The 57,671-nt window shown below is 52.4% G+C and carries 51 protein-coding genes, 1 tRNA gene and 1 pseudogene (2 of these 53 only partly in view); 19 read left to right on the top strand and 34 right to left on the bottom strand.

Annotated elements, in window-relative coordinates:
- A protein-coding gene (gene hemW / locus HZA73_02030; GenBank protein ID MBI5804806.1) for a radical SAM family heme chaperone HemW crosses the window boundary here: on the bottom strand, positions 1 to 470 show its beginning. 646 nt of this gene lie to the left of the window's left edge; only the first 470 of its 1,116 coding nucleotides appear in the window; the start codon lies at positions 468 to 470; its stop codon lies beyond the left edge, outside the window.
- A gap of 152 nt (positions 471 to 622) precedes the next feature.
- Here hemW and HZA73_02025 point away from each other — a divergent pair, with 152 nt between their 5' ends.
- From HZA73_02025 to HZA73_02005, 5 genes are all read left to right on the top strand, one after another.
- Positions 623 to 2,404 carry a hypothetical protein gene (locus HZA73_02025; GenBank protein ID MBI5804805.1) on the top strand — a complete coding sequence of 594 codons (1,782 nt, stop codon included), beginning with the start codon at positions 623 to 625 and terminating at the stop codon, positions 2,402 to 2,404.
- A gap of 120 nt (positions 2,405 to 2,524) precedes the next feature.
- Positions 2,525 to 4,015 carry a FecR domain-containing protein gene (locus tag HZA73_02020; GenBank protein MBI5804804.1) on the top strand — a complete coding sequence of 497 codons (1,491 nt, stop codon included), beginning with the start codon at positions 2,525 to 2,527 and terminating at the stop codon, positions 4,013 to 4,015.
- Positions 4,016 to 4,065: 50 nt separating this feature from the next.
- Positions 4,066 to 4,629 (top strand): sigma-70 family RNA polymerase sigma factor, encoded by a 564-nt coding sequence (locus HZA73_02015; GenBank protein MBI5804803.1) that lies wholly within the window; start codon positions 4,066 to 4,068, stop codon positions 4,627 to 4,629.
- Positions 4,610 to 5,332, top strand: a complete 723-nt coding sequence (locus tag HZA73_02010; protein ID MBI5804802.1) for a hypothetical protein — start codon at positions 4,610 to 4,612, stop codon at positions 5,330 to 5,332. Before HZA73_02015 ends, HZA73_02010 begins: the two co-directional genes overlap by 20 nt.
- Positions 5,329 to 7,008, top strand: coding sequence for a hypothetical protein (locus HZA73_02005; protein ID MBI5804801.1), 1,680 nt, complete (start codon positions 5,329 to 5,331; stop codon positions 7,006 to 7,008). The genes HZA73_02010 and HZA73_02005 overlap by 4 nt, the downstream gene beginning before the upstream one ends.
- Before the next feature lie 78 nt (positions 7,009 to 7,086).
- Here HZA73_02005 and HZA73_02000 read toward each other — a convergent pair whose 3' ends face one another.
- The 14 genes from HZA73_02000 to HZA73_01935 form a co-directional block, all read right to left on the bottom strand.
- On the bottom strand, positions 7,087 to 8,262 hold the full coding sequence (locus HZA73_02000; GenBank protein ID MBI5804800.1) for a hypothetical protein: 1,176 nt from the start codon (positions 8,260 to 8,262) through the stop codon (positions 7,087 to 7,089).
- A gap of 51 nt (positions 8,263 to 8,313) precedes the next feature.
- A complete protein-coding gene (gene dacB / locus HZA73_01995; GenBank protein ID MBI5804799.1) occupies positions 8,314 to 9,906 on the bottom strand; it encodes a D-alanyl-D-alanine carboxypeptidase/D-alanyl-D-alanine-endopeptidase in 1,593 nt (530 codons plus the stop codon).
- Positions 9,907 to 9,922: 16 nt separating this feature from the next.
- Positions 9,923 to 10,357 carry an HNH endonuclease gene (locus HZA73_01990; protein ID MBI5804798.1) on the bottom strand — a complete coding sequence of 145 codons (435 nt, stop codon included), beginning with the start codon at positions 10,355 to 10,357 and terminating at the stop codon, positions 9,923 to 9,925.
- Between the two features lie 104 nt (positions 10,358 to 10,461).
- Positions 10,462 to 10,893 (bottom strand): hypothetical protein, encoded by a 432-nt coding sequence (locus HZA73_01985; GenBank protein ID MBI5804797.1) that lies wholly within the window; start codon positions 10,891 to 10,893, stop codon positions 10,462 to 10,464.
- Positions 10,894 to 11,220: 327 nt separating this feature from the next.
- On the bottom strand, positions 11,221 to 11,526 hold the full coding sequence (locus tag HZA73_01980; GenBank protein MBI5804796.1) for a DUF3892 domain-containing protein: 306 nt from the start codon (positions 11,524 to 11,526) through the stop codon (positions 11,221 to 11,223).
- Positions 11,527 to 11,954: 428 nt separating this feature from the next.
- The gene (gene lysA / locus HZA73_01975; protein ID MBI5804795.1) at positions 11,955 to 13,247 is read right to left on the bottom strand and encodes a diaminopimelate decarboxylase; all 1,293 of its coding nucleotides are present in this window, start codon (positions 13,245 to 13,247) and stop codon (positions 11,955 to 11,957) included.
- Between the two features lie 39 nt (positions 13,248 to 13,286).
- Entirely contained in the window at positions 13,287 to 14,171 is an 885-nt protein-coding gene (locus HZA73_01970) for a DUF1749 domain-containing protein (GenBank protein ID MBI5804794.1), read from the bottom strand.
- Positions 14,168 to 15,670: a hypothetical protein gene (locus HZA73_01965; protein MBI5804793.1), complete on the bottom strand. Its 1,503-nt coding sequence runs from the start codon at positions 15,668 to 15,670 to the stop codon at positions 14,168 to 14,170. Before HZA73_01965 ends, HZA73_01970 begins: the two co-directional genes overlap by 4 nt.
- A complete protein-coding gene (locus HZA73_01960; GenBank protein ID MBI5804792.1) occupies positions 15,660 to 16,496 on the bottom strand; it encodes a hypothetical protein in 837 nt (278 codons plus the stop codon). The genes HZA73_01965 and HZA73_01960 overlap by 11 nt, the downstream gene beginning before the upstream one ends.
- A 279-nt stretch (positions 16,497 to 16,775) precedes the next feature.
- Positions 16,776 to 16,851, bottom strand: a tRNA-Lys gene (locus HZA73_01955).
- Between the two features lie 168 nt (positions 16,852 to 17,019).
- Positions 17,020 to 17,883, bottom strand: coding sequence for an RNA polymerase sigma factor RpoD/SigA (locus HZA73_01950; GenBank protein MBI5804791.1), 864 nt, complete (start codon positions 17,881 to 17,883; stop codon positions 17,020 to 17,022).
- Positions 17,884 to 17,960: 77 nt separating this feature from the next.
- On the bottom strand, positions 17,961 to 19,478 hold the full coding sequence (locus tag HZA73_01945) for a Do family serine endopeptidase (GenBank protein ID MBI5804790.1): 1,518 nt from the start codon (positions 19,476 to 19,478) through the stop codon (positions 17,961 to 17,963).
- A 1-nt stretch (position 19,479) separates the two neighbouring features.
- A complete protein-coding gene (locus HZA73_01940) occupies positions 19,480 to 19,800 on the bottom strand; it encodes a MerR family transcriptional regulator (GenBank protein ID MBI5804789.1) in 321 nt (106 codons plus the stop codon).
- 116 nt (positions 19,801 to 19,916) lie between these two features.
- On the bottom strand, positions 19,917 to 20,369 hold the full coding sequence (locus HZA73_01935; GenBank protein ID MBI5804788.1) for an Hsp20/alpha crystallin family protein: 453 nt from the start codon (positions 20,367 to 20,369) through the stop codon (positions 19,917 to 19,919).
- A 208-nt stretch (positions 20,370 to 20,577) separates the two neighbouring features.
- Between HZA73_01935 and HZA73_01930 the strand changes: the two genes are divergently transcribed.
- Positions 20,578 to 21,495 (top strand): hypothetical protein, encoded by a 918-nt coding sequence (locus HZA73_01930; GenBank protein MBI5804787.1) that lies wholly within the window; start codon positions 20,578 to 20,580, stop codon positions 21,493 to 21,495.
- Positions 21,496 to 21,589: 94 nt separating this feature from the next.
- Entirely contained in the window at positions 21,590 to 21,832 is a 243-nt protein-coding gene (locus tag HZA73_01925) for a hypothetical protein (GenBank protein MBI5804786.1), read from the top strand.
- 86 nt (positions 21,833 to 21,918) lie between these two features.
- On the opposite strand, the gene HZA73_01920 is transcribed toward HZA73_01925, so the two are convergent.
- From HZA73_01920 to HZA73_01900, 5 genes are all read right to left on the bottom strand, one after another.
- On the bottom strand, positions 21,919 to 22,281 hold the full coding sequence (locus tag HZA73_01920; GenBank protein MBI5804785.1) for a polymer-forming cytoskeletal protein: 363 nt from the start codon (positions 22,279 to 22,281) through the stop codon (positions 21,919 to 21,921).
- Between the two features lie 89 nt (positions 22,282 to 22,370).
- Positions 22,371 to 23,831, bottom strand: coding sequence for a pyruvate carboxylase subunit B (locus tag HZA73_01915; protein ID MBI5804784.1), 1,461 nt, complete (start codon positions 23,829 to 23,831; stop codon positions 22,371 to 22,373).
- 187 nt (positions 23,832 to 24,018) lie between these two features.
- Positions 24,019 to 24,417 carry a DUF2118 domain-containing protein gene (locus HZA73_01910; GenBank protein ID MBI5804783.1) on the bottom strand — a complete coding sequence of 133 codons (399 nt, stop codon included), beginning with the start codon at positions 24,415 to 24,417 and terminating at the stop codon, positions 24,019 to 24,021.
- Positions 24,418 to 24,495: 78 nt separating this feature from the next.
- Positions 24,496 to 24,681: a hypothetical protein gene (locus HZA73_01905; protein ID MBI5804782.1), complete on the bottom strand. Its 186-nt coding sequence runs from the start codon at positions 24,679 to 24,681 to the stop codon at positions 24,496 to 24,498.
- 148 nt (positions 24,682 to 24,829) lie between these two features.
- Positions 24,830 to 26,386: a methylmalonyl-CoA carboxyltransferase gene (locus HZA73_01900; GenBank protein ID MBI5804781.1), complete on the bottom strand. Its 1,557-nt coding sequence runs from the start codon at positions 26,384 to 26,386 to the stop codon at positions 24,830 to 24,832.
- A gap of 231 nt (positions 26,387 to 26,617) precedes the next feature.
- Between HZA73_01900 and HZA73_01895 the strand changes: the two genes are divergently transcribed.
- From HZA73_01895 to HZA73_01870, 6 genes are all read left to right on the top strand, one after another.
- On the top strand, positions 26,618 to 27,763 hold the full coding sequence (locus HZA73_01895; protein ID MBI5804780.1) for a DNA cytosine methyltransferase: 1,146 nt from the start codon (positions 26,618 to 26,620) through the stop codon (positions 27,761 to 27,763).
- Between the two features lie 14 nt (positions 27,764 to 27,777).
- Positions 27,778 to 28,605, top strand: a complete 828-nt coding sequence (locus HZA73_01890; GenBank protein MBI5804779.1) for a helix-turn-helix domain-containing protein — start codon at positions 27,778 to 27,780, stop codon at positions 28,603 to 28,605.
- Positions 28,606 to 28,607: 2 nt separating this feature from the next.
- On the top strand, positions 28,608 to 29,018 hold the full coding sequence (locus HZA73_01885; protein ID MBI5804778.1) for a very short patch repair endonuclease: 411 nt from the start codon (positions 28,608 to 28,610) through the stop codon (positions 29,016 to 29,018).
- A gap of 152 nt (positions 29,019 to 29,170) precedes the next feature.
- Positions 29,171 to 30,379 carry a sensor histidine kinase gene (locus tag HZA73_01880; protein MBI5804777.1) on the top strand — a complete coding sequence of 403 codons (1,209 nt, stop codon included), beginning with the start codon at positions 29,171 to 29,173 and terminating at the stop codon, positions 30,377 to 30,379.
- On the top strand, positions 30,376 to 31,017 hold the full coding sequence (locus tag HZA73_01875; protein ID MBI5804776.1) for a response regulator transcription factor: 642 nt from the start codon (positions 30,376 to 30,378) through the stop codon (positions 31,015 to 31,017). The genes HZA73_01880 and HZA73_01875 overlap by 4 nt, the downstream gene beginning before the upstream one ends.
- Before the next feature lie 166 nt (positions 31,018 to 31,183).
- Positions 31,184 to 32,413, top strand: a complete 1,230-nt coding sequence (locus HZA73_01870) for an ammonium transporter (protein ID MBI5804775.1) — start codon at positions 31,184 to 31,186, stop codon at positions 32,411 to 32,413.
- A gap of 83 nt (positions 32,414 to 32,496) precedes the next feature.
- Here HZA73_01870 and HZA73_01865 read toward each other — a convergent pair whose 3' ends face one another.
- The 3 genes from HZA73_01865 to HZA73_01855 form a co-directional block, all read right to left on the bottom strand.
- Entirely contained in the window at positions 32,497 to 33,516 is a 1,020-nt protein-coding gene (locus HZA73_01865) for a M42 family metallopeptidase (GenBank protein MBI5804774.1), read from the bottom strand.
- Positions 33,517 to 33,895: 379 nt separating this feature from the next.
- On the bottom strand, positions 33,896 to 34,786 hold the full coding sequence (locus HZA73_01860) for a PorV/PorQ family protein (protein MBI5804773.1): 891 nt from the start codon (positions 34,784 to 34,786) through the stop codon (positions 33,896 to 33,898).
- A gap of 16 nt (positions 34,787 to 34,802) precedes the next feature.
- Positions 34,803 to 36,815, bottom strand: coding sequence for a T9SS type A sorting domain-containing protein (locus HZA73_01855; protein MBI5804772.1), 2,013 nt, complete (start codon positions 36,813 to 36,815; stop codon positions 34,803 to 34,805).
- Between the two features lie 199 nt (positions 36,816 to 37,014).
- Between HZA73_01855 and HZA73_01850 the strand changes: the two genes are divergently transcribed.
- The 6 genes from HZA73_01850 (at position 37,015) to HZA73_01825 (ending at position 45,732) form a co-directional block, all read left to right on the top strand.
- Positions 37,015 to 37,998 (top strand): MoxR family ATPase, encoded by a 984-nt coding sequence (locus tag HZA73_01850; GenBank protein MBI5804771.1) that lies wholly within the window; start codon positions 37,015 to 37,017, stop codon positions 37,996 to 37,998.
- A gap of 94 nt (positions 37,999 to 38,092) precedes the next feature.
- A complete protein-coding gene (locus tag HZA73_01845; GenBank protein ID MBI5804770.1) occupies positions 38,093 to 38,566 on the top strand; it encodes a hypothetical protein in 474 nt (157 codons plus the stop codon).
- 128 nt (positions 38,567 to 38,694) lie between these two features.
- Positions 38,695 to 39,993, top strand: a complete 1,299-nt coding sequence (locus HZA73_01840) for a hypothetical protein (protein MBI5804769.1) — start codon at positions 38,695 to 38,697, stop codon at positions 39,991 to 39,993.
- 133 nt (positions 39,994 to 40,126) lie between these two features.
- Positions 40,127 to 40,990 (top strand): hypothetical protein, encoded by an 864-nt coding sequence (locus HZA73_01835; GenBank protein MBI5804768.1) that lies wholly within the window; start codon positions 40,127 to 40,129, stop codon positions 40,988 to 40,990.
- Between the two features lie 235 nt (positions 40,991 to 41,225).
- Positions 41,226 to 43,709 carry a glycogen/starch/alpha-glucan phosphorylase gene (locus tag HZA73_01830; GenBank protein MBI5804767.1) on the top strand — a complete coding sequence of 828 codons (2,484 nt, stop codon included), beginning with the start codon at positions 41,226 to 41,228 and terminating at the stop codon, positions 43,707 to 43,709.
- A gap of 238 nt (positions 43,710 to 43,947) precedes the next feature.
- On the top strand, positions 43,948 to 45,732 hold the full coding sequence (locus HZA73_01825) for a M3 family oligoendopeptidase (protein ID MBI5804766.1): 1,785 nt from the start codon (positions 43,948 to 43,950) through the stop codon (positions 45,730 to 45,732).
- Between the two features lie 864 nt (positions 45,733 to 46,596).
- Here HZA73_01825 and HZA73_01820 read toward each other — a convergent pair.
- The 11 genes and pseudogenes from HZA73_01820 to HZA73_01770 all read right to left on the bottom strand — a co-directional run.
- A pseudogene (locus HZA73_01820) lies at positions 46,597 to 46,980 on the bottom strand (arsenate reductase ArsC).
- 75 nt (positions 46,981 to 47,055) lie between these two features.
- Complete coding sequence (lptB, locus tag HZA73_01815) at positions 47,056 to 47,901, bottom strand: LPS export ABC transporter ATP-binding protein (protein ID MBI5804765.1); 846 nt, start codon at positions 47,899 to 47,901, stop codon at positions 47,056 to 47,058.
- On the bottom strand, positions 47,784 to 48,461 hold the full coding sequence (locus tag HZA73_01810) for an ABC transporter ATP-binding protein (GenBank protein MBI5804764.1): 678 nt from the start codon (positions 48,459 to 48,461) through the stop codon (positions 47,784 to 47,786). Before HZA73_01810 ends, lptB begins: the two co-directional genes overlap by 118 nt.
- Before the next feature lies 1 nt (position 48,462).
- Positions 48,463 to 49,635, bottom strand: coding sequence for an MFS transporter (locus HZA73_01805; protein MBI5804763.1), 1,173 nt, complete (start codon positions 49,633 to 49,635; stop codon positions 48,463 to 48,465).
- 78 nt (positions 49,636 to 49,713) lie between these two features.
- A complete protein-coding gene (locus tag HZA73_01800; GenBank protein MBI5804762.1) occupies positions 49,714 to 51,129 on the bottom strand; it encodes a sugar transferase in 1,416 nt (471 codons plus the stop codon).
- The gene (locus HZA73_01795; GenBank protein MBI5804761.1) at positions 51,126 to 53,027 is read right to left on the bottom strand and encodes a glycosyltransferase; all 1,902 of its coding nucleotides are present in this window, start codon (positions 53,025 to 53,027) and stop codon (positions 51,126 to 51,128) included. Before HZA73_01795 ends, HZA73_01800 begins: the two co-directional genes overlap by 4 nt.
- Positions 53,028 to 53,098: 71 nt before the next feature.
- Positions 53,099 to 53,815, bottom strand: coding sequence for a glycosyltransferase (locus tag HZA73_01790; protein MBI5804760.1), 717 nt, complete (start codon positions 53,813 to 53,815; stop codon positions 53,099 to 53,101).
- Between the two features lie 3 nt (positions 53,816 to 53,818).
- Positions 53,819 to 54,493 carry a glycosyltransferase family 2 protein gene (locus tag HZA73_01785; GenBank protein ID MBI5804759.1) on the bottom strand — a complete coding sequence of 225 codons (675 nt, stop codon included), beginning with the start codon at positions 54,491 to 54,493 and terminating at the stop codon, positions 53,819 to 53,821.
- Positions 54,494 to 54,502: 9 nt separating this feature from the next.
- On the bottom strand, positions 54,503 to 55,306 hold the full coding sequence (locus HZA73_01780; protein MBI5804758.1) for a polysaccharide deacetylase family protein: 804 nt from the start codon (positions 55,304 to 55,306) through the stop codon (positions 54,503 to 54,505).
- On the bottom strand, positions 55,303 to 56,772 hold the full coding sequence (locus HZA73_01775; protein MBI5804757.1) for a radical SAM protein: 1,470 nt from the start codon (positions 56,770 to 56,772) through the stop codon (positions 55,303 to 55,305). Before HZA73_01775 ends, HZA73_01780 begins: the two co-directional genes overlap by 4 nt.
- Positions 56,769 to 57,671, bottom strand: the 3' portion of a protein-coding gene (locus tag HZA73_01770; GenBank protein MBI5804756.1) for a glycosyltransferase family 4 protein. 291 nt of this gene lie beyond the right edge of the window; only the last 903 of its 1,194 coding nucleotides appear in the window; the start codon falls outside the window, past its right edge — the gene reads right to left on this strand; the stop codon is at positions 56,769 to 56,771. Before HZA73_01770 ends, HZA73_01775 begins: the two co-directional genes overlap by 4 nt.

The raw sequence follows: 57,671 nt of genomic DNA, 5'->3' as shown, positions 1-57,671 counted from the left end.
GCGTAGATCAGGTCCAGGTTGATGTTGGCAAAGCCGGCTTTGGCCCCCAGCTCAAAGGCTTTGACGGCCTGCCGGGCGGTGTGCACCCGGCCTATCTGCTTCAACCGCTCGTCGTTGAAAGACTGCACCCCCAGGCTCAGCCGGTTGAATCCCATTTCCCGGAGAGCTTTCAGTTTTTCCAGGGAAACGGTTCCGGGATTGGCCTCTAAGGTCAGTTCGGCCTCAGGAATCCAGATTGGCAGCGCTTTCAAGATCGTTTCAATCAGCCTGGCCGTTGCGATGGTGGGAGTGCCCCCGCCGAAATATATCGTTCTTAATTCTTCGATCTCGTTCCTACTGCCATCGACCTCAAAGGACAGCGCCTGAAAATATTTTTTCAGTTCGGCAGGCTGTTCCAACGGCTGGGAATTGAATCCGCAGTAGTGGCACTTGGCCAGACAGAATGGAATATGGATGTAAACTGAGTTCATCTGATTCTTTCGGTTTGTAATTGAATGATCGGCAGCATTACCTTATAACATTTTGCCCCAAAAGTCAAACGATTTGATGACCTTTAAAATATCTTTTTCCTTCCTTATGGTATCCCCTTGACTTTTGGCCTGAAATTTGACATCATTAAAATATGTCCAAGTATTTTGCAACAATATTATTATTGCTGGTTGCCTGTTTCCCGGCCCGGGGCCAGAACCTGTTGGCAGCAGATATTCCATCCGGAGAAGGTTTTGATTTCATCACCATACTTTCCCCCCTGCCGGATTCCCTGCTGCCCCAGGACGAGCCTCTGGAGGTCTCACTGCTGCTGTTGGACCTGCAGGATTATTCCCTCAGTCTTCAATTGGATGACGTGGATATCACCGCCGGGACTCAGATTACCGGCGACTACCTTTACTATATTTCGGATTTCGCCCCCCAGCCCGGACCGCACCAAATGCGGCTGACGGCCCTGATCGGACCGGACACCGTTTTTTCACACGGATGGATATTTTACGCCCCAAAAACTTTGTCGGTTCCGGAAAATGCCTGGCTCTGGGATACCTGGGCAGGCCTTGGAGGACAGTACTCTGACTGCAGCGCCGACACCGCCGGTCTGGGCCTTTCCTCCCCGGCCGGTTTTCTGCCCAGGACCGAGTTGTCGTTTTCGGGGCTGCTGGGCCGGGGAAACTTTAACGGGAATCTGTCCTACGATCCGTCTTACGACCAGGACCCCCACGGCCAGTTGCAGTTTTACCACCCCCGATGGGAATTGAGTCTGGGAGAGTTCTACCCCGTGCTTTCGGAACTGGCTTTCTCCGGCCTTTCTCCGCTGGGCGGAGCCGGTACATATAAGACCGGACGCCTGAAGATAGACCTGCTGGCCTGCCGCTCCCAGCCTGCCGACACCGGGTATCAGACCTTTGCCCAGTACATTTACGGAGGCCAGGGATTGTTGGAATTTCGTGACAGCCTGGTCTTTTCGGCAGGGTATTACTCCGGATACGACGACCCTTCCTCTCTGCCGGATTCGGTCAGATATAAGACCAGCTCCTATGTCTATACTGACGAACTGCTGGGGATCTCCGACACCATCCTGTCGGCCGACACTCTTCATCCCGGCCAAAACCAGCTGTTGCTGCTGGCGTTGGACCTTCCGTTCAAAACCCTGCTACTGTCCGGGGAATACATCCGCACCAGGCTGATCCCCGACACCGGAAGAATGGTCTATGGCCAGGGCTGCTCGGCCGGGCTCCAGGTCCGCCGGAGCAGACATCTTTGGAAAGCGCGGTATACTTCGCTGGGACAGTATTTTTACAGTTTCGGCAACCCCTATGCCGAGGCGGCCAAGAACGAACTGGCCCTGGCCCATGAATCTAATTGGAACAAGGGGTTAAACACCCAGGCCTACGCCTCGGCCTATAAAATATTCACCGATTCTACCGCCGGAAACAGCTACAAGGCCGGGGCCTCGCTGAGATTATCCGGCATCGATCCGAAACATTGGTTCTCCGGTTTTAACATTAATCTTGACCACAGCCGAAGGCCTTACACAGGCTACAACTATCAAAGCAGCAGCCTGGGAACCAGTTTTAGTGTAAAATGGAAACGGTTCCGGGCCACTCCCCTCTATTCTTATTCCGCCAGCCAAAGCGACCGGCTGACCCGGTCCCATTCGGCCAATCTGGACATTAACTTTTCTTCCGGAAGAACCTGGCAGATCAACTCCGGATATCAGTATTATCAGCTCCGGGATGATCTGAACACCGTCGATCAACTCAAACACACGGGGTATCTCAAGGGCACCGCCAGCCTGGGAACCAGGTTTTCCCTGGAGCTGGGAGCCAAGCAGATAAACAAAACCGACCGGCTGGACCGGTCAAAAACATACCGCCAGCGCCTGGCCTGGGCCAATCTGGGATACCGCTTCTAAAATATTGCCGGGGAACCATGAGCTTCTTCCGGGTCTCTAATGACCATTGCCCGTTCTGATTGCAACGTTCGGCGGCACAAACTCAATTGACCGGCGGAGTATTTGCCGGGGAGGTTTTTTATGAAACGGATTATCGCAGCCATTATCTTGTCATTGCCCTATCTTTTGGCGCCGGGGGCGGGATCCCAGGAACTTAAGCCAACCGCCGTTTTAAGCCTGTATACCGGGCAGGCTTTCGTCTGGCAGCAGGGCCGGCTGGCGGAAGCGGAATTGGGGCAGGCCCTGCAGCCGGGTGATTCGGTGCGCACCGGCAAGGGATCCCTGGCCGAGATTGGATTCGCCGACGGCACCAGCATCCGGCTGGGAGAAAAGACCTCGCTCTACATCCAGCGCGCCGACAGCACCGACCGCAGCTTCAAGCTCTTTTTGGGAAAGCTTTGGACCAAGGTGGCCAAGCTTTCCCTTAAATCGCAATTTACGGTGGAAACCCCCACCGCGGTGGCCGGGGTGAGGGGCACTGTTTTCAAGGTTGAGATCCAGCCGGACTCCGGCACCCGGGTGGCGGTGGAAGAGGGCCTGGTGGAGGTCTCCGGTCCCGGCCGCCGGGGAAGAATGCTGCGCCTGGCGGCCCTCCGGCAGTCTTTTATGCGGAAGGGTTTGGACCCGTCGGAATCCGGCTTCGACCCCCAAAAAGAAAATCGCTGGGAACGCTGGTCCCACAAGATGTTCCAGGAGCTGCGTCGGTCGGTTAAAAGCCTGGTGACGGGTCTGGAGCAGGCGGTAAAAAGCCAGGAAAAATTACGGGAGAACGCCGGGGCTTTGGAAAATAAAAAACCGAGGGCCTGCAAACTTAACAGCCAGGGCCAGGAGATTGAACGCCAGGCCTACCAGAACCGGCGCAAATTCAAACTGATCCTGCTGAGGCTGGAACGACGCCTGCACCAAACCATGGTTTTGGCCGCCAGGGTGGAAAGCGATTCGGGCCAGGCGGGACTGAGCGCCCAGGCCGGGGAGATCCAAACCCAGGTTGATGCCTTGGTGCAAAGATACCAGGCCGCCGAAGCGGGAGTGTTGGAGACCGTGGAAAGGCTCCAAACCGGATCGGATAAATCTCCGGCCGTACTCGGACATGATGTTGAAAAGATCTTGGCCCGGCTTAATGCTTTAACGGCCAAAACCGCCGCCGGACTGTCTGCCTTGAGGGGGATAAATTCTTCCTGCGACCTTATTGAGCCCAAACTGGCCGAGTTGCTGCAGAACCTGATCCAGATCAAAGAGCTGGCCTCGGCTCAACCCTTGCTGGCCAAGCAGCAGTTCTTTCTTGCCAGACAGAGTTATCTCGGCTTAAAAACGAGCTACGATGGTTTCGATTTTCCGGCGATGTATCAGATATTACCTGAAGCCAGAATGACGGCATCCGAGGCCAGGCTTTTAGCCGGGTCCGTACCGGTTGAGGATCTTAAGTATCAGGAGATCAAAGAGATAGCCAACGACATAAGCTTGTATTCCCGGCAGGCCGGGGCCGCCCGGCAAAAGATCATGAAAATTGAGAGACAAGCCCGGTTGTTTGAACGACTTATGCTTGAACTGGCCCTGATGTTTAAATTGTGATCTTATTCGGGAACTATACCCGGTTAAAACGGCTCTAACTTAATGCCTATATGACGGAAAACAGCAAGATAGAATTTGACCAGATAGTCCAGAAATACGATAAGCGGCTTTTTAATTTGCTCTTTCGTTTGACGGGCGATTATGACCTGGCCCAGGACCTGGCCCAGGAAGTTTTCCTGATCGCTTACAAGGAGTACTCCAAGTTCCGGGGCGAATCGGATTTCTTTACCTGGCTTTACCGGATAGCGGTCAACCACCACCGCCGGCATTTAAGGAAACAAAAGGTTATGTCCTTCTTCGGCCTGGGCGAAAGAACCCCGGAGGAAGAGGTGTCCGACCCCGGGGCCCTGGAGCAGATGGAAAAGATCGAAAAGTTGTCCCAGGATAAGATGGTCCGGCAGGCGGTGTCCGAACTGCCGGCGGAGTTCAAGGAGACCGTGGTGCTTTATTACTTTGAGGACCAGGCCTGCGACGATATCGCCAAAATACTGGACTGCTCTCCGGGCACCGTAAAATCACGCTTGTGGCGGGGCCGCCAGATCCTGGGTCAAAAGCTTAACGGCCTGAAGGCCGCCAATAATCAGGGAGGAAGAAATGAACTGTCAGCAAATTGAAATATTTTTCCGGGACAATCCCGGCGCCGCTTTGCCGCCCCAGGCCCAAAGCCATGTCCGGGAATGCCCGGACTGCCGGGCTCTGGCATCGGGACAAAGCGAACTGGAATCGCTGCTACGGAGCCAGCCCAGCGTTGAACTTCCCCCCTATTTCCAGGCCAGGCTCTGGGCCAGGATAAACCGGGCCGAAGCCAGACCAAAGCTTTTCGACTTGCGGCCGGCCCGGCTTTCCCTGGCCGCCTCGGCCCTGATGATCGCCGCCGTAATGCTGCTGTTCCTGCGGGCTCCGGTGCCGGAAAATATTTTTGCCCCCCAGGCTGTTAACCAAAAACCTTTGCAGGCCGCTGACCCAGACAATGTTCCCGTCAGACCCGGAATTAACATCGCCGCCGTTGAGCCGGAAATCATCGAGCCCAGCCGGATCTATCCGGTCTGGCCCGGAGAACAGGATGTGGCCGAAATCCGGGACCTGAACATCGTGGCATCCTTTTATCCGGCAGTTCAAACCCGCGACCGAATAAAGGTAAGCATTGACGACCGGCCCCTGGCTTCCGCCCAATACCAGATGAAGGAAGACTATCTGACCATCTCCCCAAATGAACTGGCGCCCGGCCAGCACGTGGTGCTGGTATCCCTGACCGGCCGGGACGGCCGGGAGACCAACAAAAGCTGGAGCTTTTACCTGCTGGAGGAACGCTCATGAAAAAGCTGATCACCATCATTTTGCTTTTGGCCTCGGCCGCAGGAATGGCCCTGGCCCAGCAGCTGGAAGTATCTCCCAATCCGGCCGAGGTGATTCCCAACGGAACGGTCCAGTTCTCGGTACCGGGCCAGGAGCAGACGGCTGTGGTCTGGAAGGTGCTCCCCCCGTCTTTGGGATCCATCTCTGCTGACGGGCGCTTTACCGCCGGAAGGTCCGCTGGACAGGGGATAGTACGGGCCTCGGTGCAGCAGAGCGATAAAATGATTTTGGGCCATGCCCTGATCAGGGTCGCAGGCGGCAAGACCACGGGATTGACCGTTAAAGTAAGCCCCGGCTCGGCCCGGATGGAACCGGGTTCGGCCATAAAACTTTCGGCCGAAGTCCGTTATTTGAACGGCGAGCCGGCGGCAGAGGCGGCCGTCTCCTGGCAGGTGGTGCCAGCCGGCCTGGGAACCATTGACCAGAACGGTAATTTCACCGCCTTAACCCCGGGAACCGGCCGGATAGCGGCCCTAGCCAAGTCTGAGAAATTCAAGGGTCTCGGGCAGGCTAAAATAACCGTGGGACCAAAACTAAAGCCCCAAAAACTGATGGTGGAGATGACCCCGGCTAAGGCAGATCTGAAGCCCGGCGAAAATGCAGTATATTCGGTTTCGGTCCATGACCGGGACGGCAACCCAGCAACGGCAGAACTTGAATTCCGCGTGGAACCATCCGGGCTGGGAACTATAGACGGCTCCGGTAATTTCACCGCCGGCGATAAACCGGGAGTGGGAACTGTAAAAGTACTGGCTAAAAATGAAACGGGATCAGGAACCGCAAAATCCCTGGTAGTAGTGGCAGAAAAGACCCAACGTTATACCATTAAGGTAAAACCGAGGCAAGCGGCGCTGGAACCGGGGCAGTCGCTGGAATTCACCGCCGAGGCCTTTGACAAAAGCGGCAACCCGGTCACTCCTCCCTACTGGGTCTGGAAGGTGATCCCGGAAAAGCTGGGTGAGGTTTCTCCCCAGGGTGTATTTACCGCCGGACAGAAATCCGGTCAGGGTAAAGTAGTGGCTTCGCTTCCGCCCCAGTTCGGCCAGGGTCAGGAGGCCGTCTCAGTCAGAATAAAGCCAGGCCAGCCGTTGCGGGTCAAGATCGATCCTCCGAACGCCCTTCTGTTGCCGGGACAGCCCCAGCAATTTACTGCTACAGTAATAAATGCCCAGGGCCAGCCGATGCCACAGATCAAGATTTTGTGGAAAACATACCCTGAAGGATTGGGGACTATCACTCAAAACGGCTTTTTCATGGCCAGCGATCAGCCCGGCAAGAAGGGAGCGGTATTGGCTGTGGTCACGCCCCAGCAGGGCGGCGGCCAGGGAGCGGCCCCGGTAAGCATCTCGGAATATAGGATCAAGATCGACCAAAAACCAGGTCCCATTATCGTGAATTCCGGCGGCAATTATGCTTTCAGCGCCACCATCACCGATGCGATGGGAAACGTGATAACCGTAAGCCAATTGCAATGGCTGACCGATCCCGCCTCCCCGCAGTTCGGCACCATCAGCCAAACCGGCCAGTTTACCGCCGGACACCCCCCAGGACAGATCAACGGCTGGGTGATAGTGAGGGCCACCATCAATGGTTTGGTGATCGCTGATAAAATCGTAGTGGTAGTAAAGAACAATTAGGAATAAGACCTGACCTGTCACAAAAAAGCCCCCCGCCATCGGCGGGGGGCTTTTTTCCTCTATTTTATCTTCCGATATTTACTTCTTGGTCTTGACCGGCTTTTTGACAGCCTTAGCTATTTTTACCATATTAACAACCTTATCCTCATTTTCTTCTGTCACCGGAGGACATTCTCCGGTTCCTTTTTCCACCTGCCGCTCAAATATGTTCCGGTCATCGCGCTTCATCACTATGATTCCATAGATGATGGTCTGTCCCACCACCGTGGCTGCTGCGGCATACGATATCACCAGCAGGCGGACCAGATTCAGCGACATTCCCATCAAAAAGGCCGAAACATGCCCGGACCAGTTGAGGACCGGAGTGTTCAGCAGATACAGCCCCTGGTCAAATCCCCAGCCCTGCATCGCTCCCAGCATTACATTCAGCACCATGGGCGGAGTATAAAGGTTGAAGGCGGCGGCACCAAGATCTAAAAATCTTTGCCCCATGAAGACCCCCAGCAGTTTGTAGGAGATCATCACCGCATGGTGCGTGAACAAGGCAAAGACCCCGAAACCTAAAAGAACTACTAATTTCAGCAGTCCATTGTATACCACCAAACGCCAGGGCTGGGAGGTTATGGTGGAAAATATCTCGAAAAGATTGTCAAAAGTGTCGCTCTTGGCAGCGCCGGCCACGATAGGAGAATAAAACAGAGCCACCATCAGAGCCGCCAGCAGGAATACTATGAACAAGCAGACCAGGTAAATGGGGATGGCCATGGCCGAGACCGTTAGCTCACCCAGATATGGTATCCGGCCCCACAGCCCCAGCACCAGTCCGCCCAAGACCAAAAAAGCGATGAAAGAGGCTATCACCAGCGGCGCGCCCAGCACTGCCTTCCAGCCCTGTTTTATAAAAGCGATCGCTTCCTTGGTCTCATAAAACTCGTTGCCCGAAAGTTGTTCGGTAGCTATCCTGGCCACAACCGCCGAAGTCAGCATATAGATCACTCCCAGTCCGGCGGCGCCCAGGAACCAGAAGATCCAGGCCGCCAGGCCAAAATCAGACCAGGGCAGGGGCAATAACCCGAACATGACCCAGGTGTCGGAAAAAGAACGGCCGGCTGCGGCATGAGCCAGATAGCTGAATAAGTTATAAATTGCCAGGCCCAATAACAGGCCACAGAAGAAAGCCCAGATCTTTTTGGGCGAAAAGCCCAGCCGGGCCGCCCGAAATACGTCCTTAAAATTAAAATACATTTTAAGCATGGGCTTTATTCCTCCTGTTTTTTAGTTTGTATGATTCGCCGTGATGGTTTTTTATCCCAGGTATTCCACCAGCATCTGGCAAATATAGTCCTCGATCCGGCGGGCCAGCTTAGCCCGGTAGATATTGTTGACCATGATGGAAAACGCGAACATCTTTCCGTTCTTGGCGGTCAGGTATCCGGACAGGGCCGAAACCCCGCCGATGGATCCGGTCTTGGCGTAGACCCGGCCCGAGACCTTGGGACCGGCCAGCCGGCTGGTCAGGGTTCCGTCAATTCCACCAATGGCCAGAGAATTATAAAAATCCTCCCAATAGGGCTGGTTGGACATGAACTTTAACAAATTTACCACCTGTTGGGGGGAGACCGTGTTCAGCCGGGAAAGTCCGCAGCCGTCGTAAAGATCGATGGTCCCCAGCCCCATTTGTTCGGTGATCACCCGCTCGGAAAGCGAGCCCTGCTGGCGGCTGCCTTCGCCGCCCATTTCGGAGCCGATGGTGTTAAGCAAGGCCTCGGCATACAGGTTGTGGCTGTTTTTATTGATGATCTTGATGATCTCGGAAAGCGGGGGCGAATAATTGGCATAGATCAGTTCCGCTTGCTGTTTCAGCGCCAAAGGTTTGTCGGTTAGAGCCAAACCTTGTCCCGAGACTGTGATCCCCTTGTCTTGCAGAACAGCAGCAAACACACGGGCAAAGTGGCCCTGGGGATCCTTGGCCACGAATAGGAACCTTTTGCTGGAGCCCTGGGCCAATTTCCCGGTTATCTTGAGCGCCTCGCCGTCAAAGCTGGCATAGGCCTTTCCGGTATAATAGACCCTTCGGCTTTTAGCCACCATTTTTCCGGTTTTTTTATCCTTGACCTGGCGGGTGACGGTGCTGCTGCTGCCCTTGATGGTCCGGCTGAGGTTCTTGATCCTGATGGCCATGGGGGGATCGGTGGAAACCCTCAGGGGCTTGCCCAGCTGCCCCCCGGAAATGGTGACCGCCACCAGATTGTCGCGATAGGAAAGCCCTGATATCTGCCAAGCCATGCGCTTTTTCGATTTCACCATCTTGTTGGTAGCCCGGGGCACCATGGAAACTATCTTCTCCGGTACGAAATTTCCCTCGTCGCCGATTATATCCCCGTCCACTGCCGTTATCCCCTGCGACTTTAAGCTGTCGGCCCACTCCTCCAGCAAAGCCAGTTCGCTGATGGTGGGATCCCCCGATCCCTTGATGATCAGGTCACCGTGCAATACCCCAAGGGAATCTATTTCGCCCAGTGTAAATATCTCGGTCTGGTAGGAATAGTTGGGGCCCAACTGTTCCAGGGCCGCAGCGGTGGTGAATAATTTTGCGTTGGAGGCCGGAATGAACTTGCTTTGGGAATTATGCTGGTAAATGATGTCCCCGCTTTCCAGGTCCATCACCGCTATGCCCCACCGGCCCAGACGGGGCAGCTTCTGGTCAAATAACTTATCCAGATCATCCTGGATGTCCCCGGTAGGTTTGGGCATATAGGACACCGACTGCCGCCGTTTGGTTTTTGGGGCGGCCTTTGCTTTTTTTGCGGTGGCCGCCTCCCCGGAACAAAAAAGCAACGCCCCGCCCAAAATAATGGCCAAGGCCGAAAGTATTATTTTATTTTGGCGAAGCGTCAATCTTACAAATCTTTATTTATCGGTTGTTGCCCAAAAACAGATAGGGCCGCCACCGCTGGTCCGGCAGCCCCAGATGATATTGGATGAAAGTGATATAATGGGGATTTTTTGGTTTGCGCAGCAGGTTCATCTTTACCTGGCTTAAACTGAGGTCTCCCTTTTTATTGTTGCAGGCCATACAAGCGCAGACCAGGTTCTCCCAGCTGTCTTCCCCTCCCTGACTTTTGGGGATGACGTGATCGGCCGTCATCGATCCCTGGGTGGTTCCGCAATATTGGCAGGTGCGGTTGTCGCGGCGGACGATGTTCTGCTTGCTCAGCCTGACATTCTGGCGGGGCCGCTTGATATAACAGTTAAGCCTGACCACGCTGGGCACAATAAATTTCTGGCACAGACTGCGCACCAAATGTTCGCTTTGTTCAACCACTTCGGCCTTCTGGCGGTAAAGCATCAGCAAGGCCCGGCGGGCGTTGCAGACCGAGAGCGGTTCATAATTCTGGTTTAAGACCAGCACCTGCCGGTTAAGGCCGTTATTTAAGGCAACTCGTGCTGAGGTCAATCCTCCTTATGCGCGAAGAATATTTTATGAGTATAGATATTGAACGGGAAGTATATCTCCACCGTATAGCTGATCTCTATCACCAGGCCCTGAGGCGTACGGGTCATATGTTCCAGAAAATACTGCTTGGCCAGTTCCTGGTATTCTTTCTCCTGTTCCAGGTTTTCCGGTTCATAGAAAAACTTTTTACCGTCCTCGCCAACCACCTGGTAAAAATAATCTCCCGCTATCGGAAGTTTATCAAGCAGGGCGTTCTCGGAAAGTTTGATAGCAATAGTGAGGTCAGATTCGCCATTGGAGACCAGCACCGCTTCCTCCATCTTTCCCTTGATATCGGCAAAACGGATGTAAGGCAAGAGTATTTTTATGGACATGTACAGTGCAAAGCCCACCAAGATCCATAAAATCCATTTGACTATTCTCGGCATTGGCACCTCCCGGATAAAAATATGAGCACAAGCGTTGATACTTGTGCCCTGGATGTCTAAATATCTTACGCTTGTTGAATTGAATTGTTGACCGGTTTTTGTAAAACCGACAAGCGTGGTTATGGCCCTGAGTGTAAACTGGTCTGCCCGGCGAAGTCCGCCCAATGAGGACAAAGTCTGGTGGACCTGAGGGGAATCGAACCCCTGACCTCCTGACTGCCAGGCTCGAACCCCTTACAGATTACATAATATATAATCTTACAATAGAATGAGTTGGAAGTCAAGTATTTTTTGTTAAAAAGCATTGTGCCATATTTGTGTCTTGTTTTAAAATTCTGGTAAATTTTCGAGGTTATCAACTTCCTTATTGTTCTCTACCGTCTTGATATATTCTTTACCGTTTATTTTGACAATTATGACAGGTTGACCCTTTTTCCAATTACCCTCATTGTTTTTAGGTATTGTTACAAAGGTTTTACCTGCTTTTATAGAGGATATTACTTCTTGCCTGGAATATTCTATAGCGGATCCGAAGTTTTCACCATCGTCGGAATGTACTTTAACTCTGTCAATATGAGTGTGTTCAGAATTGTATCTGCATGCGGAAATACCATAATCGGCCCACTTTGCCATGATTGTTCCTCCTTAAATAATGCTTAATTCTTTCTTGGAAAATATAATACATCTTTACCATATTAAAATCAAGATTTACTCGGCGTGAGATATTTAACCCAACATCATCAAATATATTTGGGCCTGTGTCAACCGGATTAATAGAGTTTCCACTTCTTACTCTTTTCGGCATCGAAGCAGTACCCATTCATGCTGACGACGATATTTTCGAGGAGGTTGGTAGCTAAAGGGTAAAACAGCACCGCCGCAAGACCCATTGTTTAGTTTAAGAATTGTTTGACATTCGTGAACAGTTATCTCGGAATTAATAAGGACATCGAAGGCTTACAATATCATTGATTCAGGGTACAAAAGAGACCTACCGATAGATGATTCTTTTGAAAATATTATTTATACAACATTAGTGAGTAACAAATAACCATATTGTTTTATAAATTATATATTCTTTGCTCTTTTAATATATCATTGCTATGGCCACGCCTTCGTATCAGATAACATTTACCCTCTTTTATCAATACTTCTGCCGGATGATTGAAACTGATAAAATTCAATAAACTCATACTATATCCATATGCACCAGCAAGGAAAATACCAACGAGATCAGTTTTATTTATGCGTGGTACTTTAACATTCTGTGATAGCGTGTCCAATGGCGTACAGAGTGGGCCACAAATATTAACTTTTCCAACTACTGGTTTATTTAATTTATTAACAATATATGTCGGATGATTAATATTTAAAAACTTAGAGCGAAAGAAATTATTAATTCCGCCATCAACAATTATATTGTTCTCCTTTATATATTTAACACTAGTAACAAATATTCCTGCGGCACCAACAATATACCTTCCTAGTTCCAATATAAGTTTTCCTCCAAGTAATTGGTTCCGATTCGCATCGATTATTTTCCCCAACTTCTTGCCAATATAATATAAATCTAATTCTTTGTCGCTATTATCATAGGGGATACCAAAACCCCCGCCGAAATCAATATATTCAAGATTAATATTATTCACGCGATGTAATTTTTTAAACACATTCACGGCTTCAGAAAAATTATTGATGATAGTGTTTTTATTGAGTATTTGACTTGCGATATAAACATGGATCCCTTTTATGTTTACATTGCTATAAGAAACAATATCGTCCTTTATGTCAAAATATTTTATGCCAAATTTTGCATTTTTCCCCATCATTACTTCTAAGGCTTCTACCTTGTTAGTGCCTGTATTAATCCGTAAAGAAACATTGACTTTTTTATTTTTCTTCTTTGCTATGGCATTGATAACTTCAAGCTCGTCAAGGGATTCAACATTTAACAAGAAAATGCCATTATCAATTGAATATTCAATTTCCTCTATACTCTTAGCTGGATTATTAAAAATAATACGATTACCTTTGTATCCTATCCTTTTAGCGGCCTGTAATTCCCCAATCGATGATACTTCAGCGCCAATACCGATATTTTTAATAATATTGCATACAGTTAAATTGGGATTAGCTTTGAAAGAATAATATAAGTCGAAATAAGGTAAATATTTTTTTAATGCCTCAACTCTTTCAGCTATCTTTTCATAATCATATATGTAAATCGGTGTTCCATGTTTTGATACAATATCACTAACCCTTATGCCACCTATGACTAATTCATTTCCATTAACATTAAAACGATTAATAATTGGATGTTTCTTAATATTTTGTTTATAAATGTCGTGTAACATATTTCACTAATTTATAGTGGTTAACTATCGTCTTATTTATTACACATTTCCCGTAGGATTGTTATTTTGTGTTAACCATTTGATTATAACTTTTACCAATTGATTTTCTTTATTTACAAATCCGTGTGAAGCATTTTTAACAATTGAGACATCGTTAACATTTGATTTAGCAAGCGACCTCTTGACATTATCGGCCCCTTGTAAAAGATAGTCATCTTTTTCACCCAACACAACCAGGATGGGCACCTTAATAGCAATCAATTCTTTTAACTCTCTATCGGCATCTCGATAATGAAACACATCGTTCTTTGATCCAATATTATAGAAACTCAAAATTGTTTTAGCACTTGTAAGCAAATTTGTTCCCTTAAATACAACAAATTTAGCGGGGTCAATCGTGAATATATTCTTAGCCGCTTTTATTAATCTGTTATAATTATTTTTATACTTACTTATTTTTATACCTATATCGTCACAAGGAGAAAGAAGTATTAACCCTTTGATTTTCTTTTCATTACGCATAGATTGATAATATACTGCTTTATTTGCACCCGTACTATGACCTTGCAAGTAAATATGTTTAAAACCATTTCTAATCAATAATGATATGCTCGCATCAATATCATATATACACTCCTCAAATATTTCATAAGCCCCACCACCATTGATAAATTTTATCTTATTGTCATTACGTTTTATTAGATCTGAAATATAGTCATGCCCTCTATTGTTAAAGGTCATAAAAGCAACATTCTGGCTTGTATAACCACAGGCCATTTTGTCAATAAACCTATTTTCATAATAATTACCTGACAAACCATGGACATGTAAAACTACGACTTGTGATTTTTTCTCCGGGAAAAACAACATGCCCTGTAATTCAATATGATCCCTTGTTTGATAACGAAGACACTGGATATTCATTTTACTTTCCTCCTTTTTAAGAGATACGCTTGTCCATTTACAGATTGAGTTCTATATTTTGCATAAATATTTTTATATTTACTGACTTCTTTGGGTGATATAGATATTTTACTTCTTCCAATCAACATTTTTCTTGTTGATTCCAATAGATGATAAACCACACAATCATCTATTATTATAAAATCACAAACATCCGCAATATTATTTTTATCAATTACATATGCATTTACGCCGTTATTGATTTGATTCTGAATAATATTATGCATATGGTTTTGTTCTTTATTGTTTATTATAAAGATACGCTCTATATCTACCTTGTTCTCCTTAATAACTTTTCTGTTAATATCCAAAAGTTCTGTTCCAAAACCAGTGTCCCAAAATTTTTCATTAGCAAAACTGATACTAACAGCTCTTATTCTTTTTTTAGCCAATAACAACAAAGATTTTAAAGTTTCATAGCTATGATACTCATCGATATCGAGATAACAACTAAGCGCTTTTGTGAATCTATCATAAAGAAGATCATTAAATAAGGATACTAATCGTGGGTTTTTTAAATCAAGCCTGCTTAGAACATTTTCAATACTATCCGTTATTACCTTACCGGTCGGGGACATCTGATTATTAAATAAACGTTTTAAATCAATATCGGTAGTATCTATCGTTTGAATTATAGTATTTATCACATCTAAATTATTTGCATCAATATTTGATCTGTTTTTAATTGTTAATGCGTTGTGTAATATTGCCTGGTAACATAAAATAAAGTTCCTTACTACCGTACTATCTTTTATGGCTACTGCAAATGTTTTCGTTTGTGCAGATGAGATGTCGTTAGACAATGAGATATGTACCCATTTGTTTTCAACAATAAATAAATCTATAAAAGGTAAAATCGGTGGACCCCAGATAGCGCTAAATGAGTATGCCGGTTGATTCTCAAATCGTTTTAATCGATCCTTTAATTCTTTTAGATCTGCACGGGATGATATGTGTACAATTTGCTGAATAGTAAAATTACCTTTTTGAACACGTCTGATCCACTCAGCCATAAATTCTTGTTCCTTTGGTTCTTCGCCGTCTTCGTATCCGAAATTTTTCAGTTTTTCAAAATGCGTTATATATATATTGGAATCTGATGGCAGTTGGGAAACTTCATCCAATAGAAATTCATAACTCTGCCGCCTCGTCGGGAAAAACATCACATCTATTTGATTGTCGATTTTTTTATTTACTTCATGTAAGTTAAAATTAATATTTTTTAGTATGGCTGGCAGCTTATTTAAATATACCGACCTTTCGAGAATAAATGAAATACCGATCAAACATAACAACAATAGTTGTATTTTAGAAATATTGTTAAATATAATCTTTGGAATACTGAATAGTGATTGATCATTGATGAAGCCCGTCAGGTCTAGAAGTGTTATAATAATCAGGACGCATAATAATGCTATCACAATAAAGGCATATACTTTGTCTATAATTCTATTCTTCATTTAAAACTTCCTTAATATATTTCCTGTATATTCGAATATTACTCTTGCCCTCAAATATATAGAAAGGGAATGACTCGCTTATTACGGAGTCAATTTGATAATTGGTACAATAATATTTCCCAAACCATGATCCTGTTTCAGCGAATACGATAATAATCTTATTTCTACTTTTGGCTCTATTTACTATTTCATCTAACGAATTCGTTGCTAATGCCATTCCCGTAACCAAAATAATATCACACAAATCAATCAAAGAATTATTCTTATCGTGTCCGTTTTCGATGGTTACACCATTAATCTTCTTACCAACAATATCCGGTTCTAAATCTGTCGCAAAAACAGTACAACCTTTCTTTACTAATTCATTTATTATATTACCAACAACACCAATATTCAATATTTTTACATTATTAATATTTTTTTCTTCAATAAAATACTGAATTTCATTGGTTATTATCTGAGCCCGTTTAATGCTTTTGATAACTGAATTGCCTTCTAAAACATATTCTTTAAAACATTTTTGATCAAAATTTGCATAGATTGAATCCAATGTCGCAATCTTAAAATAACAATTATGCCTATTTAGTATCGTTCTTGCATCTTTGCCTATAAGATCATCATTTATCATTATTCTTTTCCCAGAATAATAACAACAACCTTGTTTTATGGTTTGAACAACCAATACATTATATTTAAAACATCTTTCGTGGGTATTTGGTTGATATAACAATTTTATATCCCAAATGCCCCTTATAATGAAACGATCAGTTTCTATGCATTCGTCATTATTCAGCAGACGGTTTTCTAAATCCGTAATGATACTCATAATAAAGTTATGATGACTCCTGTAGAGCGTTAAGTTAAGTTTAAATATCTTTCAGCTAATTATTCCCACACACCTCTGTTTTGTCTCATACTAACAAAGGGCTTGAATGCCCCCGGCATCAATGTGAAAAGTTCTGGCTCCAATTTGTGCCATATTTGTGCCATATCGGAGTCAAAAGTGGTAGTATTAGAACTGAACAAAAAAAATAGGCAAAGGAACCTAACAGTCAAGTAAGATAGTATCAAACAAGATGTTATTTCATTTGCCTATGAAGATTACTGGTGCGCCATAAAGGACTCGAACCTTTGACCCGCTGATTAAGAGTCAGCTGCTCTACCAACTGAGCTAATGGCGCAATTTGCAAGAACGATTATTATACTAAATATTGGAATAAATGTAAAGAGCAAACAAAAGCCCCCTCCAGCACGGAGGGGGGGGCCGTCTTTCTATTCAATATTCAGTAGTCAGTAACTTGTTTTGTTTTAGTGAATACTGTCTACTGAATAGTGACTAGTGCTTGGTATCAGTCCAGATAGGCCCGCAGCCTTTCGCTTTGGTCCGCGGTTTTCATCTTCCTCAGGGCCCGGTCTTTAAGCTGCCGCACCCGTTCCCGGGAGATGTTGAACTTCCGCCCGATGGAATCCAGGGTCCCTTCGTCGTTGTTCTCCAGTCCGTAATACATCTTGACGATCTTTTCTTCCCTGGGCGTTAATAGAGATAGCACCCGCTTGATGTCGTGGCCCATGGTCTTGCTCTTCAGCACCTGCTCCGGGGAACTGTGGTCCTGGTTTTCCATGGTGTCCCCCAGGGTCCGTCCGTCGCCTTCAATGGACGGGGCGTCCAGCGAAACCTCGTTGGAGGAAAACCCCAGCAGTTCGGCCACCTCGGCCTCGGAGATCTTCGAATGCTTGGATATCTGCCGGGCCGAAGGTTTGCCTCCGGTGTTGGGATTAAGGGTCTGCAGTTCGTGGATGGCCTTGTTGATCTTGTTCAGCTTGTCTATCCGGTTCATGGGCAGCCGCACCGAGCGGGTCTGCTCGGCTATGGCTTTAAGAATGGCCTGCCGTATCCACCACACGGCATATGTGTTAAAACGGTAACCCTTGTAGGGGTCGTAGCGCTTGATGGCCCGCATCAGCCCAAAATTGCCCTCGTTGATCAGGTCGGCCATGGACATCCCCCTTCCCTGGAAATCCTTGGCCACGCTGACCACGAAGCGCAGATTGCTCTCCACCAGCTTGTCCAGCGCCTTGCGGTTCCCGGCCTTGGCCTTAAGGGCCAGAATGGACTCCTCGTCCTCGGTTAGAACCGGCAGACTTCCGATCTCCCTGAAATATATGTCCAGGGAGGGATCGTCGGCTATGGAGCTTATTCTTCTGTAATCCATTTTTAACAGTTGGACCGTTTAACGTTTGGCGTTTAAAGTTAGTGAATACTGACTACTGTATAGTGTATTCATCCCATCTATTTCGCCTTGACCGCTATGAACAGGGTATTCTGCCCCCGTTTCAGCAGAAATACCACCGGTTTGTCGCTTTTGAGCTCACTATTTAAGATGCTGGAATAGTCGGAAAGGTTCCTGATAATTTTGTTGTTTATCTTTTTTATGACGTCGCCCCGCTGGATCCCGGCATCGTCGGCCGGGGAATCAGGCTCGATCTCGGCGATCACCACTCCCTCTTTTTCCGTGATCCCGGCGATTTTGGCCTGCTCGGAGTCGACAGCAATGAGTTTTTTGATCCCCAGCCAGATCTTGGGCTCGGCCTCATCCTTGGCTTTGGCCGCTGTCTCGCCCGGCATCTCGCCGATGACGGCGCTTAATGTCTTCTGTTTTTTATCGCGGAGGATCGACAGCTTTACCTGGTCGCCCACCTTGGTCTCGGCCACTATCTGGCGGAACTTGGCCACGGTGGGAACTTCCTGGTTGTTGAACCTGATGATGATGTCCCCTTCCAGCAGGCCGGCCTTGCCGGCCGGTGTGCCCTCCTCCACCTTGGCTATCAGCACGCCTTTGAGGTCCTTGAGTCCGAAGCCTTCGGCCAGCTCCGGGGTCACCTCCTGGGGCAGCACTCCCAGATAGCCCCGCACCACCTTGCCGTGGTCTATCAGCTGGTCGGCGATCTTTTTGGCCATGTTGATGGGGATGGCAAAGCCTATGCCCTGGCCGGCCGAATTGACGGCTGTGTTGATGCCTATCACCTCGCCTCTAAGATTTACCAGCGGCCCGCCCGAGTTGCCGAAGTTGATGGAGGCGTCGGTCTGGATGAAGTCCTGGTACATGGGCCCGCCGCCCTGGATGTCCAGCCCGGTCCGGCCCTTGTAGCTGATGATCCCCTGGGTGACGGTGCGCTCCAGCCCAAAGGGGTTGCCGATGGCCACCGCGTAGTCTCCCACTTCGATCTCGTCGGAATTGCCCAGGTCGGCCACCTCCGACTGCGGCAGGTCCTCTTTAAGGCCCTTGAGCTTTATCACCGCCACGTCGCTCTTGGGGTCGGCTCCCACCACTTCGGCGGAGAATTCCCGGCTGTCGGACATCTTGACGGTAAGTTCCGGGTTGCCGGCCACCACGTGATTGTTGGTCAGGATGTAGCCCTTTTTATCTATGATGAATCCCGAGCCCTGGCCCTCGATCTTCTTCTGCTTCTTCTCCGGCTCCATCTGGCGGAACTCGGGGAAAAAGTCCTTGAAGAAATCATCGTAGGGAGACTGGAAGCCCCGGGAGATGACCTCGGTGTAACGCCTGGAGCTGATGTTGACCACCGCCGGGCCGGCCTTTTTGGCCACCGCCACGAAGGGGCTCTGCAGTCCCGAGGTCAAAGGCAGGGTTGAATTGCCCGTGGCCGCGCTTTTCGGATCCCCCTTGTCGGCCCGGGAGAACGGCGTCAGGTTTAAGCTTGAGGCAATGATTATCCCGGCTATAAGGCAGGCGCTGCCCACCAGCAATGATTTGAAGTTCCCCGATCCCTTATTGTTGCGGATCATTCTATTCTTCCTCTTCGATTAGATTTTGAGGTTGGTTGCTGTATTTATGAATACGCAACCGGGCAATGGTTTGTTCCGGATTCTGCTCAATTTCCATTATCACCCTGACCCCTTCCAGGTTAATGCCTTTCTCCCTGATCAGGTAGACTATCTGTTCCAAAGTCTCCAGATCGTCCTGGGAATACATCCTAGTTCGGCCGCTTACACGGGCCGGGGAAAGCAAACCCCTTCTCTCGTAAAGCCTTAGGGTCTGCTCGTGCAGCCCGCACAGCTTGGCCACCACGCTGATGGTATAGACCGGGGCATTGGATTCAGGGCGCATTTTTAACTCCAGAAAATGAGACGTTGAGAAGTCCCGAAGGTGAGATATTTGAACTCTAAGCGATTTCTTAGTTTCTCACCTTCTCATCTTCTCAACTTCTTGTTAATGGTCCCGGGCTACTTAACCTCGATGGCGATCTCCTTGGGCTTCACCTCTTCGGCCTTGGGGACGGTGATGGTCAGCAGCCCGTTCTCGTAAGCCGCCCTGGTCTTGCCGGACTGCACCTCGGTGGGAAGCCTTAAGACCCGCTGGAACTGGCCGTACATCCTCTCTATCCGGTGATAAGTCTTGTCCTTGGTCTCCTCCTCATGCCGCCGTTCGCCGGAAATTGTCAGCATGTCTCCTGAGATCTGGATCTTGATATCATCCTTCTTCATCCCGGGGATCTCGGCTTTAACTATGATGTCGGTCTTGGTCTCCTCAATGTCCATCATCGGCGCCCATAGGCCGTCGGAAAGGTTTCTGCGGTCCGGCGCCCGGCCCAGGAAATCCGAGAAAAGCCGGTTCATGTCATCCTGAAAGGAAGACAGCTCAGTAAAAGGATAGTACTTGATAAGATCTCTGCTCATTTTTATTCCTCCTATGCTTATAGTTTCATAATTATAACTATTGAGTGCCTTGTTGTCAAGTCTTTTGATAATATTTTATTTAATGATTTATTAACATATTGTATTGTAAATTGTTATGCATATAGTATTTTTTAGGGAACCTTACGGTAAAAAATGCACTCTAAATTGTAATCCCAATATTTTCTAATTTACGATTTGGAGAACTACCATGAAACAACCACTATGTGTTTGCCTGGCTTTATTGATGGCAGCATTTATATCCTTAAGCTGCAGTAAAACACCGACCGAGGCCACGATCTCCGATGAAGATCAGATAAAAGACCTGTTGCTTTCCTCTCAATATACCGATACCACCACCTTTGTCAATGATGGAACTTCCATACCGTTATCTGTTACCTCCTTAAAATCTGCCGACAAAAACGAGATCTTTCCCGACTCCATCAAGTTTGCCCGGAAGGTCGATCAGGTGGTCAGGACGGTCAGCGTTACCCTGGACCCGGACAGCATCAACGCCACCGCCACTATAACATTGGATATTTACGGCATAATGTATGTGGACAATGACGGTGACAGCATCCGGGATCCCTTCCAGCGCAACTTCAACAGCGCCGGCCTGCATGACCGGGCCACCCGCTATGCCAGACTGCGCAAGATCAATGATGTTTGGCATGTCTGGGGGGTGACCCCGCTGGAACTGTACACCCTTAACGGCGACCCCGGCCTGGGCATCGACAGCGTGGTGATCAGCGGCTGCGCCAACAGCAACGGCATTGTGGTCATCAAACCCCTGGATATGGTTCAGACCCGGCTTCGTAACCTGCTGCCGGTGTTCAATCCCGGAGACTCTGTGACCGTCAGCGTCTGGGCCTCGCCCTCCGGCCAGTTCTGGTCATTTCTGCATCGCTGGCTTTACCGGGTGCACGACCGGCGCCCTCTGGAAAAAGTTGACGGCCAGATGTTCACCTACAGCTGGCAGGTACCGGTTGATGCCTTGCTGGGGGTCCGCCACGCTTCGGTCGATGTCATCAGCCAGAATTGTCTGTTTGGTGACAACACTGCCACATACTCGGCCAAAGCCTGGTGCCTGCCCTACATCGTGGCCGCGGACACAGTCAACTTGCCCTGATACACATCAGAGAGCAAGGTTTTGGAACAATAAATTTTACCTTGTCTGCTGCACCGGTATGCAGTCAATAAACCTAAAGTTGGGAGATCTGACAATGATGGAAAAAATATTGATGGAAGAATTTTGGGTGGTGGGCCCGGCCGGGGCCGACCTTAAGACCAGCCTGATGAATCTGGCTCAGCAGAACCGGCTGGCGGTAAGGATACTGGAGGAGGACGGCCAGATGAACCGGAAAAAGCTGCGGTTCACCGTCAGCGGCGACAAAGACGGCATCGGCAGTTTTCACAAAGGGCTGTCCCTGGAACCGGACGTCAAGTTCGTGGGCTTGGGCGTTTGATATTTAGGAATCCCAACGCCGGAAAAAGGAGAAGAGGCTGGAATAATAATTCCAGCCTCTTCTCCTTTGGTTTGCCTTCTCAGATCTCAGGCCTTGCTTTCGTGTTGGCCCAACATCTTGGAGGTTCCGTCAAAATAAACATCGCTGTCTATGATCAGACCCCGGCACTTGATGTCCCCGCTGTAATGGGCGCCGCTTTGCAGTTCAATCTTGTTCGAAGCGACTATGTTCCCGATTACCTTGCCGCCGATGATGGCGTCCTTGGCCCGGATCTCAGCCTTCAATGACCCCTCTTTACCTATCACCAGGGTGCCGCTGGTCTCTACCTGCCCCTCAACCTGGCCGTCTATCCTGATCCCGCCTTCAACTTTAAGAGTGCCGTTAAAACTGGAGCCCTTGCCCAGCAGGGTGTTCATCGGTCCGCCGCCGATCTCCGTCTTTTTGTCCATCGTTTGCTCTTCCTTTACTGTTGGGGTTTGATTAATCAAACCCTTACGAGTTGGGGCAGGTTTAAAACCTGCCCTTACGATTATCTTTGTTATTCGGTCTCGGTGACGCCCACTTCATAATCCTGGCCGTTGACCCGCATCACGAAATGGCGCTGGGGATGGCCATCGGGCGAGGGCAGGCCCACTTTGAGGGAATCCTGGCGGGCCTTCTTCTTAAGGGGGTCCTTCTGGACCTCAAAATACTCCTTGGCCACCGCCGGGTACAGGGCGTAGGACAGGATGTCCTCTTCCTTGTCCGATATCCCCTCCATCTCCTTCTTGCACTTCTCCCATTCCGGAGCGATGTGGCTGGCCGGGCGGTCGGTGATGGGCTTCTCGTCGCCGATGGCCTTCTTCATCACAACCGGGTCGATGGGGGCCGGGGTCTTGCCGTACAGGCCCTTGCAGAGGTCCTTGACCTCCTGGATGATGATCTTGTATCTTTCCCCGGCCAGCACGTTGAAGGTGGCCTGGGTGCCCACTATCTGCGAGGTGGGGGTCACCAGCGGCACGTAGCCCAGCTCGGCCCGCACCTTGGGGATCTCCTTGAGCACGGCCTCGAACTTGTCCAGGGCATTCTGCTTTTCCAGCTGGCTGACCATGTTGGTCAGCATCCCGCCCGGCACCTGGTAGACCAGGGCCCGGACGTCCACCCTCTCGGCCACCGGGGTGATCAGGTGCTGGTAGGCCCGGTCCTTGATGTCCTGGAAATACTCGGCGATCTCCAAAAAGTGCGACTTGTCCACCTTCAGCCCGAAACCGGCGTTGTCCAGCATCTCCACCATGGACTCGGTGGGCGGCTGGCTGGTGCCCGAGCCGAAGGGCGAGATGGCGCAGTCCAGGATGTCGGCCCCGGCCTGGGCTGCGGCGAAGTATGAGGTCGGTGCCATGCCGGTGGTGCAGTGGGAGTGCAGGCAGACCGGCAGGCCCACTTCTGATTTAAGTTTTGATATCAGCTCCTGGGCCGAGGCCGGGGAGATCAGCCCGGCCATGTCCTTGATGGTGATGATGTCGCAGCCCAGGTTCTTGAGCTCCTTGGCGAAGGACACGAAGCCGTCTATGGAGTGCACCGGCGAGATGGTGTAGCTCAGCGCGCCCTGGACGGTGGCCCCGGTCTTTTTGGCGGTGACGATGGCCTTCTCCATGTTGCGGATGTCGTTCAGGGCGTCGAACACCCGGAAGACGTCGATGCCCAGCTCGGCCGCCTTTTTGATGAACCGCTCCAGGATGTCGTCGGAGTAATGCTTGTAGCCCACCAGGTTCTGGCCCCGCAGCAGCATCTGGAGTTTGGTCTTCTTGGTGTGTTTTTTGAATATCCGGATCCGCTCCCAGGGGTTCTCGTCCAGAAAGCGGAGCATGGTGTCAAAGGTGGCCCCGCCCCACATCTCGAACGACCAGTAACCCACCTGGTCCATCTTCTCGATCATGGGGATCATGTCCTCGGTCCGCATCCGGGTGGCTATCAGGCTCTGGTGGGCGTCCCGGAAGGCGGTCTCGGTGATGTTGACCAGTTGGCCCTTGTTGGCACTTTCGATCTTATCTGATTTTTTTAACATCTTTATTCCTGCTTCATGGGGGTTACTATCCACAGATTTCGCAGATTATCGCAGATTTTTTATATTCTGGTTTTTCCTGAAATAATAAATCCCGATCTGTGTCAATCTGTGTAATCTGCGGATAGATATTTTCTTTATGCTGTTAGGACAGTATGACCAAAGCTTCGCCGGCGGTGACGGTCTGTCCCGGCTTGACCCGGATCTCGACCACCTTGCCGGCCACCGGGGTGGAGAGCGAGGTCTCCATCTTCATGGCTTCAAGTTTGAGCAGCACGTCGCCGTCCTTCACCTCCTGGCCCACCTGGCACAGCACCTTGATGATGGTCCCGGTCATGGGAGCGGGGATGACCTTCTGGCCCTCGGCTATCTGGGCCTGGGGCTTTCCCGGGGCCGCGGCCGGGGCCGCCTGGGGAACGGTCACCGAGATGGTCTTGGGACCGGTGGGGGCGGGAATGGGGGCCAAAGCCGGCTTCTTGCCGACCTCCTCGACCTCCACCTCGTAGGCCTTGTTGTTTACCTTTACGATGTACTTGCGGGACATGTTTGACCTTTCGTATTATTTCTAAGAAATCAAATGATGCTTATTTTTCTCCGTGCCTCTGTGTCTCTGTGGCAAAGATTATTTCCTGGGGCCGCCCATGTTCTCCTGCCTTCCGGCCAGCGCCCAAAGGTTGATCTCGGAATGGTGCACCGGCTTGATGGAGGCTACGTGGAAGGCCAGCTTGTCGTCCTTTAGATAGCGCCCCAGGGCGGCGGCTATGGCCACCTGGATCTCGGCGGGGATGTTCTCTTTCTTCTGACTCATACTTTTAACCAAATGTTTACTGTTTGGTGTTGACCGTTTACTGTTGAATCAAACTTCAAACAGTAAACCGGAAACGCTCAATCGTTATTACCGTTCTACGTTCACTGTTGGTGCCAACTTCAAACAGTAAACGGGAAACACTCAACTGTTAGAGCGGTATGTTCCCGTGCTTCTTGTTGGGCGACTGCTCGCGCTTGGTCTTGAGGATGGCCAGGGCCGAGGCCACCCTTCCCCTTGTTTCTTCCGGCGCTATCACCGCGTCCACGTAACCGCGCTTGGCGGCTTCGTAGGGGTTGGAGAACATCTCTTCGTAGGTGGCTATCAGCTCCTGGCGCTTCTTGTTCTGGTCGGCCGCACCGTCGATCTGCTTGCGGAAGATGACGTTGACCGCGCCGGAGGCGCCCATCACCGCGATCTCGGCCTGGGGCCAGGCCAGCATCAGGTCCGATCCCAGGTCCTTGTTGCACATGGCGATGTGGGCCCCGCCGTATGATTTGCGCAAAGTGACGGTGATCTTGGGCACGGTGGCCTCGGAGTAGGCGAACAGGATCTTGGCCCCGTGGCGGATGATCCCGCCGTGCTCCTGCTGTTTTCCCGGCAGGTAGCCCGGGCAGTCCACAAAGGTCACCAGCGGGATGTTGAAGGCGTCGCAAAAGCGGATGAAACGGGCGGCCTTGTCCGAGGAGTTGATGTCCAGACAGCCGGCCAGCACCTGGGGCTGGTTGGCCACTATGCCCACGCTGTGCCCGCCCACCCGGCCAAAACCCACTACGATGTTGGGAGCAAAGTGCTCGTGGACCTCCAGGAAGTCGCCGTTGTCAACCACTCTTAGAATTATGTCCTTGGCGTCATAAGGCATCTTGGGGTTCACCGGGACGATGGTCCGCAGTTCCATGTCTATCCGGCCGGGCTCGTCGGTAGTGTCCAATACCGGCGGGTCTTCCAGATTGTTGGCCGGCAGGAAGGACAGCAGTTTGCGCACCCCGGCAAAGCAGTGCTCTTCGGTGGGATAGGCAAAATGCCCGTTACCCGAGACCTGGTTGTGGGCCATGGCCCCGCCCAGTTCTTCCAGGCCCACCTCCTCGCCCATCACGGCCTTGATCACCTGGGGCCCGGTGATGTACATGTTGGAGACCTTGTCCACCATGAAGACGAAATCGGTGATGGCGGGCGAATAGACCGCACCTCCGGCGCAGGGGCCTAAGATCACGGAGATCTGGGGGATGACGCCCGAGGACCGGGTGTTGCGGAAGAATATCATGCCGTAGCCGTGCAGGGAGTCCACGCCCTCCTGGATGCGGGCTCCGCCGGAATCGTTGATGCCGATGACCGGGACGCCCATCTTAAGCGCCATGTCCTGCATCTTGACGATCTTTAGGGCGTGGGCCTCGCCCAGGCTTCCCCCGGTGACGGTGAAGTCCTGGGAGAACAGGAAGACCGGGCGCCCCTCCACCGTGCCGTAGCCGGTGACCACGCCGTCGGCCGGGATGGACACCTTGTCCATGCCAAAGTTGTCGCAGCGGTGCTGGACGAAGGCGTCGAACTCCACGAAGCTCTGGGGATCCAGCAGCTGGTCTATCCGCTCCCGGGCCGAGAGTTTTTTCTTTTCGTGCTGTTTGGCCGCCCGCTTGCCGTCGGCATCGCAGATGACCGCCTTCTGGTCCTCCAGCGCTTTGATGATCTGCTCAATGGTCTTTTCAGACATCTTGCGTAAACCTAACTATATTAAAAGTTTATTGTTTACAACCCAAACCTGCCAACAGGGATAGAATAATTATTATATCTTAAAATACGGGGCTTTTCAAGGGGAAAATGGCTGGTCTTTTAACGGAAAGATTTTGCTTGTTTTTGTCGGTGGTATAGTATAGAATATAATATAGATAATTAAGTCTTAGTAATTTATTCTCAGAAATTTTTAATTAAGAGATATTGATAAATGATTTACAGAATGGGTGAGTTGTTTTGCGGCCCCGGAGGGTTGGCCCTTGGCGCCAAAAGTGTGATTGTTAAAAAGGATGGTGTGTCATTTTACATTAAGCCTGCATGGGCTAATGATTACGACAAAGATACCTGCGACACTTACAAATTGAATATGGGCAACGATTGTGAAGTAATTTGTGAGGATGTATCAAAAATAAATTTAGCAAAACTTTCACCCATTGATGGTCTTGCTTTTGGTTTCCCTTGCAATGATTTTAGCGTTGTTGGCAAACAAAAGGGCATGAATGGCCATTTTGGCCCATTATATACTTATGGTGTGAAGATTTTAAAACATCACCAACCCAAATGGTTTCTAGCAGAAAATGTGGGTGGTTTAGCAAATGCAAATGATGGCACCGCATTTAAAACTATACTTAAAGAACTATTTGATTGTAACTACAACATTACACCGCATTTGTATAAATTTGAATACTATGGCGTACCACAAGCAAGGCATCGTGTTATTATAGTAGGTATACATAAAAGTTGTAAATTATTTTTTAAAGTACCGCAAATTATTACCCCCAAGCCTATAACCTGTAAACAAGCAATTACACAACCACATATACCACAAAATGCACCGAATAATGAATTAACTAAACAAAATGAAGTTGTTATTGAACGATTAAAACATATAAGGCCTGGAGAAAATGCTTTTACAGCTAAATTACCAAAAGAATTAACCTTAAATATACACGGGGCTACAATAAGCCAGATATATAAACGGTTGGATCCTAACAAACCAGCATATACTATCACTGGTAGCGGCGGCGGTGGCACACATGTATATCATTGGGCCGAAAATCGAGCCTTAACGAATAGAGAGAGAGCACGTTTACAAACATTCCCAGATAATTTTATTTTTAAAGGTTCAAAAGAAAGCGTAAGAAAACAAATCGGTATGGCAGTACCACCAGAAGGAGCAAAAATAATATTTAAAGCCATATTAAACACTCTTGCCGGTATATCATACGATTACATTGAACCATCTTTTGAGCCACTTGTCCATATTGAATATTCTTTGAAAAATTACAAGGAATATGAAGCGGTTCAATTAAGAATATTGGAAAAAGAAATAAAATACAATACCAAAAATAAATAACTGGAGAGCTTAGCGTGCCTAACTTAACACTAACAAAAGCAAGTGACTATTTAAATATTTCTAAAAAATATTTAGAGAACTATGCAAAAGTGGGTAAAGAATTACCGTTGCACAAAGAAGGTCGTAGTTATGTTATCACCGACGCGGAGCTAAACGAATGGAAAGCACAGCGTGAGTATAGTATGGTACAACTCATACGCGAAGATTACTTAAAATGTTTAGAATTTGCCATAAGAAGCTTTTATCAATATAAATCCACATCCAATTTTGGCACAACCGAACAAAGAGAGGCAGGCAAATTTGTTTCAAACTTCGTCATCGGCAAACTTGGTGAAATTGCTGTAACCAAATTTATTAAACGGCATTACGATATTGATATAACTTTAGATTTTAGCCTTCGTGATGCTGTTGTAGGCCAAGATATCGTTGAAATAGCAAAACCACGCCGTGGAGGTCGTGTATATAATCCTGCCCGTAAAAGAATTGCAATAAAAACGACCAAGATGAAAAATGTATGGCTGATTGTCCCACAAAAGGAAATAGAAGACACGACAAGAGTTTCCGAAATATATATTTGTTCACGCGTTGAGTTGTTTCTTAACCATTTTATCAGAATAGTAAGAGACCATAATTCACTGAACCATCTAACTGACATCATCCCCCAATTTGATGTAATTGAGGCACAGGTCTGTGGCTACATACCCGTAGACCTGCTTCGCAGTAATGCCCCCGTTAAAATCTTGCCGGATCAGGATCAGGCTATTGGGTCGAGTTATGTGTATAGAACAGGCATGCTTATGCAAAAAAAGGATGATTGGGATAAGTTAATTGAAGAACTCTAAGCATGGACAATTTGACCAAAAAACAACGCAGAATTAACATGCAACGCATTCGTTCCGTAGGGACAAAACCAGAAAAAATAATAGCACAACAACTACGGAAAAAAGGGATATATTTTTCACAACACTTAAAATCATTGCCTGGCAAACCTGATTTTGTCTTGAGAAAATATGGGGTAGTTGTTTTTGTTGATTCCGATTTTTGGCATTGTAATCCAAAACATTTTATAATGCCAAAAACAAATAAAATATATTGGAAAACTAAAATAAGTAATAATATAAAACGTGACAAAATTGTTAATAAACTATTAAAGGGGAACGGGTGGAAAGTTATCCGCATATGGGAATATGATATTAATAATAGTCTAAATAGAACTTTATTGAAAATATATAGAGCAATCAACAACTATAAATGAAAAAGCCGGGCACTGCCCGGCTTTTTCATTTCAGTTTGCTCCGTTCTATTTCATTTCATCACTTTCCGCATCTGTTTTTAATTGACAAAACCCATACTGGATGTTAATATTCCATTCTTGAACCGCGTCAAAAAACCAGATCAGCAGATATTATGGCCAAAGCAAAAATAACACCCCCGGCCCGGACCCGGGACCGGACCCGGTGGCAGCTGATCGAGCGGATCAAGGAGCTGACCGCCCTGCACCAGACGGCCGGCATCCTGCGGGAGCACCAGGTCCCGGCCGGACAAACCGTCAAAAAGATCCTGGACATCATCCCCCCGGCCTGGCAGTACCCGGAGATCACCGGGGCCCGCATCCGCTACGGCGGCAGGGAATACGCCACCGCCAATTTCCGGGCCACCCGCTGGACGCTGCGCCGGGAGTTCAAGGTGGACCGCCGGAAAAGCGGGTCCATTGAGGTCTGCTATTTAAAACGGCGGCCGGACATGGACCAGGGCCCCTTCCTGGCCGAAGAACTGGCGCTGGTGGAAACCCTGGCCGAGCTGCTGCGGCTGTATTTCCACGGCCGGCTTTACCGCGAGGCCCTGGAGCGGATGAACCGGCGGCTGGAGCATCTGGTGCAAAAGCGGACCGCCCAGCTGGCCGGGGCCAACCTCTCGCTGCGTCGGGAGGCCGCGGCCCGGCAGCGGCAGGACATCCAGCTGAGGAATCTGGCCTCCGAGCTGGTGCTGGCCGAGGCCCGCGAAAGGCGGGCCATCGCCGGCGACCTGCACGACCACATCGGCCAGGCCCTGGCCCTGGTCCGCCGGAAGCTGCAGGTGCTACAGGGCTACAGCGCCTTCTCCGGCTCGGAGCGGGAGGTGGAGTCCATCCGGGACCTGATCGACCAGATCATCCAGTACACCCGGACCCTGACCGTGGAGCTGAGCCCGCCGGTGCTCTACGAGCTGGGACTGGGCCCGGCCCTGGCCTCGCTGGCCGGGCAGTTCCGCAAAAAGCACGGCCTGGCGGTGACCGCCGGCTGCGAGGGGCTGCCCCCGGACCTGGGGGATGACGCCGGCATCACCCTGTACACCGCCGCCCGCGAACTGCTGGCCAACGTGGTCAAGCACTCCGGCGCCAAAAACGCCTGGCTGACCGCCGGGGCCGGCCCGGGGACCATCAGCATCACGGTCAGGGACGACGGCTCCGGCTGCCCGCCTTTGAAAACGGCCTGCGACGGCTCGGGCTTCGGACTGTTCAGCATCCGGGAGCGCCTTAAGCGCTACGGCGGGACCCTGTCGCTGGAAAGCCTCCCGGGAAAGGGGACCTCCGCCACCATCACCATGCCGCTCAAGCCAAACAAGGAAAAACAATGAAGAGGATACTGATAGCCGACGACCACCGGATATTCCGGGACGGACTGCGGACCATGTTCCAGCAGGCCGGAGACCAGGTGGTGGCCGAGGCCGGCGACGGGCTGGCGGCGGGGGAACTGTGCCAAAAACACCGGCCCGACCTGGTGATCATGGACATCACCATGCCGGGCTTGAACGGCATAGAGGCCTTGCGCCGGATCAAGGCGGAAAACCCCGGCACCATGGTGATAATGCTTTCGATGCACACCGACCTCCAGTTCATCATCGGATCGCTGAGGGCCGGGGCCTCCGGCTACCTGCTCAAGGAATCGGCCTTCGACGAGCTGGCCATGGCCGTCAGGACCATCAGGCAGAACGGGACATACCTGAGCTCTTCCATCGCGGACACCGTGATAAGGGACTACCTGGCCCAGCGGCCCAAAAACACGGACGGGGCCTTCTCGGTGCTGACCCCCAGGGAACGGGAGGTGCTGCAGCTGATCGCCGAGGGCCGGACCACCAAGGAGATAGCCGCCGGGCTTAAGCTCAGCAGCAAGACGGTGGAGACCCACCGCCAGCAGATGATGGACAAGCTGGGCCTGCACAGCATAGCCCAGCTGACGAAGTTCGCCGTCAGGGAGGGCATGACCAGCCCCTGAAAATGAAGACCGAAAGACACAAAAGGCGCCCTGCCTCCGCAGGGCGCTTTTTTGCATCAGGTGGTTGCCCGGCCAATATCAGTAGAACACCCTATTACCCGGCCAAGCCCAAATGTGATATCATGCGGGCAATAAGAACCGTCAACTTATTTTGGAAGGGATATCTATGCAGGCATTCGATACCGGCAATACCGGGTTCATGCTGGTGGCCACCAGCCTGGTGATGCTGATGACCCCGGGGCTGGCCTTTTTCTACGGCGGCCTGGTGGGCCGCAAGAACGTGCTGGCCATCATGATCCAGAGCTTCGTCTCCATGGGCTGGACCTCGGTGCTGTGGTTCGCCTTCGGATACTCCATGTGCTTCTCCGGCACCCATGCGGCCGGCACCGACATCGCCGGGATCATCGGCAATTTTGACCTGGCCTTCCTGCGCGGCATCGGGCCCTCCACCGTGCTGGAGGGCAACAACATCCCCCTGCTGGTGTTCATCGCCTACCAGATGATGTTCGCCATCATCACCCCGGCTTTGATCACCGGGGCCTTCACCAACCGGGTGCGGTTCGTGCCTTATCTGATATTCCTCACCGTCTGGCTGGTGCTGGTCTATTTCCCGATGGTGCATATGGTATGGGGCGGCGGCCTGCTGCAGCAGTGGGGCGTGCTGGATTTTGCCGGGGGCATAGTGGTGCATGCCATCGCGGGCATGGCGGCGCTGGCCTCGGTATTTTACCTGGGCAGGCGCAAGGCGGCCGAAAAGGGCCCCCACAGCATCCCGCTGGTGGCGCTGGGTACCGGGCTGCTGTGGTTCGGCTGGTACGGCTTCAACGCCGGCAGCGAGCTGAGAGTGGACCATGTCACCTCCCTGGCCTTCCTGAACACCGACACCGCCGCCTCCTTTGCCGCCATCACCTGGCTGATAATGGCCTGGGTCTTTGAGAAGAAGCCCAAACTGCTGGGACTGCTGACCGGCTCCATTGCCGGGCTGGCCACCATCACCCCCTGCGCCGGGTACGTCACCGTGCCCACCTCGGCCCTGATAGGGGTGATCGCCGGGGTGGTCTGCTACGGAGCCATCACCCTTAAGAACCGGCTGGGTTGGGACGACGCCCTGGATGTCTGGGGAGTGCACGGAGTGGGCGGAACGATCGGGGTGATCCTGCTGGGCCTGTTCGCCACCAAAGCGGTGAACGCCAATGGCGCCGACGGGCTTTTCTACGGGGGAGCGGGGTTCTTCCTTAAACAGACGGTGGCGGTGACGGCCGCCTCTATTTACGCCTTCCTGTTCTCGTATGCCGCGCTGTGGGCCATCGATAAGATCACTCCTGTCCGCACCACCGAGCAGGAAGAGATAGACGGTCTGGATGCCACCCTGCATGGAGAAGAGGCCTACCTGTAACCAGGTACCTTAACGCAAGAAGCCCCGTCCCTTTCCAGGGACGGGGCTTCTTGGACTATGAGCAGTTTCCCGGCCGGTGCCGCCTAACTTAATGTTTCCTTGATATACGCCATCAGCAGATCCCTGGCCGCGTTCAGCCCCTTCAAATGCGTCCTTTCCATCCCGTGGCTGGCGCTCACTCCCGGGCCTATCAGCCCCACCCTGATATCGCACCCGGCCGCCAGGGCCGCCCCTCCGTCCGAGCCGTACAGCGGAAAGACATCAAGCCGGTGGGCAATGCCGTGGGCCGTGGCCAGGCGGGATATCTTTTGCCTCATGGCATAGTCATACGGCCCGTTGGAATCTTTTACGCAGATGGAGACCGCCGTCTCCACCCCGTCCACCTTCTCGCCCACCACCCCCATGTCCACCACCAGCATCTCGGCGGCCGTGGCCGGCACCCCGGCCGAGGCCCCGTGTCCCACCTCCTCGTAATTGGAGAAGAAGAAGGCCACCGGCAGCTTTTCCAGTTCCTTGGAACCCAGCGCCAGCAGGGCGTCCATCATGGCGGCCGAACCGGCCTTGTCGTCCAGGAACCGGCACTTGATGAACCCGGAATCGGTGTATTCAAAGCGGGGGTCAAAGCAGATGAAATCCCCGGTGCGGATCCCCAGCTTCTCGGTCTCCTCTTTCTTGGCGACCTCGGCGTCCAGCCGGATGTGCATGCTGTCTGGCTTGCGCTCGGCCTTGTCCGCCTCCTTGTTGACGTGGGCCGCCGGGTTGTTCAGCAGCAGGGTGCCCCGGAACTTTTTGTCCTCGGAGGTGATGATGGTGACGTACTCGCCCTCGAACGAGGCCAGCACCGGCGAGCCGATCTTGGTGAAGGCCAGGGAGCCGTCGCTGTTGATGCCGCTGACCATCAGGCCCAGGGTGTCCACGTGCCCCGAGACCACCAGCTTCGGCGCCTGGTGGTTCCCGCACAGCAGCCCGCCCTTGTTGGTCCGCCTGGTGGTTATGCCGTTCTTTTGGCATAGTTCCGTGATGTGGTCCATCACCGCGCCGGTATAGCCCGAGGGCGAGTGAATGGCCTCCAGGTCCTTCAGCAATTGGACGATGCGTTCCATGGCGTTTTCCTTATTTGCGTTAAAGGATAGATAACTTAAAATCATCTTCTCTCTAACTCATCCCCTCTGTCCCCTTCTCTTGAATAAATTAGGGCCGTCTTGGTGCAAGAGAAGGGGAAGCGAAGGGGTTGAGTTCAGACTATCCCCCGTAGTCACAGGTGGTTCCTGGGTTAGTTAGACAATCAACTTGCGTTATTTGAATATTCTACTACCAGAGACAGGGCAAAATCAAGCAAAATAACCCCGTAATGAGTATAAAAAAACAAAGCCGCCCCGGTGTTTCCGGAGGCGGCTGTTAACGAAAAGGAGGGTCCTACAAACTACTAAACGTATTCACATCGTAATTACACAATTAATTTTATTTTTGCCTTTTGATTTTTTATTTTCTATATCCCAGAGTGATCATGTGGGTCGACCCGATCTCGTCCCCCGGGATCATGGCGTAATCCACCGAGATCCCGCTGACATTGACCCCCAGCCCGAACCTCAGCATGGAGACGAAGCCCTGGTCGCGGTCGGTCTTCAGCCCGGCGCGGAGGCTGAGATACTTGGGCAGGTTATATTCCGCTCCCAGCCCTACTGACGGCACATCGTCCAGGGGAACATCCAGCGAGAACACCGGCAGCAGGGGCAGATTGTAGAAGTAGTAGCTGCAGCCCAGCGAGAAGGTGATGGGCAGGCCGGCCGACTCGTCCACGAACTTGGGGCCGGACCCCAGGTTCTTGACGGCCGCCCCCAGGGTGAAGCGGTTGAACTTCTTGATGGCGCCCAGGTCCATCATCACCGAGGTGGCCGATTCCTCCTCCAGCGACTGGCTGGCCAGCTTGAGCGAGGCCCCCAGCTGCATCTTCTGTTTGACGAAGCGCCGGGCATAAGTGGCGGCGATCCCCAGGTCGGTGCCGTTGAAGGTGGTCTCGTTGCGGGCGTACTGGTCCAGCCCCACCATGTCGCCGTAGTTGAAGTGGGTGACGGAGAGGGCGATCCCATTATTGCCGAAGCTCATTCCCCCGGCCAGGTAGCCGTAGTACATGTCCAGATAGGTGGGCGCCATGCTGGCGGTGAAGGCCATCGGGCCCAGGTCGGCCACCCCGGCCGGGTTCCAGAATCCGCCGTAGATGTCCCCGGAGACGGCGGTGTAGGCCTCGCCCATGGCGGTGGGCCGGGCTCCCTGGGGCAGGGTCAAAAAGACGGCTGACTTGTCGCCCGGCTCCAGGGCCATTGCCTGGGATGCCAGGAACAGCACCAACGATATATAGATGATCTTCTTCATTTTTTATCTCCCTCTGTTATCGGATTATGGCAATCTTGCCGGTCTTTTTGCCCCCCTGGGGATTGGTCACGGAATAGATGTACACCCCGCTGGCGGCTTTGGCGGCCCAGGTGGCCAAACCGTCACCGTTGCTCTCGGCTATCTCTTCCACCAAGCGTCCTTTGATGTCGAATATCTTGACCGTGGCCGCTGCCGTCAGCCCCTCGAAGTTGACCACGGTATGCCCAATGTAGGGTTTGAAAGGATTGGGGAAGACCCTGAGATTCTCCAGGTCGGCGGCCGCGGCCGGGCCCTGGACCACTATCCTGATGGAATCGGTGTCCACCGTCAGGTCATTGCCCACCGCCCGAAATTTGGCGTAGCCCACGTAGCGCCCGGCCGGGGTTCCCTCGGGAACGTACAGGGTGACGGTGACATCCAGGGTCTGCCCGATGCTCAGGGCGGGGAACGAGGCCGGGGATTCTATGAATCCGGCGCTTAGGGTCAGCGAGGAATTGTCAACATTATGCAAAGTGATGCCGTTGGCCGTCAGGCTGTCTATCACCGCGGTGCTGGGGCCGTCCAGGGAATCGGGGTTGAGCGAGTCCCGGGTGTTGACCAGGCGGAACGAGCGGGAGACATAGGCCGGCCCGGCCGGCAGCGCCCCAAAGTTCAGGCTGTCGCCTGCGGCGTCCAGCAGGTCGGGGAAGATGTCCAGGTCCACCTGGCTGACCACCACGTGCCCGTGCCGGGAATAGATGTTACCGGTGGTATCCTCGATCAGGTCGCGCCAGACCAGGAAGAAGTTGGCCACCGAGTCGATGTTGGTGATGGCCACCGCCGGGGGATAGAAGATGTTGCCGAAGTTGGCCCCGCTGTTGCCGGTGTAGGTGTCGAACATTTTGTAGGACGGGGTGAACTCGTTGACCGTATCATTGAAGGCGCACAGCCTGAGCTCGAACAGGGAATCGGTGGCCCCCAGGTTGGAATGCCAGACCACTATCATGTTGCCGGTGGTCTGGTCTATGGCCATCCGGGGCCGGTAGTTCCAAGTGCCGGACAGGGTGTCGCTGACCCGGACGTTGGCCGAGAAAGCGGACGCGGTGTCGGGCTTCTGGCTGAAGAACAGCACCGGCTGGGCGTTGGAGGCCGCCACTCCGGTCCGGGTGTCTTCCCAGATCACCATGGTCTTGTTGTTGATCCGGTCGATGGTGGGGTTCTGCATCCGGGCCACGTCCCCGTTGTCGTTGATCTTGGCGTCGGTGCCAAAGGTCAGGCCGTAATCGCCGGAACTGTTGCAGAAGATGTCGCACTGCGGGTCATTGACGTTGCCGGAATTGGACTGCTCGTAGGTCACGAAGACCTTGCCGCTGTCATCGGTGACAATGGCCGGGTGCTTGGCGGCCTTGGTGGAGTCGGTGTTCACCCGGACCATGCCGGTGAAGTTGACGTCCCTGGTCAGCGAATAGGCCATCCTGACCTTGGTGGCGGTGGTTCCGAAGGCCTCGGTCCACACTAAGTATAGAACGCTGTCCTTGGGATCGACCGCGATCCGGGGCAGGGGTCCGTAGTTGTTCTGGTCGTCCTTGTTGTTGTTGATGTACACCCCTCTTATTGTGTCCGGCGTGCTGAAGGTGTTCCCGCCATCTGTTGACTTGGACAAATATATCCGCCATTTGGTATCGGGGTACTTTACCTGCCAGACGATGTAGATGGCCCCCGAGGCTCCCTTGACCATCCAGGGATAGACGTTGTTCAGGCTGTCGTTGCAGACCACCACATTGGGCCGGGAATAAGTGGCCGCCAGGTCGGTGGATCGGGCAAAATAAATGGCGTTGGTGTCGTTGCCGTCACGGTCGTCCTCCCAGACGGTGTAGACCCTGGGGCTGGCGGCCAGGCTGTCGTCGATGATGGTGTAGGGATGGATGGCCGGATGCGCTCCGCTCCCGGCGGCATCGTCCACCCGCACCCGCGGCCCCCAGCTTATCCCTTGGGACCAGGCCAGGGCTGGGAACAGCAACATAATCCAAAGCAACTTTTTGATGTGCATGGCGATAACTCCTTGTTGGACAATTAGTGATATAGGATTAGAGTAACAAAGAATGCCTTCCGGTTCCCGAAAAATGAAGATTTTTTACAACCCTATTACGGACCGGCCTGCTGCCGATAAAATACTGATTTTATGATTGACTTATAGCATTTAAATCTGATAGACTAATAGGTTAAGAAACAACAATGGAGCGGCAACTATTTTGGAAAAAAAGAACGACCTCCAGGCGGTGGAAAGCCTGTCAAAGGCCAAGGAACAGATCAAAGCCGAACTGTCCAAGGTCATCGTGGGCCAGCAGGCGGTGATAGACGAGCTGTTGACCGCACTGCTCTGCGGGGGCCATGTATTGCTGGTGGGCGTGCCCGGCCTGGCCAAGACCCTGATGATCAACACCCTGGCCCAGAGCCTTAACCTGAGCTTCAACCGCATTCAGTTCACCCCGGACCTGATGCCCTCGGACATAACAGGGACCGACATCATCGAGGAGGAACAGGGCAGCCGCAAGCGCTTCTTCAAGTTCCTCAAGGGCCCGGTGTTCGCCAACATCGTGCTGGCCGACGAGATCAACCGCACCCCGCCCAAGACCCAGGCCGCCCTGCTTCAGGCCATGCAGGAGCGCAAGGTGACGGCCGGGGGAAACACCTTCATATTGGACGAGCCCTTCTTCGTGCTGGCCACCCAGAACCCCATCGAGCAGGAGGGCACCTATCCCCTGCCCGAGGCCCAGCTGGACCGCTTCATGTTCAACACTTTGGTGGACTACCCTTCGTCCGACGAAGAAGTGCAGATAGTGAAAAGCACCACCTCGGCCTACCAGGCCGTCATCAAGCCGGTGCTGTCAGGCCCGGAGATCGTGGCCCTGCAGCAGTTAGTGCGTCGGGTGCCGGTGGCCGACAGCGTGGTGGAATTCGCGGTCAGCCTGTGCCGCCGCACCCGCCCCAAGGCCGCGGAGTCCCCGGATTTCGTCAAGGACTACGTGGCCTGGGGTGCCGGCCCCCGCGCCTCGCAGTACCTGATCCTGGGCGCCAAGGCTCGGGCCATCCTGGAAGGCCGGCTGGCCCCGGGAATAGAGGATGTGAGGGCTTTGGCCCTGCCGGTGCTTAGGCACAGGATCATCACCAACTTCAACGCCGAGGCCGCCGGGGTGGATTCGGTGGAGATCATCAACCGGCTGTTGGGGTGACCTTGCCCGCTAAATGACACGAAACGTATCTACTATATAATTACCTCTGTGTCTTAGTGTCTCTGTGGCAAAAATAATATAAGTGGAGAAAGTTATGAAAACATTAGTTGTCTTCTACAGCCGCACCGGGTTCACCAAGAAGGTCTGCCTGGAGCTGGCGGCCAAACTGCAGGCCGAGGTGGAGGAGATCATAGACACCAAGAGCCGCAAGGGGCCCATCGGCTGGCTGTACGCCGGGCGCGACGCTTCGCGCAAGCTGTCCACCCTGATCGCCCAGACCCAAAAGGACCCGGCCCAATACGACCTGGTGGTGCTGGGCACTCCGGTCTGGGCCTGGAACCTGACCCCGGCCATAAGAACTTACCTGGAACAGAATAAAGGCAAGATCAAGAAGGCCGCCTTCTTCTGCACCATGGGCGGCTCGGGCGACGCGGGAACATTCCAGGGCATGGAGGAACTGCTGGGCCAAAAGCCGGCGGCCGTCCTGGCGCTTAAGACCAAACAGGTGGCAGGCAACCAGTATGCCGCGGAGCTGGACAGATTTGTGGAACAGGTCACTAAAAATTAATTCCGGAACTGGACCTTTACCACGGAAACACTGAAATTGGAAATATTTATTTTCCTCTTTTCATTCTTTCCGTGTTTCTGTGGTAGGTTCCCCGTAATCCCTAACCATTAATCCAATAGCTAAAGACTATGCCGGCACAAGAAGGTTCCAGGCGGGCCTGGGTGGTCTCGGTGGATATGGGCTACGGCCACCAGCGGGCCGCCTATCCCCTTAACGAAATAGCCAACGAGCGGATCATCACCGCCAACAACGACCAGATCATCTCGCCCCGGGAAAAGAACATCTGGGAGTGGAGCCGGATCGGCTACGAGACGGTCTCCCGGCTGAAGTCAATTCCCGGCATCGGGCCGTTCATCTTTGGGCTGTACGACAAACTGCAGGCCATCGCCCCCTTCTACCCCTTCAAGGTGGATTACCGGCCCACCGCCACGGTGCGGAGGACCAAGAAGATGATCGAGAAGTGGGGCCTGTGCTCCAGCCTGATCGATTACGTGAAAAAGGAAAGCCTGCCCTTCATCGCCACCCACTTCATCCCGGCCCTGGCCGCCGACTACCTGGGAATGCAGCGGGTCTACTGCGTCATCACCGACACCGACATGAACCGGGTCTGGGTCAGCCGCAACCCGGCCGAGTCCCGGATAAACTACCTGACCCCCTCCCGCCACGCCTCCATGCGCCTGCGCCAGTACGGGGTGCCCGAGGACCGCATTACCATGACCGGCTTCCCCCTGCCCCGGGAGAACATCGGTGGCCGGGACCAGGCCGTTTTAAAGAAAGACCTGCTGGAGCGCCTGCCCACCCTGGATCCCAACAACCGGTTCATCTCGGCCTACCGCGAGGTGATCCACAAGTATCTGGGCGATGTCAAGGAAAAGAGCAAGCGCCCGGTGACCCTGTGCTACATGGTGGGCGGGGCCGGGGCCCAGACCGAGATCGGCATCACCATCGTCCGGTCGCTCAAGAAGAAGATCGAGCAGGGCAAGGTCCGGGTGATGCTGGTGGCCGGCACCCGGCTGGACGTGGCCAGTTATTTCAAGCAGGAGCTTGGCGCCATGAACTGCGACTGCGAGGGCCGCTCCGGCATCAAGGTGATCTACGGCCTGGACAAGCGGGCCTACTTTGCCGCCTTCAACCAGGAACTGCACAATACCGACATCATCTGGACCAAGCCCTCGGAGATGTCCTTTTACACCGCGCTGGGACTGCCCATCATCATCGCCCCGCCGGTGGGGGCCCACGAGAAGTTCAACCAGGAATGGCTGGAGCACATCGGCTCGGGCTTTTTGCAGGAGGACCCCCGCTACGTGGACCAGTGGCTGTTCTACGTGCTAGAGAGCGGGCGCTACGCCGAGGCCGCCTGGCACGGGTTTATGAACGCGCCGTCGCTTGGCACTTACAAGATAGAGGATGCGTTGTTTGGGGCATAGTAAAGTTATACCCAGCAGTTGCGCAACTCTTGCCTTTTGGGGCGGGTTTACGCAATAAACACTCAAAACCACTATTTATGTGACACTACAACAAAAGCAGACAGTGATAAAGTATTGTTAGGATTTATTAAAAATGAACTCCATGATATTTGAAATAGTAAGCTTTAGTATCTTGACTTGTATTGCACTATTTTCATTAACTAAAATTGACTGGAAGAAGAGAAAGAATGGTATATTTAAATACATACCTAGAAATTACGTTGTATTAATATTCATGATTATTGGTCTGTGTTTAGGTATTTATGGATTGATGAAAAAAGAAGCAAAAGAATATAAGCATGATATCAAAAGTGATGAAATTAAAGTTCTATCTCAACAAGGAATTGAAGAAACAAAAAATGCACTTGATATATTAATGCAAGACTATCAAAATAAATTTGATAAAATAACGGATGATTTTCAAAGTAAATCAAAAACAATTTTAAATACTGTATTATCCAATAGTGATTCTGCTTTGCAGAGTAAAATTAGTGCAATTAGACAGTCATATATAAAAATGGAAAAAGATTATATAATTGAAAAAGAAATTTCTCATAGGTATTACTTTTCTGAAGAATGGCCATTTTCTGATAAAGTATTAAATATCTCTGGAGATATGTTCTTTTTTATTCCAATTGATATCTCAGGACAAGTTGACGGAATTGATAGATATATTGTTTGGACTTTGATAAAAAACAAAGGCACTTATCCTTACAATAAAATTGATTCATTACAGGATGAAATATGGGATTATCTAAAACCAATGAAATTAGGTTTGGGGATTAATTTAGAGAAACTAAAAACTTTTAATGTTATAAAACCAGATTATTGGAAAAGCAATAATATTGAGTTTACAGATGAATTTATGGAGCGACTTAAAGTATATCAAGCATATAAGGATACTGATGAATATGTTCCTAAACTATTTGAGGTGTATAGAAAATACAGAGTGAAATAACGCCACACAACACGCAGTATAAAATATTACTGTGATAGTAGGTTATTCAAGGATTGCAGCCCGCTTCAACCTTTGTGTAACTCGACAGGAAAAGCCCGAAACAGGCAACTTTCACACCACAAAACGTTAGATCTAAAAATTTGAAAAACAATGTGATTAATCCACTCTAACGGCTTTATGCTTGCAACTAAAGCTTATAGCATATAGCCTATAGCTAACAGCAACAAGGATACCGATGCCTGAGAACGGAAAGAACAACAACTACCCCGTCACCCGCCAGGGCCTGGACAAGAATTCCATCAAGCGCTCCTTCGGCGACAACCTGACCTTTTCCCTGGCCAAGGACCAGTACTCGGCCACCGAACGGGACTACTTCAACAGCCTGGCCCTGACCGTGCGGGAGCGGCTGGTGGAGCGCTGGATCAAGACCCAGCAGGCCTACTACCACAGCGACGCCAAGCGGGTCTATTACCTGTCGCTGGAATTTCTGATCGGCCGCCTGCTGGGCAACAACCTGCTCAATCTCCAGATGGACGAGGCGGCCCACGATGCCATGACCGACCTGGGCCTGGACCTGGAAAAGCTGGAGGATTACGAGTGGGACGCCGGGCTGGGCAACGGGGGCCTGGGCCGGCTGGCCGCCTGCTTTCTGGACTCCATGGCCACGCTGGAGCTTCCGGCCTACGGCTACGGCATCCGCTACGAGTACGGGATATTCTTTCAGAAGATACTGAGCGGCCAGCAGGTGGAGACCCCCGACAACTGGCTGCGCTACGGCAACCCCTGGGAGCTGCCCCGGCCCGAATACCTGTACCCGGTCAAGTTCTACGGCCTGGTGGAGCAGACTGTGCGGGCCGACGGCCGCCCCCGCTTTGAATGGAAGGACGGCCAGGACGTGCTGGCCATGGCCTACGACGTGCCGGTGCCGGGCTTTGGCAACCAGACCGTCAATACGCTCAGGCTCTGGTCGGCCAAGTCCACCCGGGAGTTCGACCTCAACTACTTCAACAGCGGCGACTACGTGGCGGCGGTGGAGCAGAAGAACCAGAACGAGAACATCACCCGGGTGCTGTACCCCAGCGACAACGTCTACCAGGGCAAGGAGCTGAGGCTGAAGCAGGAATACTTCTTCGTCACCGCCACCTTGCAGGACGCCATTCGGCGCTACAAGAAGACCCACCCCGATTTCGGGGCCTTCGCCCAAAAGACCGCCTTCCAGCTGAACGACACCCACCCGGCCATCGCCATCCCCGAGATGATGCGCCTGCTGATGGACGAGGAAGGCCTGGAATGGGACGCCGCCTGGGACCTGACCAACCTGGTCTTCGCCTACACCAACCACACCGTGATGCCCGAGGCTTTGGAGCACTGGCCGGCGGCCATGATGGCCCACCTGCTGCCCCGCCATATGCAGATCATCGGGGAGATCAACCGCCGCTTCCTGGAGGCGGTGGCCAAAAGATATCCCGGAGACCAGTCCAAGCTCAAAACCATGTCCATCATCGGCGAAGGTTCCGACCCCCAGGTGAAGATGGCCCATCTGGCCATCGTAGGCAGCCATTCGGTGAACGGGGTGGCCGAACTGCATACCAGCATCCTTAGGGAAAAGGTGTTTCCGGAATTCAACGATTTCTTTCCGGGAAAATTCAACAACAAGACCAACGGCATCACCCCCCGGCGCTGGCTTAACACCTGCAACCGGGACCTGGCCGGGCTGATCACCAAGAAGATCGGCAATGGCTGGGTGAAGGACCTGACCCAGCTGAAGAAGCTGGAGCCCTTTGCCGACGACGTGCTGTTCCGGGAAAAATGGCAGGTGGTCAAGCGCTCCAACAAGATCCGGCTGGCCGAGTACATCCGCCGCCACAACGGCATCGAGGTTCCGGTGGATTCGCTGTTCGACTGCCAGGTCAAGCGGATGCACGAGTACAAGCGGCAGCTGCTGAACATTCTGGGCGTGATCGCCCGGTACAATGATATCAAGGAAAATCCCAACGGCAGGCACGTCAAGCGGACCGTGATCTTTGCCGGCAAGGCCGCCCCCAGCTACGCCACGGCCAAACTGGTCATCCGGCTTATAAACGCGGTGGCCGAAAAGGTGAACCACGACCCGGAAGTGGGCCAGAACCTGAAGGTGGTCTTTTTGGCAAATTACGGGGTCAGCCTGGCAGAGCTGATCATCCCGGCCGCCGACCTCTCCCAGCAGATATCCACCGCCGGGATGGAGGCCTCCGGCACCGGCAATATGAAGTTCGCCCTGAACGGGGCGCTGACCATCGGAACTTTGGACGGGGCCAACGTGGAGATCATGGAGGAAGTGGGGGCGGACAACATCTTCATCTTCGGGCTGAAAACTGACCAGGTCTTGGAACTCCGCCGGCAGGGTTATGACCCCCGGAAATATTACGATTTAGAGCCCCGGCTCAAGAAAGTGCTGGACCTGATGGCTGTCGGTCATTTTTCCCCGGAGGAGCCCGGGTTGTTCCAGCCGCTGGTGGACAACCTGCTGAACCAGGGCGACCATTACATGCTGCTGGCCGACTTTGCCGACTACCTGCGCTGCCAGCAGGAGGTGGACCAGACCTTTTTGCAGCCCGACCTCTGGCTCAAGAAATCCATCTACAACGTGGCCCGGATGGGCAAGTTCTCCAGCGACCGCTCCATCGCCCAGTATGCCAGTGAGATCTGGAAGGTGGATCCGGTGAAGGTGACAGAATGAAATATTGTATCCATTCGGGCCCTTTTTACCTATATTAGCCAAATAAAAGCATGCCCTGAGCCCACGGACTGAGTGTGTCGAAGTCTGCCAGACTGAGCGCCCCGGCTGAGCGTTCGACTGATCTTACGCCGAAGCCTAGCCGAAGTCCGGGTCGAATGGGCACAAAAGCCACAAAACAATTTTCATATCCTACTTTACTACCCGATCTACTCCACCTACTTTTATTTAAGGAGCCCTTATGCCCAAACAGGAACTGCAATGGAACCTGAACGACATCATCGCCCGGAATAAGTTTGACGATTTCGCCCGGACCTTTGAGAAGAACATTCTGAAACTGGGCGACCATTACAAAGCCCTATCCCCGGCCATGCCGGAAGAAAGCTTCCGCCGAATGATGTCCTTCACCGAAAAGCTCAAGGAGGACGCCAACCGGTTGAGTTCCTTCGGCTCGCTCTGGATGTCGGTGGACATCAACTCCCAGGATGCTATGCTTTACAAATCCCGGGCCCAGGACCTGATGGTCAGCCACACCCAGGCCCTGATCCCCATCACCCAGTGGCTGATGGGCAAGCCGGTGGAGGGCCTGCGCCGGCTAGATGACGCCAACGCCCAAAGGCTTTTTAAGGCGGTGCCGGACCTGGAATATGTTCTTGCCTACCAGCGCCGGGGGGCGGTCCATACTTTGGACCAGGACGTGGAAAAAGTGATGACCCGCAAGAAGGTCACCGGGGCCGACCCCCTGAACGAGCTTTACAACCTGATCAGCGACGGCTTTGAATACCGCTTTAAGCCCAAGGGCAAAAAAGAAAAAGTATTCAAGACCCAGAGCCAGGTCCGGGCTTACTTTTACAGCTCCAGCCCGGCCGAACGCCAGGCCGCCTACCAGGCGCTTTTCCAGCCCTACCGGGACAACATCTCCAAGTTCTACGTCATCTACCAGGCCCTGGCCAAGGACTGGGATCAGGACGCCAAAGACCGGAATTTTGTGTCTCCGATGTCCATGCGCAATTTTTACAACCAGGTTCCGGATAAGGCCATCGAAACCCTGCTGAAGGTCAGCGCCGACAATGCCGGGATCTACCAGGAATATTTCCGGCTTAAGGCCCGGCTGCTGGGGGTTAAAAAACTGCGGCGCTACGACATCTACTCCCCGCTGGAAAAGCAAAGGTCCTCCATGCCCTTTGACCGGGCCAAGGCCCTGGTCTTGGATATCTTCAAGGAATTTTCTCCCGGCCTGGCCCAGAATGCCCGGCAGATCTTTGAGGCCGGCCACATCGACACCCATCCCCGGCCCGGCAAGGAAGCCGGCGCCTTCTGCGCCATGATCACCCCCAGTACAACCCCCTACATTTTGCTGAACTATACCGGCGACAATTCCTCGGTGATGACCATGGCCCACGAGCTGGGGCACGGGGCCCACGACCTCTACGCCTCGGCCCATTCGGTCACGCCGGCCGAAACCACCCTGCCCCTGGCCGAGACCGCCTCCACCACCGCCGAGATGCTGGTGTTCGAACGTTTGCTGTCCCAGACAAAATCAGACAGGGAAAAGCGGGCCATGCTGCTGGAGAAGATCGGCGACTCTTACGCCACCGTGATGCGCCAGGCCTACTTTGTGAAGTTCGAGATGGCCGCCCACCAACTGCTGCTGCAGGGCGCCAAGGAAAGCCAGCTGTCGGACCTGTACCTCAAGATGCTCAGGGAGCAGTTTGGTTCATCGTTGGACGTGGCCGATGAGTTCCGGCACGAGTGGGCCTACATCGCCCATATCTTCAAGACCCCCTTCTACTGTTACGCCTATAATTTCGGGGAACTGCTATCCATGGCCCTTTACGCCCGGTACAAGAAGGAAGGCCGCTCCTTCGTGCCCAAGATCGAGAAGATCCTGTCCTACGGCGGATCGCAGAGCCCGGAGCTGATCCTGGAACAGGTGGGGATAGACATGTGCTCGGCCTCGTTCTGGCAGGGAAGCTATGACGTGGTCCGGGGCTGGCTGGAAGAGCTTAAAAGATTGAGCAAATAGCCTACAAACAGAAAAAGCCGTTCCGCATAATGCGGAACGGCTTTTTGATTTTCCATTAGCTTAAAACAACCGATACCAAACCTGGCTGTCGCGTTAAAAACTTGTGATGAGTTTATCGAATCACGATCAGTGAGCATCGCAGTTGATGACGAAATAGCTTGTCTGGCCTGTTTGAGGGCTTGGCCAAAGCCCGAGTTCAGACAAGCCCGTCATCAACGAGAAGCACAACGCCTGGAGAGTTTTAAGCGACGAGCTTTTTCTTTTGGTTCTTTGCTTTTTGGCGGTACAAAAAGAAAAGAATAGAGTAGTGATGGGTCTGCGTTTTTGACAGATATTTACTATATGCCTAGTTGTCCCAAGAAAGACAGACCGTCACAATCATTTTTCTTAAATTGTCAGCCCAGCGCTTCTCAAAACTAGTACCAGGCCCTCAGCGTCCTGCTGGTCAAAAGCCCCCAGCTCCCGGCTGTCCAGGTCAAGCACCGCCCGGCAGCTGCCGTCCGGTTCGATCACCGGGACCACGATCTCGGACAGGTTGGCCGGATCGCAGATGATGTGCTTGTCCCCCAGGGCGTACACATCCTTCACTATCTGAGCGGTCTTATCCTTCATCCCTTTTCCGCAGACGCCCTGCAAACCGATGGGGGAACAGGCCGCCCGTGGCTGGCGGCAGATCAGTTCCATGGCCTCCTGCCCCGGCAGCAGCCGGTAAAACCCCACCCAGTCCAAACCCTTGTCCTTAAGGCCTTCCCAGAGAACGTCCGACGCCAGTTTCATCCTATCATCGCTTCCCATGGCCGGGCTCACTTTGCCTTTGATTATCTCCGCCATCCCGGCATAATCCCGTTTGATGTTCTTGGCCGAGATCGTTTCTATCAGTTCCTTCACCTTCTTTTCAATGTCGTCCCGGACACAGCGGAAGAATTCCACCGGCTGGCCCTTGGGATCGGGCAGCTTCCACTCGATCTGTTTGGTGGTGGAGAATACGGGGCAGACGTCCTGACAGCCCATAGTCACCAGGTAGTCCACCCGGCTGACCGGCAGGTCCTGAAACCCCTTGGGGCGGGAGCCGGAGATGTCTATGCCCTTTTCCCTGATCACGGTCACGGCCAGGGGATTTATCGAATCCGAAGGGTTGGAGCCGGCGCTGTAGGCTTCGATCACCCCGCCCCCCAGTTGTTTGGCAAAAGCCTCGGCCATCTGGCTGCGGCAGGAATTTTCAGTGCAAAGAAATAGGACTGTTTTCATAAATGCGTTTTGTTAATGTCCTGTTGAAATATTTGTTTGATGTTTGGGGATCTGACGATCATTTGCCGGCGGGACTCACAGGGTGAACTTCTCTCCCAAAAATTTCTCCCGGGCCCCGGAGTGGTCCACTATCTCCTGGGGGGTGCCGGCGGCAAAAACTTTGCCTTCATAGATCACATAGGCCCGGTCGGTGATCTCCAGAGTCTCCCGCACATTGTGGTCGGTGATCAGTACCCCGATCCCCCGGTCCTTAAGCTTGACCACCACCTGCTGGATGTCGGCCCGGGCGATGGGATCGATCCCGGTAAAGGGCTCGTCCAAAAGCAGGAAGGAGGGATTGGTGACCAGGGCCCGGGTCACCTCCACCCGCCTCCGCTCGCCGCCGGAGATGGCATAGGCCTTCTTCTTGGCCAGATGATCTATGTTGAGTTCGCTCAGCAGTGATTTCAATCGTTCCTGGCGCTGCTCCTTGTTCAGCGGCATCATCTCCAGGATGGCCATGATGTTGTCCTCCACCGAAAGTTTCCTAAAGACCGAAGCCTCCTGGGTCAGGTAACCCAGCCCCAGCCTAGCCCTTTGGTACATGGGCAGGCCGGTGATCTCGGTCTGGTCTAAAAGCACCTTGCCGGAATCAGGTTTCAAAAGACCGGTGATGATGTTGAAGGTGGTGGTCTTGCCGGCCCCGTTGGGCCCAAGCAAGCCGACCACCTCGCCCTGCTTTACTTCAAGGGAGATCCCGTTTACCGCCCGGTGCTTTTTGTAGCTTTTAAATATTCCCTCTGTTCTCAGGGTCTGCCGTTCTTTTATCTGGTCCACAGTTTTCCGTCCTTTAATTCCAGTGTGAGTTGCGCCCTTTGGGCTATTTCCTGATTGTGGGTGACGATCACCAGCGCTATGCCGGTGTTTTGGTTGAGCTCCCATAAAAGCTGGGCCACGTTCTGGCCCGTGGCCCGGTCCAGGTTGCCGGTGGGCTCGTCGGCCAGCAGCACTAAGGGATTGGTGACCACGGCCCGGGCGATAGCCACCCGCTGCTGTTCTCCGCCCGAAAGTTCACTGGGCTTGTGTTCGGCCCGATCCTCCAATCCAAGACTGCCAAGTATCTTCCGGCTTGCTTCCTCGGCCTGGGTCAGGGACTGGCCCCTCACCAGCAGCGGCATGGCCACATTCTCCCAGGCGCAGAATTCCGGCAGCAGATGATGGAACTGGAAAACGAAACCCATGCTTTTGTTCCGCAGAGACGCCAATTCATGGTCCGAAAGATCGGACGTGTCCTGGCCTTCGATCATCACCTGGCCGGCGGTGGGCCGGTCCAGGCAGCCTAGTATCTGCAATAGGGTTGATTTGCCGGAACCGGATGCCCCGGTGATGGCTATGGTCTGGCCTTTTCCTATGGACAGGGTAACTTCTGACAAGACCTTAATGGCCCCTTTGGGAGCCTTGAATGTTCGGCCGACATTTACAGCCTCTATGACTGCGGTCATTTTACTTTTTCCCCTTAACTAAAAATACAAACAGTACCACCGCCAGCAGGGCGGCTCCCGCTCCATAGAGAAATGCTGCCCTGAATCCAAAAACCTGCCACAGCAACCCGGCGGCGGCGCTGGCGGCGAAAGTGGCCAGCCCGGAGGACATGTGGTACACTCCCATCCCGGTGGCTCGCAGATCTTCCGGCACCAGCTTGGAGGCATAGGCCTTTCCCACCCCGTCGGTGAAGGCGGTGTAGAAACCATAGACCGCGAACAAGACCCAGACCATGGCAGGATGATTGTTGAAGGCGAATCCCAGATATACCAGACTGAACAGCAACAGCCCGAAAGTGTAGACCTTTCTGGAGCCGAACCGGTCGGCCAGCAGTCCGGCGGGGTAGGACCCCAGGGAATAGGTCAGATTGTAGAGCACGTATGCCAGAATGACCGTCACCACGGCGTTTGCTGTCCCGGCAAAAAGGTCCTTGGCCCGGATGATCAGAAAGACATCCGACGAATTGCCGATGGCAAAGATCAGGTTGATGAAGATGAATATCTTGAAATCCCGGTTGAACGACTTCCATCCGAAACGGGGCTTTTTATACCGGGCGGTAAACGGCTTCTCCTTTACCAGGAGCAACAGCGCTACCCCCAGCACAGCCGGGACGAAGGCCCAGAGAAAGACCTGTCGATACGACAGGGCCTGGGCGGCCGGATCGGTGGAGGTCATTTTGCTCATGAAGAACAGGGCGGCCAGCGGTCCCAGCACCGCCCCTAGGGAATCCATGGCCCGGTGCAGTCCAAAAGCCTTGCCCCTCTGCGATTCCGGGGTGTAATCGGCGATCAGGGCGTCACGGGCCGAGGTCCTTAATCCCTTTCCGGTGCGGTCCAGGATGCGCATGGCCAGCACGAAGGGCCAGCCCAGGAACTGGGCAAAGACCAGCAGCGGTTTAGAGAAGGCCGACAGGGAGTACCCCCCGATCACGAAGGGCCTTCGTTTGCCGGCCTGATCCGACCACCAGCCGGAGAAGATCTTGAGGACATTGGAAACGCTCTCGGCCAGGCCCTCCATCAGGCCCAGGGCCGCCATCGGCGCCCCCAGCACTGTGGTCAGGAATATCGGCACCAAGGGATACAGCATTTCCGAGGAAATGTCCGTCAGCAGGCTGACCCAGCCCAGCCGGATCACATTTGGAGACAGCTTTGGTTTATCGGCATTTGCCATTTATAGGCCCTTACGATCTGTTACAAATTGACCGTTATCAAACTAGTATGCCCCCCCGCCCAGGATCACTGCCGGCAGTGTTTTGAAAAGTATTTCAATATCCAGAACAGGGGACCCGTGCTCCAGATAATATATATCCAGAAGCACCATCTCTTCAAAGGATAGTTCACTGCGCCCCGAAACCTGCCATAAGCCGGTCATGCCCTGGGGGCCTTCCAGGCGCCTTTTGTGCCACTCCTTATACTGGGATACTTCGGCCGGCAGGGGAGGACGGGGACCCACCAGGCTCATCTCTCCCAGGAATACGTTGATCAGCTGGGGCAATTCATCCAAGCTTAAGCGCCGCAGCCAGCGCCCCACCGGAGTGATCCGGGGATCGTTGCGGATCTTAAAGATCGGACCGTCGGCTTCGTTCTGCTCCATCAGCCGGTGCTTGTTTTTTTCTGCCCCCAGGAACATGGTGCGGAACTTGTAAAGTTTGAACTCCCGGCCGCCCTCACCCAGCCTGGTCTGCCGGAAGAATACCGGACCGGGAGAATCCTGCTTTATTAGCACAGCCGACAGCCCGAATACCGGCGAAAGCAGCAACAGACCTAAACCGGAACCCAGGACATCCACTAATCGCTTGAAGACCCGGTAGGACTTCTGGACCGTCTGGTGATGCGCCCGGAACAAGGATATTCCGGCCATATCATAGATTCCGGCCACCCGGGCCAACAGGTCGGTGCGGTGGGATACGATCCGCACTTCTATCTTATGGCTGCGGCAGTAGTCAAGAACCTGGCTGTAATCGGCCAAATGGCGGGAGAGATCGGGAATGAATACTTCCTCCACTTCCTGCCTGGCCAGGGCTTGATGACATTCCGAGTAAAGGCCCAGGGCCTTTATCCCGCAATAGCTGAAACTCAGGTCCTTGGGTGCTTCCACTAAAAAACCTACTATCCTATACCCCAAGGCATGATTGATTATCAAATGATCCAGGATCGCCTTGGCGGAACGGCCGCTGCCCACGATCACCGCATTCTTTACCCCCCAGCCTTTCTGCATCCGGTCAACATTCAAATTGAACAGCAGCAACCGGCTTAGGGACAGAAATACCGGCGTAATTATAAAATACAGAACGATGTAACCCCTGGAATAGTGGTACCCCTTGAATACGAAGACAATGGTGATCAGCGCAATCAGACTATAGAGGGCTGCCTTTAAAAGGTCCAGCACTTGTTCCGATCGCGGTTGCTTTCCCACCCGGCGGTAGCTGCCGATCAGAGCCAGCCAAAACACATAGGCCAGCAGGACCCACAATTTCAACTCTGGCACTGAGGCCCGGCCCGACTTGGCAAATGGCAGCAGCTCAAACCAGATCCACTGGGTCAGGCCAGCCGAAAGCCAGGCCGCCAGGCAGTCGGTCAACAAAGCCAGGGCCGGAAATACTTCCCCCCAGTTTTTTCTTAAGTTCATGGCCTGCCCTCCCGGAACTTTGCGTATTCAACATCCACTATTGTTTTTAGCTGCCGGATGAAATATTCCTGGTTGAAACTCAGGGCATGTTTTCTAATTTGTTCCCTGTTAAATTCCGTTTTTTCAAAACGGTTGACGGCTGCTATCAAAGACTCCACTGTTTGCCGGCTGAAAAATATTCCGGTCCGGCCATCCACCACCGTTTCCAGAGCGCCGCCCCGTCCGTATGCTATCACCGGTTTTCCGCAGCACTGTGCCTCCAGGGGGGTCAGCCCGAAATCTTCCAGGGTGGGAAATATCAGGGCCCGGCAGTTCTGGTAATAATCCAGCAGCTGGCGGTCGGAAACCTTGCCGGTAAACCGGACGTTGGGCAGGGCCATTTTTTTTAATCGTTTCATCTCGGAACCGTCTCCCACCACCACCAAAGAACGGCCGGTCAGATTGAAGGCCTGCACCGCCAGGTCCACCCTCTTATATGGCTTTAGCCTGGAGACCACCAGATAGTAGTCGCTGCCGCCCCCGTCGTTTTGAGGGAGAAAGAATTCGGTATCCACCGCTGGGTGAAGCACTATGGAATCCCTCCGGTAGTACTTTGATATCCGCTTTTGAACCTCCCGGGAATTGGCTACGATCAGGTCGGGACGCTGGGAACTCATCACGTCCCAGCGCCGGATATTGCTGAGCATATATTTAAGCAGCAGCCTTAGGGGCCAGGCATATTCTTTTAGGGTCTGATGGTACCAATCCCAGACGAAACGCATGGGGCTGTGCAAGTAGCAAAGATGCCAGGTCCGGGGATCGGTGATGGCCCCTTTGGCCCAGGCGCTGGAACTGGAGATCAGGATGTCATATCCGGTAAAATCAAAACTCTCCACCGCCACCGGCATAAATCCCAGGTATTCGCGGAACTGCCCCCAGGGAGAGCCGGGCAGGCTTTGAACGAAGGAAGTTTTGGCCCGGTCAATGTTCAGATGGTCCTCCAGCAGCCCATCCCCTTTCTGCCGGACCAGGGTATACAGGTCGGCCCGGGGATAGATCTTCAGCAGCATCTCCAGCACCCTTTCCGCCCCCCCATACTGGGTAAGATAGTCGTGAACGATGGCGACCTTCGGTTCTTTTTTCTCCGGCTGGATGGCTGAATGGTCCGCTTCCGGCTGAGGCCAGAATTTCCAGCCGTATTTTTGAAAATAGCTTACCATGCTGTTCAGGTGCACCCGGAACAAACGATTCAACGGATTGGCGCTCTGGCGGTGGAAACGATGGTGGGCAAAAACCCTGCTGTTATACAATACTTTCCAGCCAGCCATATGGATCCTGCGGCAAATGTCCACATCGTCAAAATACAAAAAGAACTTCTCGTCAAAGCCGCTGACCTGTTCCAGGGCCTCGCGCCGGAAGAACATGAAAGAACCCTGAAACCAGTCGGTCTCAAAGTTTTGGTGGTAGTCATGCTGAAGCATCTCATGGCGGTCGGCTATAGCATGCAGCCTTTTGTTCTTAAAGGGAAACCTCCGGGCCCAGATATCTACCAGGGTGGGAAATGTCCGGCAGTTATGCTGAATATTGTTGTCGCCCCAGTTCATCAACCGGCAGGTGCTGACCCCGCAATCCGGGTTGCTTTCCATGAAAGAGACCATGTCCTTAACTGTGTTCTTCTCAAACTTAAGATCGGCATTCAGCACCATAATATAAGCGCCCCGGGCCCGCTTGATATTAAGGTTGTGATTGGCTCCATATCCCCTGGACTGGCAGTTTACGGTGATTTTTATCAGTGGGTAATTCTGGCTGACATAATTTACCGTATCGTCCCGGGAACAATTGTCCACCAGTAAAATCTCGTGGTCTACCCCCTGCAGGGATTCCAGCAGCGAAGGAAGGAGTATTTTAAGATGATTCACCTCGCTATGAGAGATAAGCGATATTGATATTAACGGTTGGTCTGTCATTTTACAAGCAATAAAGTTGATTTTTATGCTGTTAGCAGGTAGTAAACTCCCCAGCCGGCCCGGCGCAGGTCGGCACACCATTTAAATTCCCTGTCAGTCATTGCTGTTCTTTCATTGGGGATTCCTGATTTATCTATCACCCGCCGGCGGAACATCATGCTATTTTCCAGAAACATCTTTCTTTCAGAACATTTACTGATGCCGTCTTTTTTCTGCCAGCTTTTCCCGGTAACCAGGCCGGCCAGCGCGGCTTTAGGCCGTTGTTCCAAAAAATCGTGTAGCTTCTGGAATTGACCAAAGATAGCTTCCGGACGCAGCGGCACCAAAGCCAGATACTCGGATTCTGTCATCTGCAACGCTTGATTTACCGCAAACCAGTACCCTTTGGGGCTTTGATTGGCAATCCACAAGACCTGGGGGTATTTTTCCTTAAGCATCTCCAGGCTGCCGTCATTGCTGGCATCATCCACCACCAATACATTGTAAGGCATCTTCGGCGGATCGTCATATATGGACTTAAGACACTCATCCAGCAGGCATTTTTGGTTATGCGCGGCTAGCACCAAAGTCAAACGGCTGACGCTGTAAGGGCGCTTGAAACTGGCCTGGTAACGTTCGTCCAACCGCCAGTGATACTTGTGAAATAATTTCAGGTAACTTATCACATGCCTCAGATAGGAACGGACTTTGATTTGCTGGGTGCCCTGCTGCCCGTAATGGTAGATGCTGGCATCTGGCACAAATTAACGCCTCCAGCCATATTCCTGCATCCTGTAGCTGATGTCTATGTCTTCGCAATAGATGAAAAACCTCTCGTCAAAAAGCCCTGTCTGCTCCAGAGCCTGACGCCGGAAGATGATGTTCCCGCCATATACCCAGTCCACCTCCGTCTCCGAAGCCAGGACCACATCCGACATCTCGTAATAGCGGACCTGGGCGGTGGGCGGAATTATTTTTTTTAAAATAGATCCCCGGTATATCACCGGCCAGATTGACGGAGGAAAGCGGCGGCGCGAATACTGGCGCAGACCCTGGGGAGACAGCAGTTTTGCACCGGCCGCCCCGGCATCGGGAAACTGATCCATAAACCGGACCATAGCGCTGAAGGTGTCTTCGGTTATATATGTGTCGCTGTCCAGGGAAAACAGATAACGTCCGCGTCCCATCCCCAAGCCGATGTTCTGGGCCGAGGCAAATCCCCGGTTCTTGCGGTTGGCTATCACCTTGACCCAGGGAAACTTTTCGGCCAGCATCGCGACCGTACCATCGCGCGAACCGTTGTCCACCACTATCACCTGGTAGCTGATACCCTTGGTATGGGCCTTGATAGACCCCAGGCACAGTCCTAGCAGCCGCTTGACATTATAGCTGACGATGGAGATGCTCAGGTCAATATTTTTATCTTCGGGATAAAGCATACTTTTTTTTTAAACTATCTGCCGGGCGGTGGTTATTTTATAATTTTCAGACAACAGCAGGGAGGTCATTTTATTCAGAACATCCGGACGGTTGCCGCTGGAGATCAGCCAGTCGTGAAGGTTCAGGGTAAAAAAGCCCGGCGCCCTCAAAAGCTGCTGGTGCCAGGCATTGACGGCAAAATCTATGTCTTTGGCCGGAGAGGGCTGCAGGGGAGATAACAGCCCCAGCAATTCCCCGTCCATGGATGAGGTTAGCGGAAGTTCCTTTAACCCGTATTTGTTCTGATGCGGAAGCTTGCGGAAATTCCTTTCTTGCCACCTGGCCCACAATCCGGCCATTCTTTGACCCGCCCGGATCTCGGGCCTGGCCGCCGGAGAGAAGAATCGTTCCCGCAAGAACAGGTGTTGGTGACTGACCCAAAGGTATCCCTTCCTGTTCAGCCATTCCAGCAATCGCTGATCGTGATCCAGCCAGGGCGCCCGGAAGCCGTAAGGGCTGTGCCCCAGAGTCTGAGTGTAGGCCTGCTGGCTGCGGGCCAGTACTTTCTCCAGCCATTTATCATCCAACATTCTTAAGTTTTCGTGCTTCCAGCCATGCAAAGCGATCTCATGCCCCTGCTTTTCCAATTCCACAAAAAGCTGGGGATGCATCTCCAACAGCTTGCCGCAAGCATTGAATACCGCCGGAACCTTATAGCGGTGCAGCACCTTGGTGATCTGGCTGATCCCCTCGGCAAAATCCAGATATTCCCGCCAGGGGCCTTCCAGACCGGATTCGGTGTCAATGAATATGATGGCATTTTTTCCGGTCACTTTTTCTCCCGCCAGGCTGTTATCTGATTATGAGCCAGTTTTCCCAGCTTTTTTATGAAATATCCTGCATCCTTTAAACCGATGCCGCCGGAACGCAACATCAGTCTGGCCCTAAGCAGTGAACCCTTGGCCTTCATGTCAGCCATTTCTTTGTGGCTGACCCCAGGCAGGTTCATGAGAAACGAAGTGTCCTTCAGCCAGGAGTCCCAATCAGTTAAAAGCTCACTGGCGACCAGCTTGTGCCTGATGGCAATGTCATATAGCGGGCTGCCCGGATAGGGGGTGGTTATTGACCAGCCGATATAGTCCACTAGCCTCTGGTCCACCAGTTTTTTGGCAAAATCCAGGGTCTTTTGGGTCATGGCCAGATCCTCAAACCGCAGCTGGCCATCCTCCTCCCAAACGTTGAACAGCATGAAAAGACCGTGGATCTTTAAATTGTATTTTTTTAACAGACGGCAGGCTGATTCCACCTGCTCCAGGGTAATGTTCTTTTTGATTCCTTTCAGGGCTTCGGGATTTCCGCTCTCTATGCCCAAATGAACATACCAACAACCCGCTTCTGCCATGGCTTTTACCAGCTCTTCGGGGAGGGGATGGGCTCTTAATTGCGTTTTCCAGGCCACCGGCAGACCGCGCGATTTGATCTCGGCGCAGATGGCCATGGCATTGTCCAGATTATTGTTGAATTCGTCGGCATTGTCAAAGGCCTCACGCACTCCGAAGGTCTTATAAAGGTACTCTATCTCATCGGCAATGTTTTTTGCCGTGCGGGTCCGGACCCGGGGAGTGGAAGTGTTCCAGACGCAATTGGAACAAAAGGTGCAGCGGTAGGGACAACCCCTGGACATGATGATATTGGTTTCAGGCGTATATTTATAAAGATAAAAACCGGTGTAATCCTTTAAGTCCAAAAGATCCCTGGCCGGAAACGGAATGTCGTCCAAATTAGGAATGAATTTGCGGGGCGGGGTCAGCACCGGCTTACCTTCCTTGCGCAGGCAAAGCCCGTCTACTTTTTCCCAGTCCACTTTCTCAAAAGAGCCATTCTGCTCCATCATCTTGACGATTTCAACCAAAGTGGTTTCGCCCTCCCCATATACCACCAGGTCTGCAGCTGAGCGCAGTATCCCTTCCTGGGGCAGGGCCGTGGCGTGAGGCCCGCCCAGGATCACTACCTTGCCGGGATGCTCCCTTTTTATGCGATCAGCCAGCCGCAGGGCGCTGGCCGCTACCGGAGTATAATAGGAAAGACCTATGATATCAGCGTCAACTGCTTTTATCCGCTCAATGGTCTTCAGGTACCCATGCCGTACACCATCAAATACATTGATAGCCACCTGCGGCATCTGTTGCCGAAGGTAACCGGCCAGATACAGAATGCCCAGGGGCGGAGAGATCTGTTCCCCCAGCTCTCCCAGTTTTGGCGGATTTTCCGGCGGGACAAATATCAATTGGACTTTCATTGGTCTGCCTCACTATTTTGCATTGGTTCCATTAGCTTTTGGTAAACCTGGCCCACCCGTTTCGAAACCAAAGCAGCGTCAAACCTTTGGCGGACGGTATTCAAGGCCTGGCTTCCCAAAGCCTCCCGAAGTCTTTTATCTTTTATCAGGTCCTCAATTTTCAGGGCCAGGTCACGACTGTTCCCAGGAATGGCAAAAAGCCCGTTTTGCCGGGGCGTGATCAAATCCAGCGGACCGCCCAAGGGGGTAGCTATCACCGGTTTCCCCAGAGCCATCGCCTCCAGTGCCGTCAGGCCAAAGCCCTCTGGTTCGATGGATGGCTGGACAACCATATCGGAGGCGGAAAGGTACTTGGCCACATCCTTTACTTCCAGCAAAAGGGTGTGCCTGCTTTTCAAGCCCTTGGCCGTCAGTAGCTGCTGGATCTCCAAAGCCTGATCCTGATATTTTGGAACGACCACTCCTAAGATCAACAGGTGCAGATCATAGCCTTTATCCAGCAAATCCAGTATGGAATCTATGAGCACCACCACTCCTTTGCGCCGGATGAGTCTTCCGCAGTATCCTATCACCAGCCTGCCGTTCGGGATCCCCAGTTGAGTTTTGGTTTCCGGAATATCTGTCCGGGGGTAGAACAGGTTCAGGTCCACCCCGTCGTTGACCACCGTGACCTTTTTTTCGATGGCCGCCCGTGAGAAAAGTTTGGCTGCCTGGCTGGAGACGCAGATGATCCTGTTTGCCAATAGGGGCATGAAAAGCCTTAAGAATCTTCTGATCCACCAAGGCCTCTCGATTATCTCCCGCACCTGCCACGCGTGGGGGATCCGGCAAATAAATGCAGCCAACCCGGGCGAAAGAAGGGCACTGGAGTTGGTATGGACCAGCGCTACCCTTTCTTT

The sequence above is a fragment of the candidate division TA06 bacterium genome, assembly GCA_016235665.1.
GTDB lineage: Bacteria > Edwardsbacteria > AC1 > AC1 > EtOH8 > UBA5202.
The sequence above is the reverse complement of the archived record's forward strand: the minus strand, read 5'-3'. Positions and strand labels throughout refer to the sequence as shown.

What these genes read in the sequence shown, in the direction of transcription:
- HZA73_02025 (MBI5804805.1), top strand. Translation starts at nt 623, where the DNA reads ATGTCCAAGTATTTTGCAACAATATTATTATTGCTGGTTGCCTGTTTC.
- HZA73_02020 (MBI5804804.1), top strand. Translation starts at nt 2,525, where the DNA reads ATGAAACGGATTATCGCAGCCATTATCTTGTCATTGCCCTATCTTTTG.
- HZA73_02015 (MBI5804803.1), top strand. Translation starts at nt 4,066, where the DNA reads ATGACGGAAAACAGCAAGATAGAATTTGACCAGATAGTCCAGAAATAC.
- HZA73_02010 (MBI5804802.1), top strand. Translation starts at nt 4,610, where the DNA reads ATGAACTGTCAGCAAATTGAAATATTTTTCCGGGACAATCCCGGCGCC.
- HZA73_02005 (MBI5804801.1), top strand. Translation starts at nt 5,329, where the DNA reads ATGAAAAAGCTGATCACCATCATTTTGCTTTTGGCCTCGGCCGCAGGA.
- HZA73_02000 (MBI5804800.1), bottom strand. Translation starts at nt 8,262, where the DNA reads ATGCTTAAAATGTATTTTAATTTTAAGGACGTATTTCGGGCGGCCCGG.
- HZA73_01990 (MBI5804798.1), bottom strand. Translation starts at nt 10,357, where the DNA reads ATGCTTTACCGCCAGAAGGCCGAAGTGGTTGAACAAAGCGAACATTTG.
- HZA73_01985 (MBI5804797.1), bottom strand. Translation starts at nt 10,893, where the DNA reads ATGCCGAGAATAGTCAAATGGATTTTATGGATCTTGGTGGGCTTTGCA.
- HZA73_01980 (MBI5804796.1), bottom strand. Translation starts at nt 11,526, where the DNA reads ATGGCAAAGTGGGCCGATTATGGTATTTCCGCATGCAGATACAATTCT.
- lysA (MBI5804795.1), bottom strand. Translation starts at nt 13,247, where the DNA reads ATGTTACACGACATTTATAAACAAAATATTAAGAAACATCCAATTATT.
- HZA73_01970 (MBI5804794.1), bottom strand. Translation starts at nt 14,171, where the DNA reads ATGAATATCCAGTGTCTTCGTTATCAAACAAGGGATCATATTGAATTA.
- HZA73_01965 (MBI5804793.1), bottom strand. Translation starts at nt 15,670, where the DNA reads ATGAAGAATAGAATTATAGACAAAGTATATGCCTTTATTGTGATAGCA.
- HZA73_01960 (MBI5804792.1), bottom strand. Translation starts at nt 16,496, where the DNA reads ATGAGTATCATTACGGATTTAGAAAACCGTCTGCTGAATAATGACGAA.
- HZA73_01950 (MBI5804791.1), bottom strand. Translation starts at nt 17,883, where the DNA reads ATGGATTACAGAAGAATAAGCTCCATAGCCGACGATCCCTCCCTGGAC.
- HZA73_01945 (MBI5804790.1), bottom strand. Translation starts at nt 19,478, where the DNA reads ATGATCCGCAACAATAAGGGATCGGGGAACTTCAAATCATTGCTGGTG.
- HZA73_01940 (MBI5804789.1), bottom strand. Translation starts at nt 19,800, where the DNA reads ATGCGCCCTGAATCCAATGCCCCGGTCTATACCATCAGCGTGGTGGCC.
- HZA73_01935 (MBI5804788.1), bottom strand. Translation starts at nt 20,369, where the DNA reads ATGAGCAGAGATCTTATCAAGTACTATCCTTTTACTGAGCTGTCTTCC.
- HZA73_01930 (MBI5804787.1), top strand. Translation starts at nt 20,578, where the DNA reads ATGAAACAACCACTATGTGTTTGCCTGGCTTTATTGATGGCAGCATTT.
- HZA73_01925 (MBI5804786.1), top strand. Translation starts at nt 21,590, where the DNA reads ATGATGGAAAAAATATTGATGGAAGAATTTTGGGTGGTGGGCCCGGCC.
- HZA73_01920 (MBI5804785.1), bottom strand. Translation starts at nt 22,281, where the DNA reads ATGGACAAAAAGACGGAGATCGGCGGCGGACCGATGAACACCCTGCTG.
- HZA73_01910 (MBI5804783.1), bottom strand. Translation starts at nt 24,417, where the DNA reads ATGTCCCGCAAGTACATCGTAAAGGTAAACAACAAGGCCTACGAGGTG.
- HZA73_01905 (MBI5804782.1), bottom strand. Translation starts at nt 24,681, where the DNA reads ATGAGTCAGAAGAAAGAGAACATCCCCGCCGAGATCCAGGTGGCCATA.
- HZA73_01900 (MBI5804781.1), bottom strand. Translation starts at nt 26,386, where the DNA reads ATGTCTGAAAAGACCATTGAGCAGATCATCAAAGCGCTGGAGGACCAG.
- HZA73_01895 (MBI5804780.1), top strand. Translation starts at nt 26,618, where the DNA reads ATGATTTACAGAATGGGTGAGTTGTTTTGCGGCCCCGGAGGGTTGGCC.
- HZA73_01885 (MBI5804778.1), top strand. Translation starts at nt 28,608, where the DNA reads ATGGACAATTTGACCAAAAAACAACGCAGAATTAACATGCAACGCATT.
- HZA73_01880 (MBI5804777.1), top strand. Translation starts at nt 29,171, where the DNA reads ATGGCCAAAGCAAAAATAACACCCCCGGCCCGGACCCGGGACCGGACC.
- HZA73_01875 (MBI5804776.1), top strand. Translation starts at nt 30,376, where the DNA reads ATGAAGAGGATACTGATAGCCGACGACCACCGGATATTCCGGGACGGA.
- HZA73_01870 (MBI5804775.1), top strand. Translation starts at nt 31,184, where the DNA reads ATGCAGGCATTCGATACCGGCAATACCGGGTTCATGCTGGTGGCCACC.
- HZA73_01865 (MBI5804774.1), bottom strand. Translation starts at nt 33,516, where the DNA reads ATGGAACGCATCGTCCAATTGCTGAAGGACCTGGAGGCCATTCACTCG.
- HZA73_01860 (MBI5804773.1), bottom strand. Translation starts at nt 34,786, where the DNA reads ATGAAGAAGATCATCTATATATCGTTGGTGCTGTTCCTGGCATCCCAG.
- HZA73_01855 (MBI5804772.1), bottom strand. Translation starts at nt 36,815, where the DNA reads ATGCACATCAAAAAGTTGCTTTGGATTATGTTGCTGTTCCCAGCCCTG.
- HZA73_01845 (MBI5804770.1), top strand. Translation starts at nt 38,093, where the DNA reads ATGAAAACATTAGTTGTCTTCTACAGCCGCACCGGGTTCACCAAGAAG.
- HZA73_01840 (MBI5804769.1), top strand. Translation starts at nt 38,695, where the DNA reads ATGCCGGCACAAGAAGGTTCCAGGCGGGCCTGGGTGGTCTCGGTGGAT.
- HZA73_01835 (MBI5804768.1), top strand. Translation starts at nt 40,127, where the DNA reads ATGAACTCCATGATATTTGAAATAGTAAGCTTTAGTATCTTGACTTGT.
- HZA73_01830 (MBI5804767.1), top strand. Translation starts at nt 41,226, where the DNA reads ATGCCTGAGAACGGAAAGAACAACAACTACCCCGTCACCCGCCAGGGC.
- HZA73_01825 (MBI5804766.1), top strand. Translation starts at nt 43,948, where the DNA reads ATGCCCAAACAGGAACTGCAATGGAACCTGAACGACATCATCGCCCGG.
- lptB (MBI5804765.1), bottom strand. Translation starts at nt 47,901, where the DNA reads ATGGGAGCTCAACCAAAACACCGGCATAGCGCTGGTGATCGTCACCCA.
- HZA73_01810 (MBI5804764.1), bottom strand. Translation starts at nt 48,461, where the DNA reads ATGACCGCAGTCATAGAGGCTGTAAATGTCGGCCGAACATTCAAGGCT.
- HZA73_01800 (MBI5804762.1), bottom strand. Translation starts at nt 51,129, where the DNA reads ATGAACTTAAGAAAAAACTGGGGGGAAGTATTTCCGGCCCTGGCTTTG.
- HZA73_01785 (MBI5804759.1), bottom strand. Translation starts at nt 54,493, where the DNA reads ATGCTTTATCCCGAAGATAAAAATATTGACCTGAGCATCTCCATCGTC.
- HZA73_01775 (MBI5804757.1), bottom strand. Translation starts at nt 56,772, where the DNA reads ATGAAAGTCCAATTGATATTTGTCCCGCCGGAAAATCCGCCAAAACTG.